Source organism: Citrobacter sp. Cu231, assembly GCF_030332265.1.
Lineage (GTDB): Bacteria > Pseudomonadota > Gammaproteobacteria > Enterobacterales > Enterobacteriaceae > Citrobacter > Citrobacter meridianamericanus.
In genome coordinates this window covers 114954-172624 of sequence record NZ_JAOWIE010000044.1, presented here as the reverse complement: position 1 = coordinate 172624, position 57671 = coordinate 114954, and the positions used below count along the sequence as shown (strand labels likewise).

Annotated in this window: 53 protein-coding genes and 1 pseudogene (1 of these 54 only partly in view); 20 read left to right on the top strand and 34 right to left on the bottom strand. The window is 50.7% G+C overall.

What is annotated here, in order from left to right:
• A protein-coding gene (locus OGY15_RS18480) for a DMT family transporter (RefSeq protein ID WP_187259624.1) crosses the window boundary here: on the top strand, positions 1 to 273 show its 3' end. 636 nt of this gene lie to the left of the window's left edge; 273 of the gene's 909 nt are visible here — the last part of the coding sequence; its start codon lies beyond the left edge, outside the window; its stop codon occupies positions 271 to 273.
• A 36-nt stretch (positions 274 to 309) separates the two neighbouring features.
• Here OGY15_RS18480 and OGY15_RS18475 read toward each other — a convergent pair whose 3' ends face one another.
• From OGY15_RS18475 to tehA, 3 genes are all read right to left on the bottom strand, one after another.
• The gene (locus tag OGY15_RS18475; RefSeq protein WP_286540544.1) at positions 310 to 981 is read right to left on the bottom strand and encodes a DUF3313 domain-containing protein; all 672 of its coding nucleotides are present in this window, start codon (positions 979 to 981) and stop codon (positions 310 to 312) included.
• 142 nt (positions 982 to 1123) lie between these two features.
• Positions 1124 to 1720, bottom strand: coding sequence for a tellurite resistance methyltransferase TehB (tehB, locus tag OGY15_RS18470; RefSeq protein WP_252838806.1), 597 nt, complete (start codon positions 1718 to 1720; stop codon positions 1124 to 1126).
• The gene (gene tehA, locus OGY15_RS18465) at positions 1720 to 2721 is read right to left on the bottom strand and encodes a dicarboxylate transporter/tellurite-resistance protein TehA (protein ID WP_286540541.1); all 1002 of its coding nucleotides are present in this window, start codon (positions 2719 to 2721) and stop codon (positions 1720 to 1722) included. The genes tehB and tehA overlap by 1 nt, the downstream gene beginning before the upstream one ends.
• Positions 2722 to 2834: 113 nt before the next feature.
• On the opposite strand from tehA, the gene ydcK reads away from it, so the two are divergent.
• On the top strand, positions 2835 to 3815 hold the full coding sequence (gene ydcK / locus OGY15_RS18460) for a YdcK family protein (protein WP_286540539.1): 981 nt from the start codon (positions 2835 to 2837) through the stop codon (positions 3813 to 3815).
• On the opposite strand, the gene rimL is transcribed toward ydcK, so the two are convergent.
• From rimL to OGY15_RS18435, 5 genes are all read right to left on the bottom strand, one after another.
• Positions 3807 to 4352, bottom strand: coding sequence for a 50S ribosomal protein L7/L12-serine acetyltransferase (gene rimL / locus OGY15_RS18455; protein ID WP_286540536.1), 546 nt, complete (start codon positions 4350 to 4352; stop codon positions 3807 to 3809). The genes ydcK and rimL overlap by 9 nt on opposite strands.
• Before the next feature lie 101 nt (positions 4353 to 4453).
• Positions 4454 to 4678, bottom strand: a complete 225-nt coding sequence (locus OGY15_RS18450; RefSeq protein WP_003833168.1) for an HP1242/YdcH family protein — start codon at positions 4676 to 4678, stop codon at positions 4454 to 4456.
• 164 nt (positions 4679 to 4842) lie between these two features.
• Positions 4843 to 6498 (bottom strand): glucan biosynthesis protein D, encoded by a 1656-nt coding sequence (locus OGY15_RS18445; RefSeq protein ID WP_151225483.1) that lies wholly within the window; start codon positions 6496 to 6498, stop codon positions 4843 to 4845.
• A 193-nt stretch (positions 6499 to 6691) separates the two neighbouring features.
• Positions 6692 to 8035, bottom strand: a complete 1344-nt coding sequence (gene hglS, locus OGY15_RS18440; RefSeq protein ID WP_210905125.1) for a 2-oxoadipate dioxygenase/decarboxylase HglS — start codon at positions 8033 to 8035, stop codon at positions 6692 to 6694.
• 120 nt (positions 8036 to 8155) lie between these two features.
• Positions 8156 to 9058, bottom strand: a complete 903-nt coding sequence (locus OGY15_RS18435; protein ID WP_187252377.1) for a DHHA2 domain-containing protein — start codon at positions 9056 to 9058, stop codon at positions 8156 to 8158.
• A 231-nt stretch (positions 9059 to 9289) separates the two neighbouring features.
• On the opposite strand from OGY15_RS18435, the gene pcaQ reads away from it, so the two are divergent.
• Positions 9290 to 10213, top strand: coding sequence for a pca operon transcription factor PcaQ (gene pcaQ, locus OGY15_RS18430; protein WP_151219294.1), 924 nt, complete (start codon positions 9290 to 9292; stop codon positions 10211 to 10213).
• 40 nt (positions 10214 to 10253) lie between these two features.
• Here pcaQ and OGY15_RS18425 read toward each other — a convergent pair whose 3' ends face one another.
• The 9 genes from OGY15_RS18425 to hrpA all read right to left on the bottom strand — a co-directional run bounded on the left by OGY15_RS18425 (position 10254) and on the right by hrpA (position 22943).
• The gene (locus OGY15_RS18425; RefSeq protein ID WP_151219295.1) at positions 10254 to 11942 is read right to left on the bottom strand and encodes a methyl-accepting chemotaxis protein; all 1689 of its coding nucleotides are present in this window, start codon (positions 11940 to 11942) and stop codon (positions 10254 to 10256) included.
• 169 nt (positions 11943 to 12111) lie between these two features.
• Entirely contained in the window at positions 12112 to 13230 is a 1119-nt protein-coding gene (locus OGY15_RS18420; RefSeq protein ID WP_151219296.1) for an S-(hydroxymethyl)glutathione dehydrogenase/class III alcohol dehydrogenase, read from the bottom strand.
• A gap of 32 nt (positions 13231 to 13262) precedes the next feature.
• A complete protein-coding gene (locus OGY15_RS18415) occupies positions 13263 to 13538 on the bottom strand; it encodes a metal/formaldehyde-sensitive transcriptional repressor (protein ID WP_003833178.1) in 276 nt (91 codons plus the stop codon).
• Between the two features lie 445 nt (positions 13539 to 13983).
• Complete coding sequence (locus OGY15_RS18410) at positions 13984 to 15252, bottom strand: Y-family DNA polymerase (protein ID WP_151219298.1); 1269 nt, start codon at positions 15250 to 15252, stop codon at positions 13984 to 13986.
• A gap of 2 nt (positions 15253 to 15254) precedes the next feature.
• Positions 15255 to 15674 (bottom strand): translesion error-prone DNA polymerase V autoproteolytic subunit, encoded by a 420-nt coding sequence (locus OGY15_RS18405; RefSeq protein WP_005126708.1) that lies wholly within the window; start codon positions 15672 to 15674, stop codon positions 15255 to 15257.
• Positions 15675 to 15845: 171 nt separating this feature from the next.
• A complete protein-coding gene (cybB, locus tag OGY15_RS18400) occupies positions 15846 to 16376 on the bottom strand; it encodes a cytochrome b561 (RefSeq protein WP_151219299.1) in 531 nt (176 codons plus the stop codon).
• A 147-nt stretch (positions 16377 to 16523) separates the two neighbouring features.
• Positions 16524 to 17963, bottom strand: coding sequence for an aldehyde dehydrogenase (gene aldA / locus OGY15_RS18395; RefSeq protein WP_286540530.1), 1440 nt, complete (start codon positions 17961 to 17963; stop codon positions 16524 to 16526).
• 200 nt (positions 17964 to 18163) lie between these two features.
• The gene (locus OGY15_RS18390) at positions 18164 to 18961 is read right to left on the bottom strand and encodes a YdcF family protein (protein WP_286540528.1); all 798 of its coding nucleotides are present in this window, start codon (positions 18959 to 18961) and stop codon (positions 18164 to 18166) included.
• A gap of 79 nt (positions 18962 to 19040) precedes the next feature.
• Positions 19041 to 22943 (bottom strand): ATP-dependent RNA helicase HrpA, encoded by a 3903-nt coding sequence (hrpA, locus tag OGY15_RS18385; RefSeq protein ID WP_286540526.1) that lies wholly within the window; start codon positions 22941 to 22943, stop codon positions 19041 to 19043.
• A 200-nt stretch (positions 22944 to 23143) separates the two neighbouring features.
• Between hrpA and azoR the strand changes: the two genes are divergently transcribed.
• Positions 23144 to 23749: an FMN-dependent NADH-azoreductase gene (azoR, locus tag OGY15_RS18380; RefSeq protein ID WP_151225490.1), complete on the top strand. Its 606-nt coding sequence runs from the start codon at positions 23144 to 23146 to the stop codon at positions 23747 to 23749.
• Between the two features lie 52 nt (positions 23750 to 23801).
• Here azoR and OGY15_RS18375 read toward each other — a convergent pair whose 3' ends face one another.
• The 11 genes and pseudogenes from OGY15_RS18375 to OGY15_RS18325 form a co-directional block, all read right to left on the bottom strand.
• A complete protein-coding gene (locus OGY15_RS18375; RefSeq protein ID WP_151219303.1) occupies positions 23802 to 23993 on the bottom strand; it encodes a hypothetical protein in 192 nt (63 codons plus the stop codon).
• A gap of 98 nt (positions 23994 to 24091) precedes the next feature.
• Positions 24092 to 24493 (bottom strand): hypothetical protein, encoded by a 402-nt coding sequence (locus OGY15_RS18370; protein ID WP_210905128.1) that lies wholly within the window; start codon positions 24491 to 24493, stop codon positions 24092 to 24094.
• Positions 24469 to 25773 carry a phosphatase PAP2/dual specificity phosphatase family protein gene (locus OGY15_RS18365; protein WP_255588568.1) on the bottom strand — a complete coding sequence of 435 codons (1305 nt, stop codon included), beginning with the start codon at positions 25771 to 25773 and terminating at the stop codon, positions 24469 to 24471. Before OGY15_RS18365 ends, OGY15_RS18370 begins: the two co-directional genes overlap by 25 nt.
• Complete coding sequence (locus OGY15_RS18360) at positions 25763 to 27523, bottom strand: bifunctional alpha/beta hydrolase/class I SAM-dependent methyltransferase (protein ID WP_286540521.1); 1761 nt, start codon at positions 27521 to 27523, stop codon at positions 25763 to 25765. The genes OGY15_RS18365 and OGY15_RS18360 overlap by 11 nt, the downstream gene beginning before the upstream one ends.
• Positions 27516 to 28157 carry a lysophospholipid acyltransferase family protein gene (locus OGY15_RS18355; RefSeq protein WP_151219306.1) on the bottom strand — a complete coding sequence of 214 codons (642 nt, stop codon included), beginning with the start codon at positions 28155 to 28157 and terminating at the stop codon, positions 27516 to 27518. The genes OGY15_RS18360 and OGY15_RS18355 overlap by 8 nt, the downstream gene beginning before the upstream one ends.
• A gap of 3 nt (positions 28158 to 28160) precedes the next feature.
• Positions 28161 to 29078, bottom strand: a complete 918-nt coding sequence (locus OGY15_RS18350; protein WP_187259612.1) for a phosphatidate cytidylyltransferase — start codon at positions 29076 to 29078, stop codon at positions 28161 to 28163.
• Positions 29075 to 29680: pseudogene (locus OGY15_RS18345) on the bottom strand (CDP-alcohol phosphatidyltransferase family protein). Before OGY15_RS18345 ends, OGY15_RS18350 begins: the two are co-directional and overlap by 4 nt.
• 109 nt (positions 29681 to 29789) lie before the next feature.
• Entirely contained in the window at positions 29790 to 30116 is a 327-nt protein-coding gene (locus OGY15_RS18340; RefSeq protein WP_151219308.1) for a YdbL family probable chaperone protein, read from the bottom strand.
• Between the two features lie 7 nt (positions 30117 to 30123).
• Positions 30124 to 30315 carry a YnbE family lipoprotein gene (locus tag OGY15_RS18335; RefSeq protein WP_003020350.1) on the bottom strand — a complete coding sequence of 64 codons (192 nt, stop codon included), beginning with the start codon at positions 30313 to 30315 and terminating at the stop codon, positions 30124 to 30126.
• The gene (locus OGY15_RS18330; protein WP_286540516.1) at positions 30312 to 32951 is read right to left on the bottom strand and encodes a YdbH family protein; all 2640 of its coding nucleotides are present in this window, start codon (positions 32949 to 32951) and stop codon (positions 30312 to 30314) included. The genes OGY15_RS18335 and OGY15_RS18330 overlap by 4 nt, the downstream gene beginning before the upstream one ends.
• Before the next feature lie 223 nt (positions 32952 to 33174).
• Positions 33175 to 33387, bottom strand: coding sequence for a hypothetical protein (locus tag OGY15_RS18325; protein WP_003833193.1), 213 nt, complete (start codon positions 33385 to 33387; stop codon positions 33175 to 33177).
• Between the two features lie 254 nt (positions 33388 to 33641).
• On the opposite strand from OGY15_RS18325, the gene OGY15_RS18320 reads away from it, so the two are divergent.
• A complete protein-coding gene (locus OGY15_RS18320) occupies positions 33642 to 34631 on the top strand; it encodes a 2-hydroxyacid dehydrogenase (protein WP_151219311.1) in 990 nt (329 codons plus the stop codon).
• Positions 34632 to 34743: 112 nt separating this feature from the next.
• A complete protein-coding gene (gene hslJ, locus OGY15_RS18315) occupies positions 34744 to 35163 on the top strand; it encodes a heat shock protein HslJ (protein WP_151219312.1) in 420 nt (139 codons plus the stop codon).
• 13 nt (positions 35164 to 35176) lie between these two features.
• On the opposite strand, the gene OGY15_RS18310 is transcribed toward hslJ, so the two are convergent.
• A complete protein-coding gene (locus tag OGY15_RS18310) occupies positions 35177 to 35443 on the bottom strand; it encodes a putative hemolysin (RefSeq protein ID WP_151219313.1) in 267 nt (88 codons plus the stop codon).
• 276 nt (positions 35444 to 35719) lie between these two features.
• On the opposite strand from OGY15_RS18310, the gene nifJ reads away from it, so the two are divergent.
• From nifJ to ttcA, 5 genes are all read left to right on the top strand, one after another.
• Positions 35720 to 39244, top strand: coding sequence for a pyruvate:ferredoxin (flavodoxin) oxidoreductase (gene nifJ / locus OGY15_RS18305; RefSeq protein ID WP_286540509.1), 3525 nt, complete (start codon positions 35720 to 35722; stop codon positions 39242 to 39244).
• 364 nt (positions 39245 to 39608) lie between these two features.
• Entirely contained in the window at positions 39609 to 40733 is a 1125-nt protein-coding gene (gene ompC / locus OGY15_RS18300; RefSeq protein ID WP_151219315.1) for a porin OmpC, read from the top strand.
• 145 nt (positions 40734 to 40878) lie between these two features.
• Positions 40879 to 41091 (top strand): KTSC domain-containing protein, encoded by a 213-nt coding sequence (locus tag OGY15_RS18295; protein WP_005126657.1) that lies wholly within the window; start codon positions 40879 to 40881, stop codon positions 41089 to 41091.
• Between the two features lie 81 nt (positions 41092 to 41172).
• Entirely contained in the window at positions 41173 to 41607 is a 435-nt protein-coding gene (uspF, locus tag OGY15_RS18290) for a universal stress protein UspF (RefSeq protein ID WP_003020369.1), read from the top strand.
• A 198-nt stretch (positions 41608 to 41805) separates the two neighbouring features.
• Entirely contained in the window at positions 41806 to 42741 is a 936-nt protein-coding gene (gene ttcA / locus OGY15_RS18285; protein ID WP_016156617.1) for a tRNA 2-thiocytidine(32) synthetase TtcA, read from the top strand.
• 105 nt (positions 42742 to 42846) lie between these two features.
• Here the strand turns inward: ttcA and dbpA are convergent, their stop codons facing one another.
• The 4 genes from dbpA to OGY15_RS18265 all read right to left on the bottom strand — a co-directional run bounded on the left by dbpA (position 42847) and on the right by OGY15_RS18265 (position 46940).
• Positions 42847 to 44220 carry an ATP-dependent RNA helicase DbpA gene (gene dbpA, locus OGY15_RS18280; protein WP_187252368.1) on the bottom strand — a complete coding sequence of 458 codons (1374 nt, stop codon included), beginning with the start codon at positions 44218 to 44220 and terminating at the stop codon, positions 42847 to 42849.
• A gap of 28 nt (positions 44221 to 44248) precedes the next feature.
• A complete protein-coding gene (gene ynaL / locus OGY15_RS18275) occupies positions 44249 to 44416 on the bottom strand; it encodes a proline-rich small protein YnaL (protein WP_187252367.1) in 168 nt (55 codons plus the stop codon).
• 275 nt (positions 44417 to 44691) lie between these two features.
• The gene (gene zntB / locus OGY15_RS18270; protein ID WP_151219316.1) at positions 44692 to 45675 is read right to left on the bottom strand and encodes a zinc transporter ZntB; all 984 of its coding nucleotides are present in this window, start codon (positions 45673 to 45675) and stop codon (positions 44692 to 44694) included.
• A 155-nt stretch (positions 45676 to 45830) separates the two neighbouring features.
• Entirely contained in the window at positions 45831 to 46940 is a 1110-nt protein-coding gene (locus OGY15_RS18265) for a methyl-accepting chemotaxis protein (protein ID WP_187252366.1), read from the bottom strand.
• Between the two features lie 411 nt (positions 46941 to 47351).
• Here OGY15_RS18265 and OGY15_RS18260 point away from each other — a divergent pair, with 411 nt between their 5' ends.
• Both OGY15_RS18260 and OGY15_RS18255 read left to right on the top strand, forming a co-directional pair.
• Positions 47352 to 49466, top strand: coding sequence for a putative bifunctional diguanylate cyclase/phosphodiesterase (locus OGY15_RS18260; protein ID WP_286540505.1), 2115 nt, complete (start codon positions 47352 to 47354; stop codon positions 49464 to 49466).
• A 66-nt stretch (positions 49467 to 49532) separates the two neighbouring features.
• On the top strand, positions 49533 to 50765 hold the full coding sequence (locus OGY15_RS18255) for a GGDEF domain-containing protein (RefSeq protein ID WP_286540503.1): 1233 nt from the start codon (positions 49533 to 49535) through the stop codon (positions 50763 to 50765).
• A gap of 12 nt (positions 50766 to 50777) precedes the next feature.
• Here OGY15_RS18255 and smrA read toward each other — a convergent pair whose 3' ends face one another.
• Positions 50778 to 51341 (bottom strand): DNA endonuclease SmrA, encoded by a 564-nt coding sequence (smrA, locus tag OGY15_RS18250; protein WP_151219318.1) that lies wholly within the window; start codon positions 51339 to 51341, stop codon positions 50778 to 50780.
• Between the two features lie 213 nt (positions 51342 to 51554).
• On the opposite strand from smrA, the gene ogt reads away from it, so the two are divergent.
• The 7 genes from ogt (at position 51555) to OGY15_RS18215 (ending at position 57585) form a co-directional block, all read left to right on the top strand.
• A complete protein-coding gene (gene ogt / locus OGY15_RS18245; protein ID WP_151225496.1) occupies positions 51555 to 52070 on the top strand; it encodes a methylated-DNA--[protein]-cysteine S-methyltransferase in 516 nt (171 codons plus the stop codon).
• A 194-nt stretch (positions 52071 to 52264) separates the two neighbouring features.
• A complete protein-coding gene (gene fnr, locus OGY15_RS18240; protein ID WP_003020397.1) occupies positions 52265 to 53017 on the top strand; it encodes a fumarate/nitrate reduction transcriptional regulator Fnr in 753 nt (250 codons plus the stop codon).
• 416 nt (positions 53018 to 53433) lie between these two features.
• On the top strand, positions 53434 to 54090 hold the full coding sequence (locus tag OGY15_RS18235; protein ID WP_151219320.1) for a thermostable hemolysin: 657 nt from the start codon (positions 53434 to 53436) through the stop codon (positions 54088 to 54090).
• A complete protein-coding gene (locus OGY15_RS18230) occupies positions 54071 to 55513 on the top strand; it encodes an AMP-dependent synthetase/ligase (protein ID WP_286540499.1) in 1443 nt (480 codons plus the stop codon). Before OGY15_RS18235 ends, OGY15_RS18230 begins: the two co-directional genes overlap by 20 nt.
• The gene (locus tag OGY15_RS18225; protein WP_286540496.1) at positions 55510 to 56175 is read left to right on the top strand and encodes an iron-containing redox enzyme family protein; all 666 of its coding nucleotides are present in this window, start codon (positions 55510 to 55512) and stop codon (positions 56173 to 56175) included. Before OGY15_RS18230 ends, OGY15_RS18225 begins: the two co-directional genes overlap by 4 nt.
• Positions 56162 to 56968 (top strand): SDR family oxidoreductase, encoded by an 807-nt coding sequence (locus OGY15_RS18220; protein WP_286540494.1) that lies wholly within the window; start codon positions 56162 to 56164, stop codon positions 56966 to 56968. The genes OGY15_RS18225 and OGY15_RS18220 overlap by 14 nt, the downstream gene beginning before the upstream one ends.
• Positions 56965 to 57585 carry a tetratricopeptide repeat protein gene (locus tag OGY15_RS18215; RefSeq protein WP_151219324.1) on the top strand — a complete coding sequence of 207 codons (621 nt, stop codon included), beginning with the start codon at positions 56965 to 56967 and terminating at the stop codon, positions 57583 to 57585. Before OGY15_RS18220 ends, OGY15_RS18215 begins: the two co-directional genes overlap by 4 nt.
• Positions 57586 to 57671 lie beyond the last annotated feature (86 nt).

Sequence of the window (57671 nt, the reverse complement as noted above, 5' to 3'; positions counted from 1 at the left end):
ATTAGCGCACTGTTATATCTGGCTATTTTTGGCTCGGTGATTGCTTTCGGTGCCTATTTCACACTCGTAGGGCGTATTGGTCCCAGTAAGGCGGCATACAGTACGCTGCTTTTCCCGCTGGTCGCGCTGACGCTGTCAACATTGTATGAAGGATACATCTGGCAGGTTAACGCAATTGCTGGATTACTGCTGATTTTGCTGGGTAATCTGGTGATGTTTGCTCGCCCGGAGGCGTTAATGGGAAAACTGCTTTACCGCCGTCGGACGGCATAATAAAAAACGCACCATCCAAAGATGGTGCGCTCAGCATTACGGTTTTGTGTTGACATCAAACATGGAGGCATCTGTCGCCATGTCATCAACAACTTTCTTCAACGTTTCGAACGCCATTGGCGTACTTTCGTTGTTCAGGTCTTTACCTTCACCCTGCCGTACCACTTTAATCACTGGCTTGTTGGTTGCCGCATCGATCAACTCACCTTCAAAATAGAGGTGAGTATCCATGGTACGGTGGCCTGTCGCCATTTGTGTACCCGCTACAAGCAACGCAACCGGAACGACTTCATAGAACTGCAGCCCTTCTTTGCTGGTTGCAACACCGGTAATCGCGCCACGGAAAATCAGGCTACGCGGACCGGGGGTCGTCACCAGAGGTTTACGTTTGCTAATCGCGGTTTTCATCTGCGTATTGGTATAGCTCAACAGTTTATCCAGCACCTGTTGTCCAACCTGAGTCGTTGGTTTAGGAATCGGATAATAGGTTATCGGGTTATAGACAATACTGTCATAGTTGGACTCATTGAAGTTGGGATCAACCCAACGCAGCACAGGTTGTCCTGTTGCCGATTTCGTTTCCTTCAGGCCAGAGTAATTTTTTAAAAAACCTGAATATTTATCCGGCTGCGTGATTTTTGACGCACAGCCTGATAACGCCAGTAAACCCGTAAGCACTGCAACTTTAAATAAAGTTTGAGCACACATGGAATGATCCCTTAGTATTTGCAGATATGCATCTGAAATAGTAGCAAAAGGAAATCATGCTAGTTGTGCGAAAAATGGTACGCATCACACAAATTTTCTTTCTGCGTTCGACGTAAAAGCGTTGAACGCAGAGCATAAGCCATTAGCCGATTTTGCGGGCCAGCATAGTCGCAAAACGCAGCTTAATGCGATTGCCGTTTTCATCTGTACGGTGCAGTTCGCCCACGTCTTCGTTATATTTCAGCAGTTCCCATCCGCGATAATAGTTGCGTAACTCCCCCGCTTTAAACGCGAACGGAAAGCCAACGGTGCACGGGAAATCATCGGTATCCATCGCCGCAACGATTAAGTTATATCCCCCCGATTTCGTGCAACGCTGCATATTTTCGATAAGTCCCGGAATGGTTTTCGCTTCGAGAAACATCAGCACTACGGTAGACAGAATAAAGTCGTATTCACCCTCAAAACTCAACGCATTAAGGTCCGCGACGCTCGCCTGCAGATTAGTCAGCCCTTCGGCTGCTTTGATACGCTCAAGGTTAGCGATACTCATGGGATTTTTATCCCATGCTGTTACGTCATAACCGTTTGCTGCCAGGTACAGGCTGTTACGACCGTTACCGCAGCCCAGATCTAATGTTTTACCTGGCTTAACAATTTTTGCCGCTTCTACAACATCGGAATGCGTACGGGTTAAATCGTATTTCTCAGTAAAGTAGTTTTCGTCGCAAAGGGTCATTATTTATCCTCAGATTTCAGTAATGCAGTACGCTCTGTGCGGATGAGCAGTTTTCCCTGCATCAGCAATGCAAACGTACGTACCAGTAATAATGCAATGGTAAAATTTGTAAAAATAAACAGTGGGATCGACAGCGTATGAAAAAATCCTGATTCGCTGCCTTGTCCCAGATGCAGCCCCGTTGTCGCCAGAGCCGACACGCCAAACGAGAAGCTCCAGAAAGACGCATTAAAGGGCTGAGACAGATACCACGGCATGAGGCGTAGCATAAAAAGAAGTTGCAGCAGACCATAGCCGAACAACATTTTGGCCAACGTATCCCCCTCGCCGCCGTTGACGCTAAGCCAGGCGCTGCAGGCGACCAGCGCAGGCGCCAACTGAATGCCAAGCGAAGTACGTAATACCGTTGGCAGTTCGCCGCAACTGCGTAAACGTTGCAGGATCACTGGCTCCAGGCTGAGCCAGGAAAATACCCCAGCGCCCAAAAACACCAACCCTGCGTCGTTGAAACCCAGCGCACCACAGGCCATTGCACTAATAAAGTTATTGGCGACAGTCGGCAGATACAGCCCCGGCGTGGTGGCTTCTTCTGGGTGCTCCCCGCGCCATAGTCCCGCGGTTTGCCACGCCGCGTACGCCAGTTGGATCACAACCCCAATGCTGAACAATCCAAGCGCCAGTGGTCGATACCACGGGACAAAACCAATCGAGACCAGCATGGTTGTGGCCGGAAACAGACTGACAAAGCTACTCATCACCGGGTGGCGAACCTCTGCCAAAACGCTATGTGGAAAACGCAGTAAACGATTAAAAAAGGCCAGCGTCAACAATCCCCAGATGACCATCGCAAGGATCACTAAACCGTCGCCGATCCAGTGGCTTACAGGCCACACCTGGCTGGCATAACGCCACGCAAATCCCATCCCTATGATGCCCAGTACCATGCCAAAATAACCAGCCGGAAGATTGAGGACCTGTTCACTGTGCTTGTTCTTACTCATTTTGTTTATTTTTTAAAGTATATTTGAAATGCATTTTATGGAATTTCCGCTGATTTAGCCAGTCCGGAAAACTTTGCTACGTTTAACTAAGGCGCGCAACATGGAAACGAGCTATGACCAAATATCGTCTAAGCGATGAACCTCGCTCCTTTAGTTATCAGGATAATGGCAATAAAAAAAGCGTATTACTACGCCAAATCATTGCGCTCACTGATTTTAATGATGTCCAGGCCGGTACTCCCGGCGGCTGGATTGATAATGAAAGCGTGCTGTCGCAAAACGGCGATTGCTGGATTTACGATGAAAACGCGCTCGCTTTTTCCGGCGCAATAATTACAGGAAATGCTCGTATCACGCAGGCAAGCGTGGTTAGAGATGGCGCTCAGATTGGCGATACCGCGTGGATTGACCGGGCTGAGATCAGTCATCACGCTCACATCCGTGACAATGTCATTATTCAGGATTCAGTCGTTCGCGGTGAGTGTCTTCTCTTCGGTGATGCGCGCGTGGTGTGTGGCTCTGAAATCATTGCCGCCAGGGGACTTACCCCTGAACATGACCAGATCCTGCAAATTTACGATCGCGCTTTTGTCAGCAGCTCGCGTGTAGTGCATCAGGCACAACTTTATGGTGATGCAAAAATCAACTATGCCTTTATTGAACATCGGGCAGAAGTGTTTGATTGCGCAAGGATTGAAGGTAATGCAGAGAACAATGTCTGGATCTGCGATTGCGCCAAAGTCTACGGACACGCATACGTCATTGCCGGAACCGATGAAGATGCCATTCCTACCCTACGTTATAGCTCGCAGGTGGCGGAAAACGCGGTGGTCGAGGGCAACTGCGTACTGAAGCACCATGTGCTCGTCGGCGGTCATGCGCAGTTACGCGGCGGGCCGCTCCTGCTTGACGACCACATCCTGATTGAAGGCCACGCCTGCGTGCTGGGCGAAGTGCTGATCGAGCATCACATTGAAATAAGCGACCAGGCGCATATTGAAGCATTTGATGGCGATGCCATTCATCTGCACGGCCCGAAGGTGATCAACGGCGAGCAGCGCATTACGCGTACACCGATCGCAGGCTTATTCTGAGGTGCTATCAATGATTCGGGCATAGAGATTCACATCATGGTGATCACCATTGAGGAACTCCGCCTGTTTCATACATCCTTCCAGCAAAAAGCCATTGCGCTGCGCCACTTGATTACTCTCAAGGTTATCGACGCGGCATTTAATCACGAAGCGGCGGATCTCCTGACGCTGCGCATAATGGTGAATCAATGCCTGTAGCGCCAGAGACATGATCCCTTTGCCCTGATGTTCCTCATCCAGCCAGTAGCCGATATACGCGGCTTTGTTCAGCGGTTCTATCTGGTTAAACGAGATAACCCCGACCATATTTCCTTGCGCAAAAATCAGGAACATTTTGGCGTAACCGCGCTGATGCAACATCATATTGCCTTGCACGTTCTTGCGGGTGTCTTCCTCTGACGTAACAAACTGCGGCCAGTTCAGCGACTGCTGGAGCCAGCTTTTATTTTTAAGTACAAGCTGATACAGAGGCGTGACGTGTTGTTCTTCTACGGCACGCAGTTCCAGCGTTTCATTGATGGTAATCACTTCTGACATTTTTATTCCGTTATGCTGGTTCAGCAGGCAACCCTGCTCATCAAATAAAACAGGAAGGGCTCCCTTTTGGAAGCCCTTTTACACAGCAAGTGCCGTTTTATTTAGCTCTCACTGACACTCTCTTTTTGCAATATTTTGAGCAGATCTTCCTTCAGGTGGAGTTTCTGTTTCTTAAGGCGAACAATGTCCAAACTATACCCACGACCATCCGAACCTTCCAGTCTGGAGATCTCATGATCAAGGCTGTTGTGTTTTTCGAATAAGGACAGAAAGCGAGGGTTCTCGGATTTCAGTCGGGAAATAAGGTCTCTGTATTCTGGAAACATACTTTCTCCCTGTTAGTGGACAAGAATGTGTATAAGAAATACACACCTTCAGCTTATCGGTTTAAGTCAGGGAAAAATGCGAGCAGGATCGAGTAAATAGTGTACAGCGTTTTTTAAGAAAATGACGAATATGGCTCCCCGACGGAGAGCCATAAAGATGAGGATCAACGCATCTCGCGGTCGTCAACGTACTGGCGTTTATCCGGCGCTGGCGGGAAGTACTGATACAGCCAGGTTTCGCTGATAGCGTCGCCCTGGCAACGCAGGAACATACGCATATCTACCGGATCGGTTGAGTCAGAGGTCGGATACCAGTCAAACTGGATGCGGTAGCCGTCGATAGGTTCAACGTAAAGGATCTCAATCTGTTTCGCTTCACCACTCGAAAGCGTAATTACCGGTTCAATACCTTTCGGCGCGGCGGCTTTTAAATCGCCACCGACGAAATCAACGGCAAAACGTCGTGCCCATTTTTCCGGGTAGTGCTCGCCCGGTGCCCATCCTTCCGGGAAACCGCCCATGCCTGTACGGGTCGCCATCACGCGAGCCAGCGGCGAACGCACTGGCGGCTGAGCGCTCCAGTACAGGCGATATTTGAATTCCAGCTCATCGCCAGCTTTGATCTTCCTCTCCGGCTGCCAGAAGCAAACGACGTTATCCAGCGTTTCACCGGTCGTCGGGATCTCCATCAGGCCGATAGTCCCCTTGCCCCACTGGTTACGCGGTTCGACCCACAGACTTGGACGCTTGTTGTACCAGCCCATGATGTCCTGGTAATGTGAGAAGTCGCGATCGAGCTGCAGCAAACCAAACCCTTTCGGGTTGTTATCGGTATAGGCGTTGAACTGCAGTTTTTGCGGGTTATTCAGCGGACGACAGATCCACTCGCCGTTGCCCCGCCACATCGCCAGACGATCGGAGTCATGAATTTGCGGGTGAATGGTGTCGCACATCCGACGTTCATTGTTGCCGCAGCTAAACATGCTGGTCATCGGCGCAATGCCGAGCTGCTTGATGTCTTTGCGCGCATAGATGTGGTTTTGTACATCCATGATCACCTGCGTTTTCTCACAGTGGATCACGAACTTGAATGCGCCAGTAACGCTTGGGCTATCAAGAAGCGCATACACGGTAAAGGAGGTTGCGCCCGGTTTGACCGTTTCGAACCAGAAAGCGGTAAAATCAGGGAACTCTTCTTTGCTGTCGGTGTAGGTATCTACCGCCAGACCGCGAGCCGATAATCCATACTGGTAGGTGTCATCCACGGCGCGGAAATAACTGGCGCCCAGGAAAGAAACGATGTCGCGACGGGCCAGCTCTGGCGCCTTAAATACGCGGAACCCGGCGAAGCCGAGGTCAGTTTGCCCTTCCAGTTGTTTGGTATCCACGCCCGCATCATTGTATTTAAACAGTTCCGGACGGAAGTGAATTTCACGTGCCATATGCGTACTGGCATCAACCGAGAACATGCGTACACGGCGACGGAAGCCCATTCCCACGTGGAAGAATTGCGCATCAAGCTGACGATTTTCAACATTGTTCCACAGAGACTGCTCTGCGTCATATTGAATGCTGTTGTAGGCCTGCGGCGTCAGTTTCGCCAGCGTGTCAGGTAACGCGCGCGGTGCGCCACCCCATGGCTTCTGTGCTAAGTCATGAGCCATCGATTGCAGAACGGAAAAATCAAAACGAACGGTTTTTCCGTCTGCAATGTCAGACTCTGCCGCAAAGGCGGCGCGGGAAAAGAGTGATGCAATACCACTGGTTCCGCACACGGCGGCCACTGCCATTGAACCTTTAATAAATCGTCTGCGATTCATGCCTGAAAGTGAATCCTTCTGGTCGTGTAAATGGTCCCGCGCCGGTCATAATCAGCGGCAAGAGAGTGCACATTTCTGACCGCTCACTCTAGACAAAATTCATTAATAATCCAATTGTTGGTCGCCGATTATCTGTACAAAATCGAAAATATTTTATGTCGATGGGAACAGGCCGAATCCCATGTAAATTCCGTTAAAGTAAACCACAGCGACGTTTACTTCGATCTTGCGCCTCCTGATACAGCGCAAACTCATCATACACCGCGCAACCCAGCGCCTGTTCAAACGCGTCGCGGCTGGAATTTCCATGGCTGCGAGCCTGCGTTTCATTCCCCAGATTTGACTGGAAAATTCCTGCGGCACTTACCGGTAAAAAATCTTCGTAGGTGATGGGTTGCGCAACCAACCAGCCTCGCTCAATGAGCGGCTGCGGGTCGTCATCCGGACGGATTGCCTGTCGATGCGCCTCGCCCGACGGTGTCAGGCGATAACGGAACCAGGCGAGCCCTTGCTGGCGCAGCAAAAACTCGCTGTCCGGGAATGCTTTGAACACTTCCTGAAGATGCAACTGATGCGTCAGGTTGTCTTTTCCCATTCCCGCCTTATTCAGCAGTTCGTCATACAGCGCTCTGCCTTTCGGCGTCAGGGCCACGCCGCGCTGTTCGATCTCACCGAAACGCGCCGTGTGGGTGCCGCGCATCTCCCCGGCAAACCACACCGGTTCTTCAAGCGCTTTAAAACTGGTCTGACGCAATAAAATGGGCACCTCGCGACGCGGTGGCCCTTCAATCAGTATTTTGGGTTCAATACCGCATTCGGGCATCATCGACTGCACCCGGTCGATATCCAATGTACGCGGCGTCAGATGGTTGATATGACAACCAGGGAAGCACACCACATCGGCAATCAGTCGGTGCTCGTCATGTAATGCGTGGTAGGTTCCTTCATCAACCGTGGCATGCTGATGCCAGCGGAAGGTTTCCAACGCCTCATGCACAAACTCATGCGCCTGCGCCTGCGTAAAACTGCCCTGCGCATCATATTCATTCAGAAGTTCGTGACAACGACGGGTGAATATGTCGCGTTTCGCGAGGATCTCCGCGGCCTTTTGCCTCAACGCGACGTTTTCGATTAATTCGAGGCGTAATAACGAGGTAAATACCCGAAACGGATTGCGCGAAAGCGACGCATCGTCGATGGGCCGAAAAGCCGTGGAATGTACGGGAACGCCGGCCTGGGAGAGATCGTAATAACTCACCGGATACATACCCATAATCGCAAACATCCGGCGCAGCGTAGAAAGTTCCTGCGCAGTGCCCACCCGAATAGCGCCGTGGCGCTCAACGTTTAGCCGCGCCAGCTCATCCGCATTAGCCAGTTTTTCATGCAACGTCGGATTATTTTCCAGTACCGCCAGATTCACATCAGCGACAAGTTCCAGCAACGTGCCATATTGCGGGACTTCCTGCTGGTACATTGCTGACATTGCCTGCGAAAATTGTTCCCGAATCTCATCTGCCGTGATGGTGTTCGCCATAATGTCATGCCTCCAGTGAATATTACCTGGAGTGTAGAGAACACCGCAGACTCCGGTGGGAAGAATTTACAAAGTGTGACCTCGCGTAAATTTCCCACCCTTACTGACGATGAACAGAACCTACTGACGTGGTTTTAAATGCGTTTCCAGCCACGGCAGCATCTGTTTTTTACGGCTGAGCATACCTTCAACTTTACAGGGCTGCGGGATGTCTGAGAGTTCACAACCAGCAAACCACAGGCTGGTGTCGCCCAGATTAATGTCGGTGAGCATCAGAACAACCAGTGCGGCATTCTTTTCCTCTGCATAACGCACCATTTCATGACGTAAATCGTCCAGCACCGCATCCACCTGTTGCAGCGAATACAGCTCAAGCTGTGCCACACAAACCGAATGCCCATGGATGGTGAAGGATTTGATGTCTTTCTGCAGAAGTTCGTGGGCGGTCATGCCTTCCACGCTGGTTTTGGCAGATAGCAGACCGCGACTGAAAACGTCAAGGTCCACTCCAGTTTTTAGGGTTAATGCCTCAACTGCCAGGCGGTCATCTGGGGTCGTGGTCGGGGAACGAAGCGTGACAGTGTCACTCAACGCGGCACCCAGCAATAAAACGGCCTCGGCGGCAGACAACTGGCTGCGCTCAGCTTCCGTCATCAGTTGCCATAACAGCGTCGCGCTACTACCGACGGGTTTCACCCACACTTCAGGCGGCAGACGGGTCATTAATCCCCCGAGTCGGTGATGATCGATAATGCCCACGACGTTACTTTCTGCCAGCGATTCCGGCCCCTGAGCAGGCTCAGTGAAATCGACCAGCCAGACATCAAGATCGGTCAGCGGAAACGTCAGCCGCCCAGGCATTTCCAGCCCTGCATGCTCAAAGATAAATTGCGTTTCGCGATTCGGTTCGCCCAGACGCCATGCCGTCGCCTGCTGACCGCGTAAAGTAAGCCAACGCGCCGTCATTGCGGCAGTACAAATGGCATCGCTATCGGGATTAAGGTGCCCTATTACGTGTATCATCAATCAGTGCCTTGTGAAGAGAAGGGTTCAAAAGCCAACAATAACGAAAGTATATCGACCGGATACATTCCCTTCCATGATCCTATCCCCCTGTACATGCTGTACAAAACATAAGCAAAATAAATTAGTTGTAAGTAAAATACGATAAATGTTAATAATATTTTGCTATCAAGTTATCAAAAACAAACAACTTCACTTGTCATCGATACGGCTCTGTTTTTAACATCGCTTATGGAAAAAAATGTTCTGTTCAATCAGCGCATTCGCTTGCGCCACCTTCATACTTTTGTCGCCGTTGCACAACAGGGAACGTTGGGGCGCGCGGCTGAGACCCTTAACCTGAGCCAACCGGCCCTCTCCAAAACGCTGAATGAACTGGAGCAACTGACCGGTACCCGGCTCTTTGAGCGTGGCCGTCTTGGCGCGCAGTTAACGCTGCCCGGAGAACAGTTTCTTACCCACGCGGTAAGAGTGCTGGATGCGCTTAACACCGCCGGACAAGCATTAAACCAGCGCGAAGAGTCGCAGACTGATGTCGTACGAATTGGCGCCTTACCCACCGCGGCGCTGGGCATTCTGCCGGCGGTAATTGGCCCATTCCATAAACAGCAAATGGAAACCACGCTGCAGGTTGCCACCATGAGTAATCCGATGATCCTGGCAGGTTTAAAGTCCGGAGAAATTGATCTCGGCATTGGTCGTATGGCCGATCCGGAATTGATGGTCGGTCTGAACTACGAATTATTATTTCTGGAATCACTCAAACTGGTCGTGCGTCCTAACCATCCATTGTTGCAAGAAACCATCACGCTGAGCCGGGTAATGGAGTGGCCAGTGGTGGTTTCGCCGAAAGGAACCGCACCTCGCCAGCACGCAGAGACATTGTTGCAAAGTCAGGGCTGTAAAATGCCGTCGGGTTGTATTGAAACGCTGTCAGCATCGCTCTCCCGCCAACTGACGGTTGATTACGACTATGTGTGGTTTGTCCCATCAGGCGCGGTTAGAGAAGATCTGCGCCAGGCGACACTGGTGTCATTACCAATTCCCACTCACGGTGCGGCTGAACCCATCGGTATTCTTACTCGTGTCGATGTGCAACTCTCTCAGGCCGCGCAGATCCTTATCGCCGCAATACGCAAAACCGTGCCGTTTTGATGCCAAAAATAAAGGGACCATCTGGTCCCTTTATTGATGCTTAAAACGTTTCCCAGTTATCGCCGTTGGCCGTTGCCGCCTGCGGACGTGAATGACCCGGCGTAGGCGCCACCTGAGCGCGTTTAATTGCGCTTGTCCCGGTTAAACGGAATGTGCCGACGGCTTCCGTTAAGCGTGCTGCCTGTTCTTCAAGAGATGCTGCAGCGGCGGATGCTTCTTCAACCAGCGAGGCGTTTTGCTGCGTGACCTTGTCCATCTCTGAAATAGCCTGACTCACCTGGACGATGCCCCGGCTTTGTTCATCGGAGGCCGCTGCAATTTCCAGCATAATGTCGGTCACGCGTTTTACCGCATCGACAATATCCGTCATCGTATTGCCTGCTGCGACCACTTCTCCGGACCCCTGGTCAATCAGCCGGACTGACTCGCTAATCAACCCTTCAATCTCTTTTGCCGCCTGGGCGCTGCGGCTTGCCAACGTACGCACCTCACTGGCTACGACGGCAAACCCTCGCCCCTGCTCTCCTGCCCGCGCCGCTTCTACCGCTGCGTTCAGCGCCAGGATATTAGTCTGGAAGGCAATGCTGTTAATAACGGCGGTAATTTCAGAAATTTTCTTCGAACTCGTTGAGATATTTCCCATGGTTTTAACCACGCCAGAAACCATCTGCCCGCCCCGGCTGGCCTTGCCGGAAGCATCTTCCGCCAACTTGCTCGCATGATGCGCGTTGTCGGCATTTTGCTTCACCGTAGCCGTCAACTCTTCCATGCTGGCTGCGGTTTGCTCAATCGCCGCGGCCTGTTGCTCGGTACGGGAAGACAAATCGGTGTTCCCTGCCGAAATCTCACTGGTACCGCGATAAATTTCTTCCGCGCCCTGACGAACCGTGCCCACTGTCTTCGCCAGCGACCGTTGCATAGTTTGCAGATGGCGGCTCAGGCGGCCAATTTCGCTGCGCCCGGTCGGTTCCTCCTGCATCGTCAGATCCCCTACTGAAATTTGCTCAATGCGTTGTGCCGCGCGCAACAGAGGATGAATGACGGTACGGCGCAGAACGATGAACGTCATCACGGTCAGCGCTAGTGCAAGAACGAATGCGCCCAGCATAAAGGCCATGCCAAGCTGTGTACGTTGGTGTGCCTGTTCGCTTAACTGATTCGCCCTGGCGGTACGAATGTCGATCGCTTTTAACAACACCTTATTGTAAGCAGAGTCCAGAGGTCTGGCCTGTTCATTTTCATGGTTGATGATCGCTTCGAACATGCCGTTTTTAGCGTACTTCAGCATAGGTTGTAAGCCGTCGATATAGGCTTTGAAACTGGCACTCAGTTCAGCGTCTAACGCTTCACCGGCAGTGGTTTTCACTGCACGCGCCATATAGGTATTGAAACCGTCCTGCGATTGCTTAATACGTTTTTCTGCCTCGGCAATATTGGCCTTCATGTCATCCATTTCAGCAATACGGCTCGCCGCACCAGCATGGATCATGTTGATACGCGCGGTGCGTAAGTGGTTAGAGCTGTTAGATAACCCCATCCGAACCTGAATCTCATCGGTTACATCGCGCTGATCGCGATCGGCCTGCATAAGAAAATAACTTGCCAGCCCCGAACTTAAGGCGAACAACAGAAGGATGCCACCGAGAATGGAGGAAAACAGCGGAACCAGCCGGATTTGATGCAGAAAGCCCAGTTTATACTGGGCTTGCATCGATGTAGTGTTGTCCATGACCGTCGACTCTCTTGTAGGGTTTATGCGTGAAAACACGCCCGTTAGATAGTCATCGGCAATCCGGGAGGTTTACTTACCGTGAAAAGCGCCGGATTCGTCACACTTTCACAACATAATTCTAAAAAATTCAGGAAAGTGCCAGCGGTCAAATCCGCTGGCCCATGAATCAGTTATCACCAAAATGGATAACGGTACGGATGGATTTACCCTGATGCATTAAATCGAACGCTTCGTTAATCTGCTCCAGCGGTAAACGATGGGTAATAAAGGGATCCAACTGAATTTTCCCACTCATCGCTTCTTCGACCATGCCAGGAAGCTGAGTGCGCCCCTTCACGCCGCCAAACGCGGAACCGCGCCACACGCGCCCGGTCACTAACTGGAATGGACGTGTTTTGATCTCCTGACCAGCACCCGCCACGCCAATAATGATGCTTTCGCCCCACCCTTTATGACAGCACTCCAGTGCTGCACGCATCACGTTAACGTTGCCGATGCACTCAAAGCTAAAGTCCACGCCACCGTCGGTAAGTTCGACAATCACGTCCTGAATCGGTTTATCGTAATCGTTCGGGTTGATGAAATCGGTCGCCCCCATTTCACCCGCCAGTTTGAATTTCTCCGGATTGGTATCAACGGCCAGAATACGCCCGGCTTTTGCCTGCACCGCGCCCTGAATCACTGCCAGGCCAATACCGCCCAGACCAAATACGGCTACGGTATCGCCTTCCTTCACTTTCGCGGTGTTATGGACCGCTCCGATACCGGTGGTCACGCCACACCCCAGCAGACACACTTTATCCAGCGGAGCCTGCGGGTTAACCTTCGCCAGCGAGATCTCTGCGCAAACGGTGTATTCGCTGAAGGTACTGGTGCCCATATAGTGATAAATCGGCTCGCCATTATACGAGAAGCGCGTTGTGCCATCCGGCATCAGACCTTTGCCCTGTGTCGCCCGCACGGCCTGACACAAGTTAGTTTTACCCGATTTACAGAACTTGCACTCGCCACATTCTGCGGTGTACAGCGGGATCACATGATCGCCCGGTTTCAGGCTGGTGACGCCTTCCCCCACTTCAACCACAATGCCGCCGCCTTCATGACCCAGTACCGCCGGGAACACACCTTCCGGATCGTCACCTGAGAGCGTAAAAGCGTCAGTATGGCACACGCCGGTGTGGGTAATTTTAACCAGCACTTCACCTTTCTTTGGCGGTGCAACGTCGATTTCGACAATTTTTAACGGTTGGCCGGGGCCAAATGCAACTGCTGCACGTGATTTCATTTGTCTCTTCCCATTATTGCAAGGTGATGGTGTTATTTTAGATAAGCACGCAGAAGATGGCCGATCTCAGCCATGCGCACAGCTCGTTGGTCTGGCGTTGTCTCCCCACTGACCAGTTCATCTTTCAGGTGAATCTCAACCATTTCGCCCATCAGGCCATTGGATGCACCGCGTACGGCGGCAATTTGTTGCAGGATCGCCAGACACGGTTCGCCAGATTCCAGCGCGCGCTCAAGTGCATCAACCTGACCGCGAATACGGCGTACACGGGTGAGAATGCGTTTTTTATCTTCAGGTGAATGCGGCATACGCCCTCCAAATCCTATACCCCCCTATAGTATCACTGTTTTTAATCTATTTGTAACAAATTAGGTTTATTTACTATTCACCAATGAAGATAATCCCGTTTTGCAGGATTGATGAGCATTTTGAATGGTCGGCACGAAGATAATTGTTCTGTAATACTAACTATAATTATATGGATATAACACGTAAAATGGATTCATTATCCAATAACTAGAATAATTATGAATTTTTATCATTATTTTATAATATACGCCGTGGGATTTGTCGTCATGTTCACGCTGTTAATCCGCGGGGACAAAATACATGATCTCGAATTTGATTTAATCGATACGCTCAGAACATCTTTATTGTGGCCATTTTATGTAGTAGCAATGATCTGCATTATTATTTACTCATTTTTTATACGAAAAATACTATATGAGTAATATAGAGAAATGTGCAATGCTACTACCTAACCCGCAACAAATCGCTGTATCTCGTGGTATAACGCGGTGAAAGCATGTCTCGCTTCATCGCCCACGGTTGCTGTATCCCTTGTCCGGCAAAGTAGAGCGTTCCTTTCCCTTTTTTAGCATTAAGCGTATCCAGTACATCCATCAGTTTATCGCTGTTACGCCGTGGGCAGTTGTCGTCAAAAAGATTCAGCTGCGCAACGCCAGAGCTAAAAAAATCCCCCAACATAACGCCCGCTTTTTGGTAACGCAGCCCCGCTCGCCAGATGGCATCCAGGCTGCGCGTTGCCGCTGCAATAATATCCCGACTATCCTGAGTTGGCGTCAGCAGTTTTATCGACGCGCTGTTTCCGTAATAAGGTTCATTCAGAACAAACGGACTGGTTTTGATAAACGTAGAGATAAACCGGCAATACTGGTGCTCTCTGCGCAGCTTTTCCGCAGCGCGTGAAGCATAGGTGCAAATTGCCTCTCTCATCGCGTTGTAATCCGTGAGTTTTTCACCAAACGATCTTGAGCAGATAATTTCCTGCTTATCCGGCGCAAACTCTTCCAGCGCCAGACAAGGTTCACCGCGCAATTCCCGAACGGTTCGCTCAAGTACGACATTGAAATGTTTACGAATGAAGCGAATGTCGGTATTCGCCAGATCGAGAACCGTTTTAATGCCCATGGCATCCAGTCTCTTGCTGATACGGCGCCCGACACCCCAGACTTCATCAACCGGAAGTGCGGCCATTAGTTTACGCTGACGTTCAATATTTGAGAGATCCACGACTCCGCCGGTTTGCTCCTGCCACTTTTTGGCTGCATGATTCGCCAGTTTGGCCAGCGTTTTGGTCTGGGCGATGCCAACCCCAACCGTGAGACGTGTTTTCTGTAAAATGGTAGCTCTGATTTCCCGACCAAAATTCGTAAGATCCCGGCAGTTTCGCACCCCCGTTAAATCGCAAAAGGCTTCATCAATACTGTACATCTCCACACGCGGCGACAACTCCTCCAGAATCGACATCACCCTGCTGCTCATATCCGCATACAATTCGTAGTTCGAACTAAAACAGAACACGCCATAACGCCTGAACAGATCTTTCTGTTTGAAATACGGTGCGCCCATATTAACGCCAAGCGCTTTTGCTTCCGCACTACTGGCAATGACACAGCCATCATTATTTGAAAGAACGACAACGGGTTTGCCTTTCAGATCGGGCCGGAATGCCGACTCACAGCTGGCATAAAATGAATTAACATCCACCAGAGCAAACATAATCAGCCCGCGGCTTTAACGATAAATGTTACCACGCCAAATATATCCAGCGTGTCCTCGCTGCTAATCATGATCGGCGCGTAGGCGCTGTTCTCTGGCTTCAGCATGATAACTGGGTGTAATTGCAGACGTTTAACGGTGAATTCACCCTCAATAGCGGCAATAACGATATCTCCATGGGCAGGCTTTCTGGCGCTGTCGACAATCAGCAAATCGCCCTCGCCGATCCCCGCTCCCCTCATGGAGTCGCCAGATGATTTAACAAAATAGGTTGCGCTGGGATGCCGTACCAGCAGGTCATTAAGGTCGATACGCTTCTCAACGTAGTCCTGTGCCGGAGATGGAAAACCACAGGGTACAAGATCGCTAAATAGCGGAAAGTGTTTAATTTCGCGGCGTTCCGCAGGCTGGAAAAACAACATAATAATCTGCCTCTCATTAACTGTGTTTATATACAGTAGTTTTAATAAGGACAGCGATCAAGTGACAAGAGTGGCGAATTGAGCGTTGTTTAACCATCTTGTCGATAAGCTTTTATGATGTCTGGAAAAATAATTGGCTAAAAAAATGCCCCACATTTGTGGGGCATTACCTCAGGAGCGTTTTCGCGGCATCATGCGCAACAACGTATTGTCCTTCCAGAAATAGTGGTGCATCAGGGCCGCTGCGGCATGCAGAGCAATGACAAAATAGCCCAGGTTGGCCAGCGTCACGTGCCAGGACTTCAGCATATCCACTACATCAAAGTTGGCCTCTGCTGCATGTGGCATAACGATGCCAAATGCAATCCACGGGTTACCCCGGTTGTACATCATTACCAGGCCAATAATCGGCAGCACAATAAACAACAGATAGATAACCAGATGCCCGAGATGCGCCATCCCGGTCATCATCGGCTTCGGTTTTGGCACAATCGGCGGTGCTGGATATTTGAGCCTGACCAGCAAGCGCGCCACCATCAGCGTTAAAATGGTGATACCGCAGGAGACGTGCACCATATTGAACACGGGGCGATAGCTGCGCGGGAAAAATCCGCGAAACTCCATGGCGCTGTAGGCCACAATGACCAACAAAAAGACCAGCCAGTGAATACCAATTTGCAGGCCAGAATACTTATTCCCCATAACATTTCCTGAATAAAAACAATAATGCGTCAACATAACGGGCTTTTGTTAAAAATTCATTAAGTTTTGTTCACCTATTTTCAGTCAGTTGCGTTTAACCTCAAAACAGCTATTGGCGCGGATGCACCGCCAGGTGTAGAGTAAAACTCAGGACTGCAGATAGACCACCTGCGTTTGCAGATATTCACTCAGACCATGTTTACCGTCTGCCCCGCCAATCCCTGACTTGCGCCAGCCCGCGTGGAACCCCTGCATCGCCTCGAAGTTTTCACGATTAATGTAGGTTTCGCCAAACTTCAGCCCTTTAATCGCCTTCATCGCCGTGTTCAGGTTTTGCGTGTAAATCGATGAAGTCAGACCATAGTCACTGTCATTGGCCATCGTCAGCGCTTCTTCAAGCGTATTAAACGCCACCACCGGCAGCACCGGACCAAACGTCTCCTCGTGCATAATCGTCATCTCCTGGCGCACGTCTAACAGTAACGTCGGCGGATAGTAATAACCTTTGCCGGCAACGGCTTTACCGCCCAACACCACTCTGGCTCCTTCCTGCACCGCGCGTGCAACTTTCTGCTCAACACGCGCCAGCGCAGCAGCGTTAATCAGCGGTCCCATTGCAATGTCATTGCGCTCCGCCGGATTGCCAAACTGCACAGCTTTCATCGCCTCACCCAGACGATTGACGAACTGGTCATAGATGCCTTTCTGCACGTACACACGCTCTGCACAGTTGCATACCTGTCCGGTATTGATCACTCGCGAATCAACAATCGCCTTCACGGCCAGTTCAAGGTCAGCATCATCCATTACTATTGCAGGCGCTTTGCCACCCAGCTCCAGACAAACTTTAGTGATGTTTTTAGCCGCCGCGGCCATAATTTTCTCGCCCGCGCCGACGCTGCCGGTCATACTCACCATCGCTACCTTCGGATTTCCAGCCAACTCCTGACCGACCGTTTCACCGCGTCCGAGCACCAGATTAAATACGCCGCGCGGCAAGCCGATATCATCAACAATTTTGGCAAAGGCGATGGCGTTATTCGGTGTGAATTCACTCGGTTTAATAACAATGGTATTCCCCGTCAGCAATGCGGGAGCCAGCTTGCGGGCAATCAGGAAAAACGGAAAGTTCCACGGCAGAATGCCCGTGGTCACGCCCAGAGCGCGCTTAAACAACAGAATATTCTCGCCCGGACGATCGCTTTGCAGGATCTCGCCTTCATAGCGACGCGCCCATTCCGCCATGTAATCGATATAGTCGGCGGTAAATGAGACTTCAACCTCAGCCAGTTGCTGGATCTTTCCACCTTCCGCCACAATCAACGCACTGATTTCATCTGCTCGCTGGCGGATGCCCGCAGAAATTTTGCGTAACCAGTTCGCCCGTTCAATGGCAGGCAGGGCTTCCCATTGCGGTTGAGCACGCTGCGCGGCATCGATCGCTTTACGCGCATCTTCGGCACGTCCATCGGGAATACGTGAGATTACCTCTTCCGTGGCCGGATTGACGACATCAATCCAGGCGTCATCGTGCCAGGTCACAAACTGCCCATCGATATACATAGGATGTTGTACGGGTACTGACATGCGGTTCTCCTGTGATTGATTTGTTTTTAACAAGTGAAACTATTGTTAATTAATATCAATCATGCATGTCAGATTATGGCTGTCATCGCTGTTCTGTGAGCGGCTTCATAAAAGCGTTTGGTAAAGTGATGATAAAGGGAAAAAAACAGTCGGGATTTCTGCCCGTTTGCCGCAAAACGCCGACAAACGGGCAGCAGGCGTTACAGAGAGCGGCTCTCCAGTAAGTCAGTCAACGCAGTGTCATTTCGCAACTGCTGCCAGGCTTGCTCAATATTCTGAGGAATATCAACATGGGCGATAAAATCGCGGCCGCAAGGCCCATAACCATCGGCATCGTCACGCAGGCGCGGAAGCTCACCGGTAATGAGAGACAGGTAGCGATCCACCGACCAAAGGCCTTCTGCGGCGGGTACAAAATCCACGCCGTTTTGCTGTTGGACCAGTTCGGGGCTGAAACCAGGGAAACTCAGCCAGCGCGGCGCATGCAGATCATCACGGGTTACGCGCTGAAACGTCGCCATCGTGCGACGTTGCATAGTAGGATCCTGCACCACAATAACGGTATGAATGTTTTCTGCCGCCTGATTCAACAATGCACAGCTAAACCGGGCATTCTCACCGCAGTTTGTTGACTGGTCTTCCACCCAAATCTTCTCACCCGGAATCAGCCAGAACTGGTGAGCGATATCGGCAAGGATCGCGGCTTCAGCGCGTCCGGTAGTGCGAATGATGTTATAGCGAGGATGCTGAGCAATCGCGTCATACAGAAAGCGCGTAGAATGACCGATGCCACCGCTAATCAATAAGGGAACCTGTTGTTCTTTCGCGATCCGACAAGCAGCGTCGATGGTCGGAATAACCGCGTTGCCCGCCAGAATCACGCAGTCTGACTGAACGGTGACATTTTCCATAAAATCATTCTGCGCCAACCATTGCCCTACGGTATTTATAGCCGCAAGGGTGGCTGCGGAAAGTATCGGAAACTGACTCATACTCATACTCCTGGTGTTTATTCTTTACCGGGTACAGATGCCGGATGGCGACTATGCCTTATCCGGCCTAAGGTCCAGCACCGTGTCACCCCGTAATCTGCTCCATCGCTTGCAGAATACGTTTATCGGAGATCGGATACGGCGTACCAAGCTGCTGGGCAAAATAGCTGACGCGCAGCTCTTCTATCATCCAGCGGATCTCTTTGACATCATCATCTTCACGCCGCGCGGGAGGTAGTTTATTGAACCACTGCTGCCAGGTCTGCAGCACGCTATCTACTTTCAGCATCTGTGCGCGATCGCGATGCGGATCGATAGCCAGCTTTTCCAGACGTTTTTCAATAGCCTGCAAATAACGCAACGTATCGCCCAGACGTTTGAAACCGTTGCCAGTAACAAACCCACGGTACACCAGCCCACCCATCTGTGATTTGATATCCGCAAGTCCCAGCGCCATGGTCATATCCACGCGCCCTTTCAGACGTTTATTGATATTAAACACTGCAGTCAGGATCTGTTCGACCTGCTTCGCAATATCCACCACCGTATCGTTCAGTTCAGCCCGAACTTTTTCATGCAGTGCCGCAAACCCCTCTTCGGTCCACACCGGACCGCCGTTAGCGTCAATCAGTTGATCCACACCGCAGGAGATACAGTCGTCAATCAAATCCAGCACTTTACCGTACGGGTTAAAATACAGCCCCAGCTTAGCTTTATTAGGCAGCTTCTCATGCAAATATTTGATTGGAGATGGAATATTCAACAACAACAGGCGGCGTAAACCGCACCACATCGCCTGCTGTTGCTCCAGCGGATTATCAAACAGTTTGATGGCAACGCTGTCACGCTCATCTACCAGCGCTGGCCACGCTTTTACCTTATAGTTACCGCGTTTTTGCTCGTAACTTTCCGGAAGGTGGCCGAAGCTCCAGATGTGCAATCCGCTCTGCTCGATACCGTCATCTGCCACCGCAGACAATGTTTCCTGAACTTTACCCTTTAGCGCATCTTTCAAATCCTGCAGCGAACGCCCTTCCTGCAGCTTCTTGTTCTTATCATCCACTACCCGGAAGGTGATTTTTAGGTGATCGGGCACCTGATCCCAATGCCAGTCTTCACGGTCAACGGTAACGCCCGTCATTCGGCGCAATTCACGCTCCAACGAGTCCAGTAACGGCAATTCCAGCGGCGTCACTCGGGCTAAAAACGCTTCCGCATAGTTCGGTGCAGGCACGAAGTTGCGTCGAACGGGTTTCGGCAGCGATTTAATCAGGGCGATCACCAGCTCGCGGCGCAGCCCCGGAATTTGCCATTCAAAACCGCTCTCTTCGATCTGGTTAAGCAGCGGCAACGGAATATGTACGGTCACGCCGTCCGCATCGGCTCCGGGTTCGAACTGATAACTCAGGCGCAGTTTGAGATTGCCCTGATGCCAGAAGTTCGGGTAATCCAGCTTACTGATCTTTTCCGCACCCTCTTTGATGAGCATACTTTTTTCAAAGTTGAGCAGATCGGGCGTTTCACGGCTGACCTTTTTCCACCAGCTGTCAAAGTGACGAGCGGAGACCACATCATGGCTGATGCGTTGGTCGTAAAACTCAAACAACGTCTCATCATCGACCAGAATGTCGCGACGGCGTGATTTGTGCTCTAACTCTTCCACCTCAGCCCGTAGCTTTAGATTGTCACGGAAAAACGCATGGCGCGTTTGCCAGTCGCCTTCCACCAACGCATGGCGGATGAACAGTTCACGCGACAGCACTGGATCAATCTGGCTGTAGTTCACCTTACGGGCGGCCACAATCGGTAAGCCGTAAACGGTGACTTTTTCTGTCGCCATCACTGCGCCCTGCGCGCGTTCCCAGTGAGGTTCACTGTATGAACGTTTGATCAGATGCTGGGCAACCGGCTCCACCCACTCGGGATCGATACGTGCGGCAATACGTCCCCACAGGCGGCTGGTTTCCACCAGCTCGGCAACCATCGTCCATTTCGGTGGTTTTTTAAACAAACCAGAACCAGGGAAGATCGAGAAGCGTGCGTTACGCGCCCCGGTAAATTCTTGTTTATCGGCATCTTTCATCCCGATATGTGAGAGTAATCCGGTCAACAGCGCAACGTGAACTTCCCGATACTCAGCAGGTTCGCTGTTAACCGGAATACCCAACTCTTTCACTACCTGGCGCAGTTGCGTGTAGATATCCTGCCACTCTCGCACGCGCAGGTAGTTCAGAAAATCAAGTTTGCACTGGCGACGGAACTGGTTTGACGACAGCGCTTTTTGCTGCTCGCCGAGATAGTTCCACAGGTTTACAAACGCAAGGAAATCAGACTCTTTGTCGTGGAAACGGCGGTGCTTCTCGTCGGAAGCCTGCTGCTTATCCATTGGACGTTCGCGCGGATCCTGAATCGACAGCGCCGAGGTAATGATCATCGCCTCACGTACGCAGCCATGCTTTTGCGCTTCCAGCACCATGCGCGCCAGACGCGGGTCCACCGGCAGTTGCGACAGCTGACGCCCCAACGGCGTTAACTTATACGCGGTTGCCTGTTCATCGGTGGTTATCGCCCCCAACTCTTCGAGCAGGCGTACCCCGTCCTGAATATTGCGTTTATCCGGTGCTTCAACGAACGGGAATGCCGCGATATCACCCAGCCCCAGCGCAGTCATCTGCAAAATAACGGATGCCAGGTTGGTACGCAGGATCTCCGGGTCAGTAAACTCCGGGCGTGACAGGAAATCGTCTTCGGAATACAGACGAATACAGATCCCTTCCGAAACACGACCGCAGCGGCCTTTACGCTGGTTGGCAGAAGCCTGCGATACCGGCTCAATCGGCAAACGCTGAACTTTAGTACGGTAGCTGTAACGGCTGATACGCGCAGTACCCGGGTCGATCACATATTTGATCCCCGGCACGGTTAGCGAGGTTTCCGCCACGTTGGTCGCCAGCACGATACGGCGGCCGCTGTGCGACTGGAATACGCGGTTCTGCTCACTGTTGGAAAGACGCGCATATAGCGGTAGCACTTCGGTATGGCGCAAATCCAGCTTATTCAGCGCATCGGCAGTATCGCGAATTTCGCGCTCGCCGCTCATGAAGATCAGAATATCGCCCTGGCTTTCACGGCCTAACTCATCTACAGCATCAAAAATTGCCTGCAGTTGGTCACGTTCCGTGTCATCTGCATCTTCAACAATCGGGCGATAACGCACTTCTACCGGGTACGTTCGACCGGAGACTTCGATAATCGGCGCGTTATTGAAATGCGTTGAAAAACGCTCCGGGTCGATGGTCGCCGAAGTGATAATAATTTTTAGATCCGGACGGCGCGGAAGGAGTTCTTTCAAATAGCCGAGCAGAAAATCGATATTCAGACTGCGTTCATGTGCTTCATCGATGATGATGGTGTCGTACTGCATCAGCAGCCGATCCTGCTGGATTTCCGCCAGCAGGATACCGTCGGTCATCAGCTTAACCATGGTGTTGTCACTGACATGATCGCTGAAACGGACTTTATACCCGATACAGCCGCCCGGCTCAGTTTGCAACTCTTCCGCAATGCGGTTCGCCACGGTGCGCGCCGCCAGACGACGCGGTTGGGTGTGGCCAATCAGCCCTTTCACCCCGCGCCCCAGCTCCATACAGATTTTCGGCAACTGAGTGGTTTTACCAGAGCCGGTTTCCCCGGCAACAATCACCACCTGATGGTCGCGAATGGCTTCCAGAATATCCTGCTTTTTCTGACTAACAGGCAGGTTTTCCGGATAGGTAATCTTCGGACGAGCCGCTTCGCGCAGCACGACTTTACCTGCTGCCTGCGCGATCTCTTTTGCCATCTCCTGGTAAATGGCCTGTTGTGCATCAGGATTTTTAACCTTCTTCACGCCGTGGAGGCGGCGAGCAAAACGCTGTCTGTCGCGCAGCATCAGTGAGTCCAGCTGTTGCTGCAGCATGTTGAAGGTTAATTTTTGTTGTTCTGTCATAGCGTTAAAAGGCAGTGTTCTGCCGGGTTAAATCTCTTGTAGATGATAGGTATAGAGTACCACATCGGCGCTTTTCATGTGTTGTTCAATAATTTCGAACATAGAATTCGATATATTGCGCTATCACTGCGACAGGATTGTGAATAAAGTGTCAACAAGCAACGGGGCCTCCCCCTTCAAACACATAAAAGGAAACACCCATGAGCAAGGTATTAGTTCTTAAATCCAGTATTCTGGCAGGGTACTCTCAGTCTGGTCAGTTGTCTGATTATTTTGTTGAGCAGTGGCGTGAAAAGCATTCCGCTGATGAAATCACCGTCCGTGACCTGGCTGCAAATCCTGTTCCGGTGCTGGATGGCGAACTGGTGGGTGCGATGCGCCCGAGCGATACGCCGCTGACGCCACGCCAGCAAGAAGCGCTCGCGCTGTCCGATGAGCTGATTGCAGAACTGAAAGCGCATGATGTGATTGTTATCGCCGCGCCGATGTATAACTTCAACATCCCAACGCAGCTGAAAAACTATTTCGACCTGATTGCCCGTGCTGGCGTGACTTTCCGTTATACGGAGAAAGGTCCGGAAGGTCTGGTGACCGGCAAACGTGCGGTGATCCTCTCCAGTCGCGGCGGTATTCATAAAGATACCCCAACCGATCTGATCGCTCCGTATCTGAAAGTTTTCCTCGGCTTCATCGGGATTACCGATGTGAACTTCGTGTTCGCCGAAGGGATTGCTTATGGCCCGGAAGTGGCATCCAAAGCACAATCCGATGCGAAAGCCGCTATCGACAGCGTCGTCACTGCCTGATAACTCACCCTCTCACCCTCTCACCATGCGGTGGGAGGGTTTTCATCTGTAGTTACTTCTTTACCTGCACTCGAACCTGCTTGCCGTGAATGCGGTTAATATCACGCCAGATGGTTGCATAATCCCTGCACTTTGCCAGATTCTCTTCCCAGCAATGGCGCAAAAACTGTTCCGGTTCAGCGACATCCCGGCTTAACAGCTTGAATACCCAACGATTCCAGACATACCACTTGAAAAGCCACATGATGTCACTCCGCGACGCGATCGGTGTTGAACTATATCAGCCTCAGTTTGATGCCGTGTGGCAACTATTGCGATGTCGATGAATAATCCTGACAAACGCTACATCAATAGCGCCAACCAGACAGCCCACAGAACCACAACCAGAAACAGTGTTTTTCGACATTGCTGCAATGCGCCAGACTGGCGTTCAGCCAGCGTTAACGTTTTCAACCGTTCGCGTCGCCAGATAAAACACAGCGCGCTTCCGGCCAGCTCATTGTTTTGCGTATTAATCAGCGAAAAATAACGCTCATCGAGCCACAGTCGCCAACAACTAAACCAGACTACAGCACATAGCAACGCTATGATGGCACGCAGTACACCTGATGGAGCAACAAACAGCACCCACACCATCGGCGGGAGGGAAAACAGCAGAATAAACCGCCAGCTTGCCAGCGTATGTCGGAGCAAACCATGCTGAAGTGCTTCACTATTTGTTACGTTGTCACTTTCCGTTGCCACTGTTGCAGCATCTCCAGATGTTTATCAGTCAGTACCACTTGCGGTCGACTCGTCCGAATCTGCGCTACTGCCTGCTCTACCGTTGTCGAATGACCATAGTGTAACAGCCACGCCGCTATCACCATTGCGCTGCGCGACAGTCCTAACGCACAGTGAACCAATACCGTGCCCTGTGCCTCACGCAGAGTCTCCAGAGTGCCTACCGCCTGCTGAAGTTCAGCTTCATCCGGGATCACTAAATCCAGCATCGGTACACAGTGATACATACGCGAGGCCGTCGCCCGCCCACGCGAAAACTCAAAAGTCACGTCGAGCACCGCTTTTTGCGCGGGCACAAAGCGCGGAAAACTACCAAGATAGACGCCATGTGCTACCGAACATGCCGCGGGCAAATGGCGGGTAAACCAGCGCATTGACAGCCACATTCCTGCACGCCACGGTAATGACAGCCAGTAAACGGTACAAGGCAGTCGGCCCTGCGAATTTTTAGCCATCACGGCCGCGCCGAATCCAGCGTAACCACAGCCGACCATCAAGAGGGCCAGTGCAGGCCATAACAACCATGCCGTCAGCGACACTGCGGCAATAGAACATAATGCCGAGCCCAACAGGTACCGGCGCATCAGCCTCAGACGCGCGGCATCCGGCTTACACCAGCGCCAGCGACGCTGTTCCGGTACCAGCCAGTCAATCAGCATTCCTGCCGCCAGCCCGGTGATAACGTCAATAAAATGGTGCTGCCAGGTGGTCAGCACCGATATCGCGATCAGTAAAGACCAGCCATCACACAGTCTGCGCCAGCCGCCGGTCAGGTGGCGATTGAAATGCCGCCACAGTAGCCAACAGAGAATGATATGTAGCGACGGCGACTGGTTATAGGGCAAATCGAACTGTTCAAGCTGTGCAAATAACCACCCCGCCGCCCCCGTCACTTCGGGGCGGGTAAAGCTAAACTGTAGCGGGAACAGTAAAAACCCCGCGCAGGCAATCACCGATGCCAGTACCAGCCTGAGCACCAGCCGACGCTGCTCGAAACGCGTGGTGCAAATAAACAGGGATAACCCGTAAAACAGATCCAGACTCCAGTAAGGGAGAATAGTCCACGGAATAAACGGAATGGCAGACTCCCAGCCGAAAACGATACTGCCAACGTTCTGATACTGAGCGTCCTGCCAGGCGGTAAACTCATTCACCTGGCCGTACGTAAGGAAAAAAAAAGGTGCCAGCAGCAATAACCAACCCACGGCCTGCACCATGACTTTACGCTGTTCAGGAAGCACGACGCACCGCCATGGAAACGGTGAAAATACCCCACTCATCAATCAATTGTGTGCACTTATCAAAGCCCGCTTCTCGGACCAACGCATCCATTTCGCCCTGCGTACGCACGCGCATCACCCACGCTTTGCCATCTTTATGACTGGTCAGCGACCAGGCAATCGTTTTAAGCTGCGGATGCCACGGCTGACCGGTGTAAATCAATATGCCCCCAGGCGCTATCGCATCAGCCAGCCCGGCCAGAGAGTTTTTAACCAGCGAATTCTCAGGAAAGAGCTCGTACAAACCGGATACAATCCCCAAACCGGGACGAGGTTCCAGCGCAGCCAGTTGTTCACGGTTGAAGGCATCGCCCTGTTCAAAACGCGCGATGTCAGTCATACCTCTGCTGGCGATCATTTCGCGCCCCTTAATCACGTTCAGCTCGCTGTAATCACGCAGTAAAATTGAACGTACAGCCTTTTCACCTTCCAATGCATCAAGCACATATCGTCCATGTCCGGCAGCAATATCCACTACATGTACCGGCGTGCCCTGCTCCGCCAGTTGCGCGACCGCCTGACCGATCAGCATCTGCAGATGGATCTTACGCTGACGGATCCCTTTCCAGCCCACGCTATTGAGGTAGTTTTTGTCAATCAAACGTCCCAGCGCGCTGCTGCCCTGCGGCTGATTACGGTAGACGTAATCCAGCGTGCTACCGGAATCAAAACCGGTTTCGAATCCCAAACGAACGCCCGTCGATTGTGTGCCTAGGAGCTTCATTCCATAGCGCAAGCCACGGTATGCAATGTCGTCGAGAGAATACGGCGCGGGTCCCCCGCTGAGCATCCGCCAGGTATCAGCACCAGGGCTCCAGCGATCTTCATTGCTATAATCAAAACGCTGTGGCGCCATAGCGTAAAGCGTGGTGATAAAATCACGCATTTTATCGAACGCCAGATGCCGGTCTTTTTCTCCCAACGTATCGTGGTAAAACCCTGGCAACACGTGCAGCTCTTTGAGCGGATTCCTCAAGCGCTGATAAAAATCAATTTGCGGCTGGCGATGCACAACAAAATCATCTCCGGATACCAACAACTGCACAGGCATCGTAATGGCGGCGGCATCACTGACAATGCGTTCTGCCGTTTTGTAGAGATCCAGCAGAATGTTCACCGCAATGGCCCGGGTAATCTGAGTATCAAGATTAAAGCTCGCCACACGCTCAGCATCGTGCGTCAGGTATTTTCCCTTAACATAAGAGTTAACAAAAAACAGGCCGCGCAATCGGTGCATTAACGCCAACCCTTGGCGCGCAAACGGCACATACAATTTTACTTTAAACGCCGGTGACGCCAGCACTAACCCGCGAATGGTGGGCGCATAGTCGTGAGCCCAGGTCGCAGCCAATACCGCGCCTACGCTCTGCGCTACCACCACCACATCTTCCATTGCTGCATGACTGTCAGCGGCGGCAAAACGCACAAACTCTTCAACATCCTGCACCGAACGCGCCAGCGAAGGACTGTAGCCACGCTGGCCCGGAGAGTGGCCGTGACCGCGCGCATCCCAGGCATAGAATGCGGTGTCAGGCATCGCCAGCTCATCGACGATATGTTGCAGTCGCCCGGAGTGTTCGTGACCGCGATGGAACATGACAATCACTTTCGGTGTCGCACCCGGCGCAGTTGCCGGCCAGTGACGGTAAAACAGCTCGGTGCTGTCGCTGGTTACAAATTGTTGTTCCTCAGGTACTCGAATATCACTCATGAGAATGCATTCCTTTAGTTTGTTGCTCCAACAGCAACAGTTGTTGCTTTAGTTCATCCATGAAGAGGTGTTTATCACCATGAAAATTCAACGTGCAGCCAATATTGACGTCTATAAACAGCGGCAGCGGTATGCGATTCCCTTTCGCCATGACAGATTCAGTGCCACGTAGCCAGACGGGAATGATCGGTACCTCCGGCACACGCTGACTGAGATGCCACAATCCAGATTTCAACGGCGACAATATTCCTGGCTCGCCCCGCGTACCTTCAGGAAAGAGGATCAGGATCTTACCGTTGCGTAATGCCTGTTCACACTGCGCCAGCGGATTGATTTCTCCTCCCTTTCGCGAAATGGGAATAATGTTGAGAATATTTAGCGCAAACCAGGCCATTGCTTTATTACGCAGAAAATAGTCTGCGGCAGCCACTGGATGAACTGACGACTGACGGCGCAGCGGAAAGAGCGAAAGCAACGCAAAAACATCCATATGGCTGTTGTGATTGGCGACAATAATTGCCGGGCCTCGTGTGGGCAAACGCTCTTTATGCCTGATACGCAGCCCAAGCCACAGCCAAATCACTGGCCAGACGATGCATAACGTAAACAGCATTCTCAGAATTGAGTTCAGCATAAGTTAATAGCAAAAGTAGCGAATGAAATGGAAAAATACCGGCGCGGTGAAGATCAGAGAATCCAGCCGATCAAGGATCCCGCCATGACCTGGCAGCAATGTTCCGCTATCCTTCACGCCGATATCGCGCTTGATTGCCGACATCACCACATCGCCACAAAAACCACTGATGCCGATAATCAAACCCGCTAACAGCGACAGCGGAATGCTTAGTGGTGTCATCAACGGCCCAAGCAGCGACGCCACCAGCGTGGTAGTCGCTACGCCGCCAACCAATCCCGCCAGCGTCTTATTAGGACTGACTCTGGGCGTTATTTTGATGCGCCCAATCGATTTACCCCACAGATACTGCGCAATATCGTTGAATTCCGTTAAGCCAACCAGAAACAGCACCAGCAATGCGCCAGTTTGCATGCCATCATCAGGCAGAACCAGTAAAAAAGCGACATGACTGAAGGCAAAAACGGTGGTCATCAGGCTCCAGTGATGCTGCGAAGCATAGCGCAAGAAACCCTGGGTATCGCCCGCAATGACCATCCGCACGGGTAAGAATAAAAATGCGTAGACCGGGATAAACACCACAAACATGCCATACCAATTGATGCCAATCAGCCAGTAGTTAATCGGAATAGCAATGAACATCCACAGCAGAGGCATGCGATCGGTCTGACGCGACGGCGCCAGCGTCAAAAACTCCTTTAACGCCATAAAGCTCACCAACGCAAAAAAGGTCAGTGCCAGCCAGTGTGGACTTAAAATAGCCAGAGAAAACAGGATGATGATGATCCACCAGGTACGAATACGTAACGTCAGTTCCCGCCAGTCTTTGTCCGGTCGTCGCCACACCAGTAATCCATTCACTGCCGTTGCAACCAGCAGCAATGCAAAAATGACTGCGAGCGACTTCTCCAGCAGCATCATTTCCCCTCCGCTTCGCGTAATGCACTTTTACAGCGATTAATTACCGTCCATAGCAGCAGGAGCGTAGCAACGCCCCACACCAGATTGTTCCATTGCACAAGCTGCGGCTACAGAACCAACGCCAGACCCCAAGCGCCAAATACCAGCGCTCGATCACTTTTACCCAACGGCCCGGCATAGCTGCGAACGCCATTAATCGTTTGTGCCAGGACGCCGCAAAACTCAGTCATTACTGCAGAGAACAACATCACCATAACCAGTATTACGTTACTGTCTGGGAGCAGCATAAACGGCAGATAAAGCGCCAGATCGGACAGAATATCCCCACTCTCGTTCAGAATAGCCCCAAGGCGTGATTGTTGGTGACATTCACGTGCCAGCATGCCATCGAGTGCATTAAGCGCCATTCGAATAAACAATACGATTGGCAGGAGAACAAAAAATTCAGGTTGGGAGAAAATCGCCAGTACGACACCGGTCACAATAGAAAGCGCCATCGCGGCGAGGGTAACGTGATTTGCTGTGACGCCTTTCTTATGGAGCCAAAACATCAATGGACGTAACAGCGCTTGAAAGGCGGGTTTGATCTGATAAAGCGTCATCATCATTCCTTGATAATATGTCTGTTTGACTATAGTAGATTAATCACTCCCCGCCTGCCTGATAGTTTTTTCGACTGAACTCAAAATCAGACTTTACTAACAAGTCAGGTTATTCTTTCCGTAACCACTTACCATTGATGCCCTGGACGTACTCTCCCGGTTTAGCGCGGGCAACCAGCTTTTGTCCGGCCATTTTCGCCACTTCATCAGCCGGAATGTTGTTGCTCTCAGCCAGTTGCTGATAGCTGGCGCTTCGCGCTTTATTAATTTCACTCACCAGCGCCTGCGTTTCGGCATCGGTTTTCAATGCCACCAGATAACCATTAAGCGTTTCGCCAACCCGCCCCTGAGTTCTGGCTTCATTCAGAGTTAAGGCCCACACATTGCCGCTGAGTAAACTCAGAGCCACCAGGATCACTGCAAGCTGTTTTTTCATCGTAACCTCAGAACAGATCGCTGCGCGATTTCAACAAGCTCTCAACGTCTTTATCGACTTTGATATGGATCTCGTGTTCGATTTTGACGTTCATATTAATCGTGATCGGTTCTTTTGGCGCAGCCACTTCGATTCTGGGTGTGCACCCGACCAGCAGAGATGACGCCAGCAAACCCAGCATCGCAGCTATCGTTTTCATTGTTGCTCCTCACATTCCTTGCCTTCCGTGCAATGGTTTTTCGGCAGCGCTGCATTTTGTTCAAGCCATGCCTGTAAATTGTCGCCAAAACGCAAACTGCGCCATAGCGTAAAGACATTTTCCTCGTGGGTGTAATTCAAATTAACCGTTCCCACTTTGCCATCCACCCGACTGTTGCCGGTCACCGTTGCCTGCATAGTTAAAACACCGAGGTTATCCAGATTTATTTTCGTCCAGGAATGGCTTATTTCCATATAACGCAGCCAGTTAATGGCCGCACCCGCCGTCATATTATCTTTGACGACGGCATCCGCCGTGTCCTTGTCAATACGCAGCGTCATGGGACCGGGGTTGGTCAGCCAGCCGTCTTTGATGATCCACTTTTCGTTATCCAGCCATAACGGCAACGCGCCGCTGACTGGGCCAGACATGGCGAATTGTTTGGGATTAACCGCGCTGATAAGCTCGCTGGAGGAGATATTCTGCACCCGCAATAATGCCGGATCGTGCTGCGGCATTCGCAGTTGTTGCATGATGACTTTGCCCCCCAGCAGTTCAGCGCTGACATCGCTTAACAGCAACGGATTGTCTTCACTCCAGGGATACGCCCCCTGCAGATCGGCGGCAATATTTTTCACCGTCACCTGATTCACCACTTCCGCGATACGCAGTGAAATAGGTCCACGGGTGCCAAGTTGCCACGCGCTTTCACTAAATCGAAACGGCAACACAAAATCGACGCCATTGATTTGGTTATCGGGCATCCAGGCGCTACCGCCTTTTAATACCCCATGACCACCCGCTTCAAAACCCTGCTCCGGAGCCGCTGAAAATGCGACCTGAGCATACAGCTCACCTTCGCGCAGCTTCATTTTCCAGTCAGGTGGGATGAGCGGTTGGAAAACGGTGAGCGATTGTTTTGGCCACCAGGCCTGACCGCGCAGGCGGATCCCGTCCCAGCGGCCATTAAGTTGTACGGGTCCAATCGCCCCCGCGTGAAGCTGGCCTTTGAACTGGAAAACTGTCGGGTCGGTACCTTCCACGCTAAATTTCAGAGTTGATGGCGGTAATACGCTTCCTCCAGTGAAGGTGGTGTTCCCTGCATCCAGCGACAGCGCGCCACTGAATGTCGGTTTGCTGGCATCTCGTACCCACACGATCGGCTCATCCATCACCAGACGCGGATTTTCCACCTGCATGGTGCCGTATTGCAGATGGTCAAAGCCGGTGGAGAGATCAAACAGCTTCAGGGTGTTGTCATGCCATTCCCCTTTACCCGCCACATCCCAGCGGGCATGCATCGGCGTAAAACTGCCTTCGCCCCAGTATCGCCACTGCCAGCGCCCCGCGTCAGGAAGAAAATCATTGGCCAGACCATCCAGATGCAGCTCAAAACCGCCCATCTGATTTTCATGCGCGCGCAAAATAGCCTGCAGACGGCCATCCACACCGCGTTGCGTTACTTTTACGCCCGCCAGCGGCCAGCGAATTTCGTCAATATCCAGCGAGTCAATCACACGTCCACTCGAACGCAGCAATGCTCCTGGCTCGAAAGCCAGCTGCGGATCGCTCAGGCTTCCGGTGAGTCTGGCAGGTAACTTGGCGTAGAAGATCAGGTCATCCTGTTTCGCCTCGCCGATCAGCTGCAACGGCATGTCGCTACTATCCACACCGAGCTTACCCGGTCCCAGAGTTAATACGGCGTTTCCTTTACCAGCATCGCCTTGCGTCAGAATGTTCAGTCGCCCGCTCACCATCGCATTTTCCAGCCCGGCCTGCCAGTTTTCAACTTTCATTCCCAACCGTCCACTGAGCGGGAATCCTTGATAAGGCCAGTTCCAGCGACCGTCGCTAATGGTGAGTTGCTGACGGGTTATTTCCCACGGAAGATCGAGCAGCGGATCGGCATTATCGCGGGCCATGACGATCAATTGCCCGCTGTTTTCTTGCCACTCCAGTTCGACGTCAACCAACGAAGGTTCCTGCGGCAAACTCAGAGAAGCAACCGCATGACCGCTCACCGGTAGTCCATCAGGAACCAGCGGCATAGTAAATTCACCGACCAGTTTTACCGGCGGCTGGCCTTCAAATGCTGCGATATCCAGCTCATTTACCGTGAGATTTTGCCCGTGCAGACGCCCCTGAAATTTAACTTTTTCACCCTGATAGCGTAGTTGCTGGGTCGAAGGCGTAAGCGAGAGAGACAGTTTCCCCTGCCACTCCTGCCAGGGAGAAAGAATAACGTTGTCGATGTTAATCCAGGTATTAGGTAGCATCGATTGCCATTCTGCCAGCGTTTTTGGCGCAACCGGAGAAGGCTCAGCCTGCGGCAATTTGGCCAGGCAAGCCGAGTCGAGCTCAATTGTCCCGACATTAAGCAACCAGCGGCTGGGATGAGAAAGATCCGCCTGAGTAACACGCGCTAGTGGGCAATCATCGACCAAATAGCGAAGTTCCGGGATATGCAGCCCATGCCGTGTCAGCCGTGGGCTCTCATCCAGCGCGATGCGCGTGCCGACAGGCAACCAGACGCCCACCAGCGTGGGAACCCACAGGCCAAGCGTCATGACCAGCGTCAACGGCACGAGAATCAATAATAAGAGAAGTGCCAGAACGGCTTTATATTTACCCTTCATGGGTAGTTAATATCCTGATTTAGCAAAAATTTAAGCCGGTTTAGGCCAGTATTGTGGCATGTTTACCTGGATATGCCCACATTAAGAATAGATGCCTAAGAGACATATGTATTATCTATGACTTTTTGGATCGCTAAGGAAATTGATAATTATTCAATAAGATAGACTATTATTTCATATGGCACGCTGTCACACGTGCCGTCTGACAGATAAAGATTCGGACTTAATGAGGCCTCAGTTGTCCATCGCTATGTTTAGGTCCTATACGGCCCGCTTCGATCAGAATTTCCTCAATAAGTTCTTCCAGGCACTCCCTACCGTGATGATCGCAGACCAGATGTACCTGTCGGGAAATCTCGTCAGGTTTCATACCATCACATAATGCCGCCTTCAGCATTAAGGTGGCCCATCGTTTTGCTTCAGAGTGAGTTAACATGACTCCTCCCGATATTTGCTACCTGTATAAGCGTAGCTGCCTGGATGTGATTCGGCTGGCTTTTTAACCACGTTGTATTGACCGTCATGAGCTGGATGAAAATTCTCCAGTTGTTGAAAACGCGTAATCTGCCCACACTAACCAGATATGCGTTGGAATTATTCATTACGTCCATGACTATCAATAATTTTTTATATTTTGTAAAATAATTTTAATTGAATTAATGTGACGTCAAAATCACTGGAGAAAGTCTTATGAAACTCGCCATCTATAGTACAAAACAGTACGACAAGAAGTATCTGCAGCAGGTTAACGAGACTTTTGGTTTTGAACTTGAATTCTTTGACTTTCTGCTGACGGAAAAAACAGCTAAAACCGCCCATGGCTGTGAAGCCGTGTGCATTTTCGTCAACGATGATGGCAGCCGCCCTGTTTTGGAAGAGCTGAAAAAGCATGGCGTGAAATATATCGCGCTGCGTTGTGCCGGGTTCAACAACGTCGATCTCGACGCGGCAAAAGAGCTGGGTCTGCAGGTAGTACGTGTACCAGCCTATTCACCGGAAGCCGTCGCTGAGCATGCGATTGGCATGATGATGACGCTGAATCGCCGTATTCACCGTGCCTATCAACGCACCCGTGATGCCAACTTCTCTCTTGAGGGGCTGACCGGTTTTACCATGTATGGCAAAACGGCTGGGGTGATCGGTACCGGTAAAATCGGTATTGCGGCCCTGCGGATCCTGAAAGGTTTTGGTATGCGCCTGCTGGCGTTTGATCCCTACCCAAGCGCTGCTGCGCTGGAGTTAGGCGTTGAATATGTCGATCTGAAAACGCTGTTTGCGGCGTCCGATGTTATCTCCCTGCACTGTCCATTAACGCCAGAGAATTATCATTTGCTCAATCACGAAGCCTTTGAGCAAATGAAAAATGGCGTGATGGTTATCAACACCAGTCGCGGGGCGTTGATCGATTCGCAAGCCGCTATCGATGCGCTGAAAAACCAGAAAATTGGGTCTCTGGGTATGGACGTGTATGAAAACGAACGCGATCTGTTCTTTGAAGATAAATCCAATGACGTGATTCAGGATGATGTGTTCCGTCGCCTGTCGGCCTGCCATAACGTGCTGTTCACCGGGCATCAGGCGTTCCTGACAGCCGAAGCTCTAACCAGTATTTCTGAGACTACGCTACAGAATCTGGCACAAATCTCCAAAGGCGAAACCTGTCCAAACGCCCTCTTCTGATTTCCGTGCTCCCCTGGCTTCAGGGGAGCATTTTCAGACAATCACCGATGATAAAACACACAGTATCATTATTATATTAAATGCTTCCCCGTCACAAACCCAGAGAAATACAATGAAGAAAGTTGTCACGTTGATTGCGCTCAGCATGCTGATGGCTGGCTGTGTGAGCAATGGAAAAGTTTCCGTCAATCGCGAACAGTTGCAGCACCACCGCTTCGTTTTGCAGAGCGTGAATGGTAAAGCCGTCACCATCGCTAATAATCCACCCGAATTAAGTTTTGGCGAAAACATGACGGTATCGGGAAAGATGTGTAATCAATTCCACGGTCAGGGCAAGCTGTCCGACGGCGAGTTGAAGGTCAAAGATATGGCAATGACCCGCATGATGTGCGCCGATCCACAGCTTAATGCGCTCGACGGGATCGTCAGCGGCATGTTTAAGCAAGGCGCACAGGTCGATCTGACAGCTGACCAATTAACGCTGGCGACAGCGGAACAAACGCTGACGTATAAACTTGCGGATTTAATGTAGGAAACGCGGTGGCTTAATAGTTACCACAGCTTCCGGCGGCAAGCGACTGCTCACTACAGCGTTTGCCGTTGGGTAACGCACACATGCCGATGGCTGAACCATCCAGTTGGCGTGCAACGGAGAGCGAACCTCCAATCATGGCGCAATTTGCCTCCCCAGAACTGGACATTGCGGCCTTCATTCCCGGTGCGACATGAGCGGCGGTTGCCTGTTGAACAGGTTCATTGCTACAAGCCGATAATAATAACGCGGCACACCCTACCCAAAACGCTGCGCGCATTTTACTCCCCTCTGAATATTAACCAAACGACACAGCCATAAATAATAGGCAGCGGAAACACCGCCGTCGAGAGGCAAAATGCGCATTTATGCGCGTTGTTTACATTTTCTGGCAATTTTTTGGCTGCTCCTTTGATCAAACCATTCATTCTGATTATTCCCAGGACACAAAAGCGAAAATCTGTCTTTAGCGCTTTTGCTAAAATAGAAAGATATAACTACAGGATTCGCCGCGGTTATGCGGGTCCCTCTTTTTGCGCAATGTAAGGGTGTCAGTATGATCACAATTGACGGTAATGGTGCGGTTGCTTCGGTCGCATTTCGTACCAGCGAAGTTATCGCCATCTACCCGATTACGCCCAGTTCGACGATGGCTGAACAAGCGGATGCCTGGGCCGGGAACGGGCTTAAAAACGTCTGGGGGGATACTCCTCGCGTCGTAGAAATGCAGTCGGAAGGCGGTGCGATCGCGACCGTTCACGGCGCATTGCAGACCGGCGCGCTCTCTACATCGTTTACTTCATCGCAGGGCCTGTTGCTGATGATCCCGACGCTGTACAAACTGGCCGGTCAGTTGACCCCGTTTGTACTGCACGTGGCGGCACGTACGATTGCCACTCACGCGTTGTCGATCTTTGGCGATCATTCCGATGTAATGGCGGTGCGCCAGACGGGTTGTGCGATGCTGTGTGCCAGTAGCGTGCAGGAAGCACAGGACTTTGCGCTCATTTCGCAAATGGCCACCCTGAAAAGTCGGGTTCCGTTCATTCATTTCTTTGATGGTTTCCGTACTTCGCATGAAATCAATAAAATTGTGCCGCTGGCCGATGACACGATCCTCGGACTGATGCCGCAGGCGGAAATCGATGCTCACCGCGCCCGCGCGCTTAATCCGGAGCATCCGGTTATTCGCGGTACATCTGCAAACCCGGATACCTACTTCCAGTCGCGCGAAGCGACAAACCCCTGGTACAACGCGGTTTACGAAAACGTCGAACAGGCGATGAACGACTTCGCCGCGGCGACGGGCCGCCAGTATCAACCCTTTGAATATTACGGTCATCCTCAGGCAGAACGCGTCATTATTTTGATGGGCTCGGCAATTGGCACCTGCGAAGAAGTCGTCGAAGAGTTGCAGGCTCGCGGCGAGAAAGTCGGCGTACTGAAAGTGCGTCTGTTCCGCCCATTCTCTGCCAGACATCTACTGCGCGCCCTGCCGGAAACCGTACGGAGCATCGCCGTTCTGGATCGCACCAAAGAGCCGGGTGCCCAGGCAGAACCACTGTATCTGGATGTGATGACCGCGCTGGCGGAAGCCTTTAATTGCGGCGAGCGGGAAACCCTACCACGCGTGATTGGCGGACGTTATGGACTTTCTTCCAAAGAGTTTGGACCGGACTGCGTCATGGCGGTCTTTAATGAGTTGACTAGCGCGAAGCCGAAACCTCGCTTTACGGTCGGTATCTATGATGATGTCACCAACCTGTCACTACCACTACCGGAAAACACCCTACCCGGTACCGCGAAGCTTGAAGCACTGTTTTATGGGCTGGGCAGTGACGGTAGCGTGTCGGCCACCAAAAACAATATCAAGATTATCGGTAACTCGACACCGTGGTATGCGCAGGGTTATTTCGTCTATGACTCGAAAAAAGCAGGCGGTCTGACAGTTTCTCACCTGCGCGTCAGCGAGCAACCTATTCGCTCTGCTTATCTTGTGTCACAGGCCGATTTTGTTGGCTGTCATCAGTTGCAATTTATCGATAAGTATCAGATGGTCGAGCGCCTGAAACCGGGCGGTATTTTCCTGCTAAATACGCCGTACAACGTGGATGAAGTCTGGGCGCGTCTGCCACAGGAAGTTCAGGCGGTTCTGAATCAAAAGAAAGCGCGTTTCTACGTTATTAATGCGGCGAAAATCGCCCGCGAGTGCGGTCTGGCTGCGCGTATTAACACCGTGATGCAGATGGCATTCTTCCATCTGACGCAAATCTTACCAGGTGACAGCGCGCTGATTGAATTGCAGGGGGCGATTGCCAAAAGCTATAGCAGTAAAGGTCAGGACCTGGTTGAACGTAACTGGCAGGCGCTGGCCCTGGCGCGTGAGTCGGTCGCCGAAGTGGCGCTGCTGCCGGTTGATCCACATAGCGCTAACCGCCCACCGGTGGTTTCTGATGCCGCGCCTGATTTCGTGAAAACCGTCACCGCTGCAATGCTCGCCGGCCTGGGCGATGCCCTCCCCGTTTCAGCGCTGCCGCCAGACGGCACCTGGTCGATGGGCACCACGCGTTGGGAAAAACGCAATATCGCCGAAGAGATCCCCATCTGGAAAGAAGATCTGTGTACTCAGTGTAACCACTGCGTTGCCGCCTGTCCGCACTCGGCTATCCGCGCCAAGGTCGTCTCACCAGAAGCGATGGAAAACGCCCCTGCCAGCCTGCACTCTCTGGATGTGAAATCACGCGATATGCGCGGTCAGAAATATGTTCTGCAGGTTGCGCCAGAGGATTGCACCGGCTGTAATTTGTGCGTCGAAGTGTGCCCGGCGAAAGACAGGCAAAACCCGGAGATCAAGGCCATCAATATGATGTCGCGGCTTGAGCATGTTGAAGAAGAAAAAGTTAACTATGACTTCTTCCTTGATCTGCCTGAGATTGATCGCACTAAACTGGAACGCATTGATATTCGTACCTCGCAGTTGATAACGCCGCTGTTTGAATATTCTGGTGCCTGCTCCGGTTGTGGTGAAACGCCGTATATCAAACTGCTTACGCAGCTTTACGGCGACCGCATGCTGATCGCCAATGCGACCGGCTGTTCATCGATTTATGGTGGCAACCTGCCCTCAACACCGTATACCACCGACGCCAACGGCCGTGGACCCGCGTGGGCAAACTCACTGTTTGAGGATAACGCCGAATTCGGTCTGGGCTTCCGTCTGACGGTGGATCAACACCGTGTGCGCGTTATGCGCTTACTGGAACAGTTTGCCGATAACATTCCGGCTGAACTGAATGACGCCCTGCACGCCGAAGCAACGCCAGAAGTACGTCGTGAACAAGTTGCCGCGCTGCGCCAGCATCTGAAAGATGTCGAAGGCGCGCAGCAACTGTTAACCGATGCCGACGCACTGGTCGAGAAATCCATCTGGCTGATTGGCGGCGATGGCTGGGCTTACGATATTGGTTTTGGCGGCCTGGATCACGTCCTGAGCCTGACCGAGAACGTCAATATTTTGGTACTGGACACCCAGTGCTACTCCAACACGGGTGGACAAGCGTCGAAAGCCACACCGCTCGGAGCCGTCACCAAATTTGGTGAACACGGCAAGCGCAAGGCACGTAAAGATCTTGGCGTCAGTATGATGATGTACGGGCACGTGTATGTTGCACAGATTTCTCTGGGGGCGCAGTTGAATCAGACGGTGAAAGCGATTCAGGAAGCGGAAGCCTATCCAGGTCCGTCGCTGATTATCGCCTATAGCCCATGTGAGGAACATGGCTACGACCTCGCGTTAAGCCACGATCAGATGCGCCAGCTCACGGCAACCGGATTCTGGCCACTGTATCGCTTTGATCCGCGCCGTGCAGACGAAGGTAAACTGCCGCTGGCGCTGGACTCTCGCCCGCCGTCAGACGCGCTGGCTGAGACATTGATGAACGAGCAGCGCTTCCGCCGTCTGAACGCACAGCAACCGGAAGTGGCCGAGCAATTGTGGAAGGATGCGACCGCTGATTTGCAAAAACGCTATGACTTCCTGGCCCAACTGGCAGGGAAAGCGGAAAAAAGCAGCACCGATTAATACGTGTCGTTAAGTATTAGTCGAGGATAAAAAAAAGCCCGAACAGTTTGTTCGGGCTTGTCAATTTATTCGCTGGCTAATCAGTCCTGAGACAAATCCCCCAACGAAAAACAAGAAGTGACAATAAAGGCATATAACCCGCGCAGAATAGCTCAACACAATTCACTTGTATAATTTTTATTTTATATATATCCATTTTATATATTCATCGTAATTATCACCATTTCTGTAGAATTATTTATTTAAGGTTATACTTAAGGCGTAACAATTCATATTTATCCCTTTACGGAACTTATCCTTTAGCATGCTTTTACTCCCCGTATGGGTAGTCACAGGTAAATAAAAAAACTAAAGGATTATTTCAATGAACAGAAAAGTACTGGCTCTCGTCATTCCTGCCCTGCTGGCTGCAGGCGCAACTCACGCTGCTGAAGTTTATAATAAAGACGGCAACAAATTAGATCTCTACGGTAAAGTAGATGGTCTGCGTTATTTCTCTGATGACGCCAACAAAGATGGCGATCAGACCTATGTTCGTGGCGGTTTCAAAGGCGAAACTCAGATCAACGATATGCTCACCGGCTACGGTCAATGGGAATATCAGGTCAATGCCAACACCACTGAAAGCAACCGCAACAACAACTTCACACGTCTGGCCTTTGCAGGTCTGAAATTCGGCGACTACGGTTCATTCGATTACGGTCGTAATTATGGCGTACTGTACGACGTAGAAGGCTGGACCGATATGCTGCCAGAGTTTGGCGGCGACTCCTACACCTATGCTGATAACTTTATGACTGGCCGTGCTAACGGCGTAGCAACTTATCGTAACACTGACTTCTTCGGTCTGGTAAACGGCCTGAACTTTGCATTGCAGTATCAGGGTGCGAACGAACAAGCGGGTGATGAACAGGAAGGCACCGGTAACGGCAGCGATCGTAACGTTCAGAACTCTAACGGTGATGGCTTCGGTATCTCCTCTACTTACGATCTGGGTATGGGTGTAAGCTTCGGTGCGGCATACTCTACTTCTGACCGTACTAACGATCAGGTTAACGCAGGTAAAGCTGGTGGCAACGTTGCCGGCGGGGATACAGCTGACGCGTGGACGACCGGCCTGAAATACGATGCCAACAACATCTACCTGGCAACCATGTACTCCGAAACCCGTAACATGACACCGTACGGCGACAGCGGCGTAGCCAATAAAACCCAGAACTTCGAAGTTACTGCACAATACCAGTTCGACTTCGGTCTGCGTCCGGCTGTATCTTTCCTGATGTCTAAAGGGAAAGACCTGAACGCTACCGACGGTGACAAAGACCTGGTTAAATATGCTGATATCGGCGCTACCTACTACTTCAACAAAAACATGTCCACCTATGTTGATTATAAAATCAACCTGCTGGACGAAGATGACAGCTTCTACACTCGTAACAACATCTCTACTGATGATGTTGTCGCATTAGGTCTGGTTTACCAGTTCTAATCCGTCAGCCCGCTGGCAACAGCGGGCTATCCTTTCTTTGGTAACCAATCTGTTTTATTCAGATCGAAATATTATATCTATTGTATTAAAACACCTCTTTGATAGATGATATCTTCATTAAGATCTGTAGTAGAGGATACCTGCAATGAATCATCATCCTGTAAAATCATCCCGTATTGCATCCGTCGGCTATGACGAATCCTCTCACACGCTGGAAATTCGCTTTCACCAATTGGCTACCCTGCAATATCAGCATGTCCCTGCGCGTATTTTTCGTGATTTCCTGAGCGTGGTCTCTAAAGGTCGATTTTACGACGGCGTAATAAGAGGCAAGTTTCCTGAAATCAAAATAAAGTGATGCCAAAATGTGATCTTTGTCATTGTACATAAAGTGCCATTACGCGGTAAGCTTTAGGTGGATGCTTAAACAGGAGGTTTTATGAACAGAACGATTCTTGTACCCATCGATATTTCAGACTCAGAATTAACTCAACGCGTTATTGCCCATGTTGAAGCGGAGGCCAAAATTGACGATGCGCAGGTCCATTTTCTGACCGTTATTCCGTCACTGCCCTATTACGCTTCCCTGGGTTTGGCCTACTCAGCAGAGTTACCGGCCATGGACGATCTGAAAGCCGAGGCAAAATCTCAACTGGAAGAGATTATCAAGAAATTCAATATCCCAACGGACAGAGTGCACATTCATGTCGCAGAAGGTGCACCGAAAGATAAGATTCTGGAGATTGCTAAAAAATTACCGGCTGATATGGTCATTATTGCCTCACACCGACCTGACATCACCACCTACCTGCTGGGCTCTAACGCCGCAGCGGTGGTACGTCACGCGGAGTGTTCGGTACTGGTAGTCCGCTAAGCTGTCTGGCCCGCACATCGCTGCGGGCTTTTTATTTCTACCACTTATACCTCACGATTCCTGCCCTAAATGTGCTGACATTTTTCCCGCTTATCCGTACCATACACGCCACTGTTTTCATATCAGACTTTTTTTGCCGGACTATCCGGCGTGATGCATACTCTTCTGATGCCACACTATGAATTGAGCCTCTATTAAATGTCGCAAAATCAAGATATTAGCAAGAAAGAACAATACAACCTGAACAAGTTGCAAAAACGTCTGCGTCGTAACGTGGGCGAAGCCATTGCCGACTTCAATATGATCGAAGACGGCGATCGCATTATGGTGTGCCTTTCCGGAGGGAAAGACAGCTATACCATGCTGGAGATCCTGCGCAATTTGCAGCAAAGTGCCCCAATCAGTTTTTCCTTAGTTGCGGTTAATCTCGATCAGAAACAACCCGGTTTCCCGGAGCACATCCTGCCAGAGTACCTGGAACAGCTGGGCGTTGAGTATAAGATTGTCGAAGAAAATACTTACGGGATTGTCAAAGATAAAATCCCTGAAGGCAAAACGACCTGCTCACTCTGCTCTCGCCTGCGTCGCGGTATTCTGTATCGCACGGCAACTGAGTTAGGCGCCACCAAGATCGCGCTCGGGCACCATCGTGACGACATCCTGCAAACGCTGTTTTTAAACATGTTCTACGGCGGGAAAATGAAAGGCATGCCGCCGAAGCTGATGAGCGATGACGGTAAGCATATCGTTATTCGTCCACTGGCTTACTGCCGCGAGAAAGATATCGAGCGCTTCTCCGAAGCGAAGGGTTTCCCGATTATTCCGTGCAACCTGTGCGGCTCACAGCCGAACCTTCAGCGTCAGGTCATTGCCGACATGCTGCGCGACTGGGACAAACGCTATCCAGGGCGCATTGAAACCATGTTCAGCGCGATGCAGAACGTTGTACCTTCACATCTAAGCGATATCAATCTGTTCGATTTTAAAGGCATCAGGCACGGTTCAGAGGTTGTGGACGGTGGTGATTTAGCGTTCGATCGTGAAGAGATCCCGCTGCAGCCTGCGGGCTGGCAACCAGAAGAAGATGATGCTCAACTGGATGAGTTGCGTCTGAACGTGGTGGAAGTGAAGTAAGTCGAGAATGCCGGATGGCGGCATAAACGTCTCATCCGGCCTACAATGTGCATACGCGCCTGTAGGCCTGATGAGCAAAGCGCCACCAGACATTTCAGTGGGCGTTTATTTCAATAAACGAACCCGGCAGGTTTTGCCTTTAATTTTACCATTTTGCAATTGCTTCCATGCCTTATGCGCTACAGTCTGACGAACAGCGACATAAACATGCGCCGGATGAACGGCAATCTTACCGATATCGGCACCATCCAGTCCAATATCACCCGTCAGTGCACCCAGAACATCGCCGGGACGCATTTTAGCTTTTTTACCGCCATCAATGCATAACGTCGCCATCTCTGCTTCAAGAGGCAGAACCGAGACGTTAGCGGGCGCAGGCAGCCAGTTCAGCTTCAGTTGCAGCATTTCTGAAAGAATATTGGCTCGCTGGGCTTCTTCTGGCGCACAGAAGCTAATCGCCAGACCGCTGTTGCCGGCACGCGCGGTACGTCCGATACGATGGACATGAACTTCCGGATCCCACGCCAGTTCGAAGTTAACCACCAGCTCGAGTGATTTAATATCCAGGCCACGCGCAGCGACATCGGTGGCAACCAGAACGCGTGCGCTGCCGTTGGCAAAACGCACCAGCGTCTGGTCGCGATCGCGCTGTTCCAGATCGCCATGCAGTGAAAGAGCACTTTGCCCCGCCGCATTCAGTGCGTCACACACGGCCTGACAGTCTTTTTTGGTGTTGCAAAAAACGACACATGAAGCAGGCTGATGCTGGCTGAGCAATTTTTGCAGCAGCGGAATTTTGCCGTGGCTGGAGGTTTCGAAAAACTGCTGCTCAATCGCCGGTAGCGAATCAACGGTATCAATTTCAATGGTTAATGGATTTTGTTGCACCCGGCCACTGATGGCGGCAATGGCCTCCGGCCAGGTCGCAGAAAACAGCAAGGTCTGGCGAGAAGCAGGCGCAAAGCGGATAACATCATCAATCGCATCGCTAAAACCCATATCCAACATACGGTCGGCTTCATCCATGACCAGTGTATTCAAAGCATCCAGAGAAACGGTGCCTTTTTGCAGGTGGTCGAGTAAACGCCCCGGCGTGGCGACAATAATATGAGGCGCATGCTGCAGAGAATCACGCTGTGCACCAAAAGGCTGCCCACCGCACAACGTTAAGATCTTGGTGTTTGGCAGAAAGCGGGCTAAGCGACGCAGCTCACCCGCCACCTGGTCGGCAAGCTCACGCGTCGGACACAGCACCAGCGATTGTGTCTGAAACAGCATGGCATCAATATGCTGTAATAATCCGAGACCAAAAGCCGCCGTTTTGCCACTGCCGGTTTTAGCCTGCACGCGAACATCTTTACCTGCCAGGATTGCCGGTAATGCAGCAGCCTGAACAGGCGTCATTTCAAGATAACCCAGCTCGTTAAGATTCTCGAGTTGGGTAGCAGGTAGAACATTCAGGGTTGAAAAAGCAGTCACAATTTAATCTCGCGATAAAAACTTACATTCAGCAGGCGCGTATCCTCGCAGATCTGCGCCCACGATGCGACAATTTAATCGGCTCTTCGTCCGGTGGCGGATCCGGCATCGGCTGCGGACGAGGAATGGGATCGGGAATGGGAACCGGATCGGTCGGTAGTGAATCAGTGTGTGGAGATACAATCAGACAACTCATATACCCCTCCAGTTATTGAGACTGACTCTTTTAGGGTAGACGTTGATTTCCTGCAGGCAAAAAAAAGCCGACTAATCTAAGTCGGCGTCGTACGAATCAATTGTGCTATGCAGTAATTCAAAAAAGGAAGTAAGACAATATGGAGCGCAACGCCCATCGCTTGACGTTGCATTCACCTGCGAGAGAGATATTGCCCCGAATAGGTAGATGGTTTATTGACTTCGCTCAAAAACCAGCACGTTTTCATGCGCAAAAGTCACTAAAAAACGTTGTTGTTACAACCATTTACTACGATGCAACCATAAAGTAACACCACCAATCAGGACCACTAACAGAATACAAAAAAGTGAGAAGCCAAATTGCCAACCACCACCAGGGATACCGCCGAGGTTAACGCCAAACAACCCGGTTAAAAAAGTGCTGGGAAGAAAAACCATTGCCATCAATGACATTGTATAAGTTCGGCGAGCCAGAGACTCCTGCATCACCTGCGCAATTTCATCTGCCATAATACCGGTCCTGGCAATACAGGCATCGATTTCATCCAGCCCTCTCCCCAGCCTGTCAGCAATATCCTGCATCCGTCGCCGATGGTCGTCAGTCATCCAGGACAACCGTTCGCTCGCCAGACGGGCATAGACATCACGCTGTGGTGCCATATAACGGCGCATCACAATTAACTGCTTACGCAGTAATGCCAAGAAGCCACGCGGCGGGATCTGCTGATCGAGCAGGTTATCTTCCAGATCGATAATTTTGTCGTGCAACTGTTCGATAAATTCGCTGGCATGATCGGTCAGTGCATCACAGACATCCACCAGCCAACCGCCACAATCAGCTGGCCCTGTACCTTCCTGGAGGTCGCTGACTACGTCATCCAGTGCCAGCACTTTGCGCTGACGCGTTGAGACAATCAGACGTTCATCCATATATAAACGCATCGCTACCAGTTGGTCAGGCCGCTCGTCTGTACTGCCATTGATACACCGCAGCGTGATTAACGTACCTTCTCCTACTCTGCTGACGCGCGGACGCGTGCTTTCACCCGCCAGCGCATCACGCACGTTATTGGGAAGTAAAGGCGTTGTCGCCAGCCATTGCGCACTTTCAGGATGAGTATAATTAAGATGCAGCCAGCAGGCATGCTGAGTGTCGATAACATCGTTATCTTCCAGTGGTTTCACCCCACCACGGCCATCCAACAGCCATGCAAATACGGCATCCGGCACATTAACATCCGTTCCCTTAATGGCTTCCACAGCGCCTCCACAAACATTCAGCTTTTTTCGTTAGTCTAGCCGTCAGAATATGTTAAGCAATATCTCATTGTCCCATTGTGCTGAAATGACTCATAAAAGTATCTGATAATAAGTAAAGCGCCGACAAATGCGGCGCTTGTTGCGAGGCGATTCTGTTAAGCCCGTTGGCGTCTCTCAGAATCAAAAGCGTGACTTAAGCGAAACTTGTGCGTTCGAGACTGGAGGTCTGTCACTTGATTTTTCAGAATATCCGAAGAGTCTGACAGTTCATCCACCATAATGGCGTTACTCTGAGTCACGTTTTCCAGTTCCGCGAGAGCATGAGTAATACTGATGATCCCTTTCTCCTGCTCCTGCGTAGTGGTTAATATCTCGCTCATCAGTTGGTTTAATTGCCCGGCACCACCAACAATATCCTGCATATTTTTTTCAGCTTCACGCACAATAGCCGCACCTTGCTGAACGTTTTCATGAGTTTGGGCAATCAGATGTTTAATATTCTTCGCGGCATCTGCGCTACGATGCGCGAGCATTCGCACCTCTGCGGCTACCACGGAAAAACCTTTGCCATGCTCTCCCGCTCTCGCCGCTTCTACAGCGGCATTCAATGCCAGAATATTTGTCTGGAATGCAATACCATCTATCATGGTAATAATTTCTGTCATCTGCTGCGCACATTCGGTGATCGACTGCATATTGGTTGCGACCTGCACCATTAAATCCCCCCCCTGCTGGGCAGATAGCGTTGCAATATTGGCCTTAGCACTCGCCATTTGCGTATTCTCTGCATTGTTACGCGTGCTGACCGCTATTTCATCCATGTTAGCAGCCGTTTGCATTAATGCACCGGATTGCTGCTCTGTCTTTACTGATAACTCAGCGCTGCGTTCCGCGAGCTGTTCAGAAAGCGCCATAGCCGTTTGCGAGGATGTTCTGATCTCATTAACCAGTGTTGAAATATTACTTGATAAACTATTAATGCCGGGTATTAATCTCCCCGCACAGTTATTGCCAAACTCTGGAATACTGATCGCCAGATTCCCGGACGTCACTTCCTCAATGCTTCTTTTAACCGTATTAATTGGCATGACCAAATATTTCGTCATGTACCACCATAGACATAATATAGAAATTAAGCTTACTGAGTTAGTCCCAATGATAATCTCTGGGGGGGCCGAAAGAAATATTTCAACGACATTTAGAAAAAACGCCGTAATGAGCAGAAATAAAATAATAAAGGTTCTGACACTAATATCATTTAACATTTTAGTCCTGTGTGCCAAGAAATAACATGGATATTATTTTTTATAGCATCTGCAATCAAGATTTCCATAGCGCTGAGACGAAAGACGAACTTTCAATGAGAGTTTGTAATCCTTTCACTTAAGGCAGGCAATTATACTGGTAGTTTTTATTAATTAAGTATTTTACCCTACAAAAAATGAGGCTGAAGCTTGTCGTTAGATTATTGTGATGGCAAGCACGCCGTGCGCACAAAATGCACAGAATCATAAACCCGATGAATATTTGTATAAGTAAAGGACTGTCATTTTCAATGTTCGCCCCTTCCCTCTAATAGTCATTGTAAAAATACAAGGACATTCCCGGTTTTATCAGGTTAACTGGACAAAACCTGCTAAATTTATCATCACGTCTTTTTTTCGATAGGTAGTAAGATGTTGCACGTGTCGTGGGACCCTGTATTGATTGGGATTTCCTTTGTGGTCGCGTTTATTGCCTCCTTTATTGCTCTCGACAGTGCGGGCAAAGTGGCAATTTCCAGCAGACGTGAATCTACCTTCTGGCGACTCTCTGGCGGCGCTACGCTGGGTATGGGGATCTGGTCGATGCATTTTATTGGTATGCTGGCCATGAAAATGAGTATGCCAATAAATTATCATTTATCCCTCACAGCGTTTTCGTTCTTTATTGCGCTCATTTCTGCGACAGTCGCCATCAATATCGCTATTTCTGGTAATACACTATCAACAAAACGCCTGATCATTGCTACCAGTATATTAAGCGCTGGTGTTGTCACAATGCACTATGTTGGCATGTATGCCATTATCGAACATGTGGCAATAACCTGGGATCGCTCACTAATCCTGCTCTCTGTGATTATTGCCGTCGCTGCATCTGGGGTCGGTTTGTGGCTGGCCTTTCATTTACGCCAAAATAACCGTCGAGCGCTAATAAATCGGCTTATTGCTGCTTTTATTATGGCGGTGGCAATAGCCTCTATGCATTACACCGGTATGGGAGCTGCTACGTTCACCCACTTTGGACACACTGCGCACGATGGTCTCAGCACGCTGGAGCTTTCTATCTGGGTCTGCGCCGTCACGCTTGTTATATTGGGGATCATGCTGGTGGTTTCGATGGTGGATTCGCAACTCCGTACCTCCCGACTGGCTGACAACCTGCATCAGTTGAACTGCCAGCTTGAGCATCAGGTTCACTTCGACGCGCTGACCGGTCTCGCTAATCGTACGCAAATAGACACCTGTTTAGTGGCCTGCCTTCGGCATTCTAAACTGCATCAACAGCATTTCGCGTTGGTATTTATCGACCTCGATCGTTTTAAAGTCGTTAACGATACCTGGGGACATCACATTGGCGATCAGCTACTGATTGCCAGTACACAGCGAATCTTCAGCTGCCTTGATGACTCAATGACGCTGGCAAGACTGGGGGGAGATGAATTTATCTTGCTGGTCCCTGACTGCAACCAGCAGGTTATCTCCACCCTGCTGACGCGGATTGCCGATGTGATCGGTGAGCCCTTTAGCTTGTTCGGGCATACCATTCGGGTTTCGCTAAGTGCGGGGAGCAGCATTTATCCTGAACATGGCTCAACGCTGCATGAGCTAAAAGTGAAGGCTGATATGGCGATGTATCATGTCAAACAGACGGGCAGAAACGGCTGGGCTATTTATCATCCTGAAATGGAAGCTATCGCGGATACGCCGCCGACATTTTTACAGGAACTGTCACAAGCGCTTGAACGCAACCAGTTTGAGCTATGGTATCAGCCCAAATATACCGCTGGAGATCATTCCCTGACCGGTTTTGAAGCATTATTACGCTGGCATCATCCGGAACGCGGCATGCTGCTGCCAGCCGAATTTCTTCCTGTGTTGGAAGATACGGGCCTGATTATTCCCGTCGGGAAATGGGTTATCCAGCAGGCATGCTTGCAGTTGTATCAATGGAAATTACAAGGGAATACAGAATGGACGCTCGCCGTTAACCTCTCACCCGCCCAATTTGAACAGCATGATATTATTGATGTTATTTGTAACGCCCTGGCACAATATCAGCTACCACCAGCTTGTCTCACGCTGGAACTCACTGAAAGCACCGCCCTTAAAAATTTAAAACGCAGCGTTGAAGTCCTGAATGCTTTCTCTACTTTGGGGATCACCGTTTCTATTGATGATTTCGGTACGGGTTATTCAAATATATTGATGCTGAAGTCTCTTCCAGCGCGCGAATTAAAAATTGACAGGATATTTGTCAAAGATATTAGTGAGAACAGCAAAAACACAAAAATTGTGTCTACCATTATTGACATAGCTCACTCCATGAATATGCGTGTGGTGGCAGAAGGAATAGAAACCCAGGAACAGGAAATACTCCTTACACAGATGGGTTGTTGCATGCTGCAAGGTTTCTTGTTTGCAAAACCGCTACCAGCACATAAGATTCATGAACTGATACAACCAGAAACCAGCATCAAACAAATGCCACTCGTACAACCCTTGTCTCACCGACAATCAATAACATTGTGAGACGCAATATCTAAAATATTCGCCTTTTAACGGGCAACACAGCAGATAAAGATAACGGGATTATCGATGAGCACAACCGAGATGCATTCACTGGATTTATTAACCTTTCCGGTATGGATTGTTTTGCCACATACCGAAGAGCTGGTATTCGCTAATAACGTTGCACGGGAGCTAATGCATGATCTCTGTTTTTCCCCGCTCCGCATGGGAACATTTTCAGCGCATGTTCAAAATGATTTAACCATGTATCTCAGCGACTTGCGAAATCTTCACCATATTGTGGAAATTCTCACGGTTTATCGCGAGGGTGAGGAGGCCGCGATGGCAAGTCGCCTCTCCATTAAAGTCCTGCCGGGTATGGGTGAAGTCATCCTTTTCGAAGGTATTGAAACACCTACTGCGCAGGGTCTGAAGGCGAGTCGTTCAGCAACCTACCAGCGGAAAAAACAGGGATTTTATGCACGTTTTTTCCAGACCAACTCCGCGCCAATGTTACTTATTGATCCGTCCCGCGATGGGTTGATCGTTGATGCGAATCTCAGTGCGCTCAATTTTTATGGATACACTCATGATGTGATGTGTCAGAAACATACATGGGAAATCAATATGCTGGGCCGCCGTATACTTCCGGTGATGCATGAGATCGCCCATCTACCCGGTGGTCATAAGCCTTTGCATTTTGTCCATAAACTGGCTGATGGGACTTCCCGTCATGTACAAACTTACGCCGGACCGATCGAAATATACGGTAATAAACTCATGTTGTGCATTATTCATGACATTACCGAGCAAAAGCGGCTGGAACAGGAGCTTGAGCGTGCGGCCATGCGAGATGTTTTAACGGGATTATTTAACCGCCGACATTTTTATCAGGTAACCGAGCCGGAGCAAACGCATGCGATATCATTGACGCAGGACTACAGCCTGCTGTTGATCGATACTGATCGCTTTAAAAGCATTAACGATCTGTTTGGCCATTTGAAAGGCGATGAAGTACTTTGCGCGCTGGCACGCACACTGGAATCCTGTGCACGAAAAGACGATCTTATTTTTCGCTGGGGTGGTGAAGAATTTGTGCTGCTTCTGCCGCGAACGTCGCTGGATGTTGCTCTCAACCTTGCAGAAGTGATCCGCGCGACGGTCGCAAAGGTGACTCTCCCTGGCCTTCCCCGCTTTACCGTCAGCATTGGCGTTGCCCGACATGAAACGAACGAAAGTATTGATGAATTATTCAAACGCGTTGACGACGCGCTATACAAGGCCAAGCACGAAGGCAGAAACAGAGTCTTGGCCGCCTGATGTATACGTTGATTAGCGACTGCGCTTCGCGTGACGCTCCCAGTTTTCCTGTTTTGCCTGCGCTGTTTTACGTAATGCCACATAGCATGCCCCGCTGCCGCCGTGATGCGGCAATGCGGTGCAGTAGGCCTGCACATCGTCAAATTCTGTCAGCCAGCGCGCCACATAACTGCGAATAATATTGGCATGAGCGTTATCGTCACGCCCCTTGCCATGTATCACTAACACGTTACGTAACCCATCCTGCCGTGCCTGCAAAATAAAACTGAAGAGCATCTGACGGCATGTTTCAACGGGTTGGCGGATGAGATTAAGGCTCGCCTGCTGCGGATATTTTCCGGTTCGCAGTTTATCTGTCACACCGTGCTGCAAACCTTCGCGCCGAAAAGCCAGCGGCTCGCTCAACGGAACAATATCGAGAAACCCCGTAGAGAGAAAGTTATCCAGTTGAAGCGTGTCGATACGCGCCGGGGTGCGAATATTACGCGTTGGCTGCCAATGTACATCGGCGGAGCCCTTCAGCGGTTGAACATCCCCCATCGCATCAAGAAACAGCGAATTATCATCCAGGTTCATGTTTCATCCTCCAGCGAATTACGACGAACGTTATCATAACCGCGCACTATTATACCGACAACGGTTTACGATTATTTCCAGTAATTCACCCGCTTGACTCCACTGAAAAGATCTACTCATAACATGCAGATATCCGTTTTTAGGGGTATAGCTGCAACGGTCAATGGCGTGATAATGTGTCACCTCGCCTGAACGCTGTAATGAGAGATACGGATGCTTAACTTACTGGAAGACATCATCGACACACCGCTTGGCCCGCTATGGGTTATTTGTGATGAGCAATTTCGCCTGCGCGCGGTGGAATGGGACCAACACAGCGATCGCATGGAACAATTGCTGGATATTCATTACCGCACAGAAGGCTATAAGCGTATGGCCGTCAAAAATCCAGGCGGACTAAGCGATAAGCTGTCGGAGTATTTTGCCGGGAACCTCAGCATTATTGATTCGTTGGAAACAGCAACCGCTGGCACGCTTTTCCAACGCGAAGTCTGGCAAGCATTGCGCACTATCCCCTGTGGACAGGTCATGCACTACGGTCAACTTGCCGAACAACTGGGACGTCCAGGCGCCGCCAGAGCTGTCGGAGCGGCTAATGGTTCAAACCCGGTGAGCATTGTGGTCCCCTGCCATCGCGTCATTGGACGTAACGGCACCATGACCGGATATGCCGGCGGCGTGCAACGAAAAGAGTGGTTATTACGTCACGAAGGCTATTTGTTACTCTAGATCCCAGGCAATTAATGCCTTATTCATCACACTTCCGTACAATGCGATCCTAAATTAAGTGTTTTCAATCAATAAGATACAATCATTTACCTCAGTTATGCCTGAATTATTCTCTCTTGGGAGTAGCTCAGACTTACGCGCTCACCAAAAAGATGTTAAAATTGACAAATATCAATTACGGCTTGAGCAGACCTATGATCCCGGAAAAGCGAATTATACGGCGCATTCAGTCTGGCGGTTGTGCTATCCATTGCCAGGATTGCAGCATCAGCCAGCTTTGCATCCCGTTCACACTTAACGAGCATGAGCTTGACCAGCTCGATAACATCATCGAGCGCAAAAAGCCTATCCAAAAGGGGCAGACGCTCTTTAAAGCAGGTGATGAGCTAAAATCACTCTATGCTATCCGCTCCGGAACGATTAAAAGCTATACCATTACCGAGCAAGGTGATGAGCAAATTACCGGTTTTCATCTGGCAGGCGACCTGGTTGGCTTTGATGCGATTGGCAGCGGCCATCACCCGAGCTTTGCCCAGGCGCTGGAAACCTCGATGGTATGCGAAATTCCTTTCGAAACCCTTGATGACCTGTCCGGTAAAATGCCGAACCTGCGTCAGCAAATGATGCGTCTGATGAGCGGCGAGATCAAAGGTGACCAGGATATGATCCTGCTGTTGTCAAAGAAGAACGCAGAAGAACGTTTAGCGGCCTTCATCTATAACTTGTCCCGTCGTTTCGCCCAACGCGGATTCTCCCCTCGCGAATTCCGTCTGACGATGACCCGTGGCGATATTGGTAACTACCTCGGTCTGACGGTTGAAACCATCAGCCGACTACTAGGACGTTTCCAGAAAAGTGGCATGCTCGCAGTGAAAGGTAAATACATCACTATTGAGAATAGCGACGCACTGGCCGTTCTTGCTGGCCACACGCGTAACGTTGCATAATCTTTCCGCAAGCATCGTAATTATCCTTCTGTCAAATCGCTAAATTTCCTGATTTACCGATCTGGCAGAAGGTTCTCCCCTCTTTCAATGATTTACCGATTATTTGATACACATAAATTTCGATGGGCTCAGACAATAGTGCTATTGTTTCGCCCAAAACCCGCCCCTACGTCTCAAAATGCTCCCAAAAGTACCGTTAATTATTCCCTGTCAGCTTGACGTAATATCTTGCAGTTAAAGCACCGAAATCATGACTACCCATTTACAGAATGTACTTCCGCATAAATACATTCTGTTTATTCGGGTTCTACACATTATTGTCGCGGTATTGGATTCAATTACCAGGTTCATGCTCAACTTAATGTTAACATAATGTTGACTCGCCATACTGAAAAGACGCTAAAAGAGGTCTTCCTATGCGAATCTTATCTCCTTATACGTTGCGCTGGCTTCCTGGTGAACGTGAGCAGAATGATATTTCAGTGTTTATTCGTGAAAGTTATTCTCAGTTTTATCATGCATCTCTTCCGCGTTGCATGCCATGGTTACTTGGAATGTTCGATGCCAACGGAGAATTAAAAGCAGCATGTGGCGTCCAGCCAGCCTCAATGGGTACGCTATACCTCGAACATTATCTTGATGTCCCGGTTGAAGCCGTGCTGTCTGCACGATTGTTACATCCCGTTTCACGTGACTCAATGGTTGAAATTGGTAATTTTGCCGCGAGCGACGGGGCTAGCGCCCGAATAATGTATGCGGCGCTATGCCTGCTTCTCAATCAATACTGCTATTCGTGGATTGTCTTTACCGGAACTAAAAAAATACGCAATACCTTTTTCCGTCTGAATCTTCAGCCAGTCACATTGATGCCTGCTGACCCGACAAGGCTTGGCGAAGCTGCGCGTGAATGGGGGAGCTATTACGAACATGACCCACAAATTATGGCGGGAGAGTTACATGGTGGGCAAACCACACTGAGTCAGACCAGCCTGTTGCTGGGAATGTTTGCTGATCCGCCTGCTGCTCCCTGGATAACCCCTTCCGGAGGATCTTATGTTTCTGAACATGCTTGAGAAACAGGTTACGCTTCAGCCAAATGCCCTCGCCCTGCAGGGAGACTCTCGCTCGTGGAGCTGGCAGCAATACCATGAAGCCGTTAAGGCAGTGGCCGAACAATTATCTTCCCTCAAGGTAAAACGGCTGGCACTTGAAATGGATAACAGCCCTGAATGGGCGATCATCGATCTCGCATGCCTGGTAAGTGGAGTGGTAATCATCCCTGTCCCCTCCTTTTTCAGCGGGCAACAGAAAGCCTGGGTACGATCATCAGCCTCTGTGGATGCACAAATCGGTGGGGAAATCCTGGCGGATTGGCAGGAACACGATTTTGTACTCGGAAGACTGCAAATCCGTGCAGTAAAGGACCCCGTGACTCTGCCGGCAGGAACGGCAAAGATAACGTATACCTCCGGTACAACCGGAGAGCCAAAAGGCGTCTGTCTGAGTCTGGATGGTATGGTATGGATGGCTCAAACGTTAGCAGGCGCACTGCAACCCCTGAATCTGGAAAAACACCTGGTGACACTGCCCCTCAGTATCCTGCTGGAGAATCTGTGCGGCGTTTACATCCCTCTGCTACTTGGCGTTGAGACGGTGATTATCCCGCCCTCCCGGATTGGGTTTGAAGGTTCCAGCCGCTTTAATCCAGTCCAGTTTCTTCAGGCGCTGACCACCTGGAACCCACAAAGCCTGGTGCTGGTACCGGAGTTGCTACGAGTGTTACTGCATCTGCACAAGCAGGTACCGGGCAGTACGCAATCTTTACGTTTTGTCGCCGCAGGTGGCGGCAAGGTTCCGGCTTCATTGCTGACAATGGCGATATTGAGTGGCTTACCAGTATATGAAGGGTATGGCCTCTCCGAATGTGGCTCTGTCGTTGCCCTCAATCTTCCCGACGCCATAAAAGAGAACAGCGTCGGTCGGCCATTGCCTGGTATCCAGATCCATGTTGATGACCAGCAACAATTGTGTGTCACCAGCCCGGCCAACGCGTTGGGGTATCTGGGAGCCGCGCCCGCCTCCCCCACAGTTGCTACCGGCGATCTTGGCAGTGTTGATGACCACGGGTTTGTTAGTATTCAGGGACGCCTGAAGAACGTGCAGATAAACGCCTTTGGTCGTAATTTTTCACCTGAATGGCCTGAGGCAGAGGCCATGGCCTGCCCGGCTGTACGCCGAATCGTGATTTTTGGCGAAGGCTTAAGGCATAACGTTGCACTCGTCGATGCCGTCGACGGGCAACAGACGCAGGCCCGCGAGCAACTACTGGCCGTTTCTGCTCGACTGCCTGATTATGCGCAGTTCCATCGTTTGTTATTCACTTCAGCTATTTCAGAGCCTGGCATGCTCACTGCAAATGGCCGCCCACGCCGGGAACTCATCCGGCAATCCCTCTGGCAACATATTCTCACCTGTAGTGAAGAGGAGTCATCATGAGCTTTTATAACAAATTACAACAACAGACTGAGGCCGAACGCCGCAGTTTACTCTCCTCGCCTGTCATCGCGCGCTGCCAGGCTGGTGATATCTCGCGCGACCTGTATATCGCTTTTCTGACACAGGCTTACTATCACGTCAGCCATACCGTCCCCCTGTTGATGAGTGCTGGCAGCCGCTTGCCAGCCTCACATGAAGCTGTTCGGGGCGCGATTGCTGAATATATTGACGAAGAGTACGGGCATCAGGAATGGATCCTGAACGATATTCAGGCTTGCGGCGGTGATGCGCAAAGCGTTCGCAATGGCACTCCAGGGATACCGATAGAAATGATGGTTGCCTGGCTCTACTACCGCATTGAACGGATCAATCCTATGAGTATTTTTGGCATGGTACAGGTACTGGAGGGAACCAGCGTATCTATTGCTACCGCGATTGCAGCCCAGGTGGAACGGACACTGGGGCTGCCAGAACAGGCGACAACCTACCTGCGTTCACACGGTGAACTTGATCAGGGGCATCTTAAGTTTTTCGCCTCACTTATGGATACCGTGACTGACGAAGCCGATCAGGCAGCCATTATCTATGCTGCTCGTCGTGTCTATCGCCTGTACACAGAGATGCTTAATCAACTGGGGCAGACCACGCATGAACCTGCATGATAAAACCGTTCTGCTGACTGGCGCCAGCGGTGGTATCGGACAAGCGCTGGCGCAAAGGCTGGCGCACAAAGGAGCCAGACTGTACCTGGTAGGACGAAATGCGCAGGCAATGATGCTTCTGAAAGAAACGCTTCCCAATCCGGAACGGCATCATATTGCGCTGATGAACAGTTATACTGATGAGGAAATCGTCGCGCTGGCCAGCAGATTCAAAGATGAGAACAAACTGGATATCCTGATCAACAATGCCGGAACCAGTCGTTTTGCACTGTTTGAACAACAGTCTTTTGAGGATATTCGGGAACAGATTAGAACCAATATCGAAATCCCCACCCTGTTAACCCGCGCCATGCTGGATAAGTTTAATCCGCAGGGCATCGTCCTGAACATTGGTTCGATATTTGGTGAAATTGGTCACCCTGCCTGGAGCGTGTATAGCGCCACCAAGGCAGCCACGCATCGTTTCTCGGAGGCGCTGGGGCGCGAATTAAAGGGGAATGGTATCTGCGTACTGTATGCCGCGCCGCGCACCACCGAAACTACGCTCAACAGTGACGAGGTTTACGCGCTTAACCGCAAACTGGGTAATGGCAGTGATTCCCCGCAATTTGTCGCCATACGTCTGGTGCATCTCCTTGAGACAGAGCAGAAACTCTACCGCTTCGGCGTGATGGAGCGTCTGTTCGTAAAAATCAATGCCTGGTTTCCCGGTATAGTAGACAACGCGCTGGGTAAAAAATTACCCGTGATCCAATCCTATACCCAGAGCTTATTCAAAGGTGAAGACAAATGAAAATTTTGAAAACGTTGCTGCTGACGGCAGCTTTTCCCGTCTCTGCCATGGCGACTACCACACTGGAAAATCTCCAGCACGACTGGTCAGTTTGCCAATATCAAACCCTTGAAGCGAAAAAAGAGAGCTGCTTTACCGCACTGAGTCAGCGGGCCCATAGTGCGAGTCAGGCGAAAAATAATGCTGATGCATCATTGCTTATCTGGTCGGCGATTATCGACAGTAGCTGGGCGGGGGCTAAAGGAGGGCTGGGTGCATTGAGTCTGGTCAAACAGGCACGTAGCGATTTGGAAAAAGCGATCAGCATCGACCCCAATGCTTTACAGGGATCTGCCTGGACCAGCCTTGGGGCGCTGTATTATCAGGTTCCCGGCTGGCCGATTGGGTTTGGTGATAAAAACAAAGCCGACGAAATGCTGAAAAAAGCACTGGCGATCAATCCTGATGGCATCGATCCAAACTATTTTTATGGCGACTTTTTGCTAAAAGAGAAAAAGACTGACGAAGGAAAACGCTATCTGGAAAAAGCGCTTAAAGCACCGCCTCGCCAGGGGCGTGAGATTGCCGACCAGGGACGCCATCGTGATATAGCAAAAGACCTGGAAAGTATTCAGTAAATATACAAACCCTTGCCTTCTATATCCTCCGGCAGACTACGCTACAACAGAAGGATCAGATCATTATACTAAATAACCGTATGCCG

Excerpts from the sequence above, each read along its gene's own strand:
- OGY15_RS18255 (WP_286540503.1), top strand. The coding sequence starts at position 49,533 with ATGAGCACAACCGAGATGCATTCACTGGATTTATTAACCTTTCCGGTA.
- OGY15_RS18230 (WP_286540499.1), top strand. The coding sequence starts at position 54,071 with ATGTTTCTGAACATGCTTGAGAAACAGGTTACGCTTCAGCCAAATGCC.
- OGY15_RS18320 (WP_151219311.1), top strand. The coding sequence starts at position 33,642 with ATGAAACTCGCCATCTATAGTACAAAACAGTACGACAAGAAGTATCTG.
- OGY15_RS18260 (WP_286540505.1), top strand. The coding sequence starts at position 47,352 with ATGTTGCACGTGTCGTGGGACCCTGTATTGATTGGGATTTCCTTTGTG.
- hglS (WP_210905125.1), bottom strand. The coding sequence starts at position 8,035 with ATGGCGAACACCATCACGGCAGATGAGATTCGGGAACAATTTTCGCAG.
- OGY15_RS18360 (WP_286540521.1), bottom strand. The coding sequence starts at position 27,523 with ATGAGTGATATTCGAGTACCTGAGGAACAACAATTTGTAACCAGCGAC.
- OGY15_RS18310 (WP_151219313.1), bottom strand. The coding sequence starts at position 35,443 with ATGCGCGCAGCGTTTTGGGTAGGGTGTGCCGCGTTATTATTATCGGCT.
- smrA (WP_151219318.1), bottom strand. The coding sequence starts at position 51,341 with ATGAACCTGGATGATAATTCGCTGTTTCTTGATGCGATGGGGGATGTT.
- OGY15_RS18420 (WP_151219296.1), bottom strand. The coding sequence starts at position 13,230 with ATGAAATCACGTGCAGCAGTTGCATTTGGCCCCGGCCAACCGTTAAAA.
- OGY15_RS18220 (WP_286540494.1), top strand. The coding sequence starts at position 56,162 with ATGAACCTGCATGATAAAACCGTTCTGCTGACTGGCGCCAGCGGTGGT.
- OGY15_RS18475 (WP_286540544.1), bottom strand. The coding sequence starts at position 981 with ATGTGTGCTCAAACTTTATTTAAAGTTGCAGTGCTTACGGGTTTACTG.
- OGY15_RS18425 (WP_151219295.1), bottom strand. The coding sequence starts at position 11,942 with ATGGACAACACTACATCGATGCAAGCCCAGTATAAACTGGGCTTTCTG.
- OGY15_RS18295 (WP_005126657.1), top strand. The coding sequence starts at position 40,879 with ATGAATCATCATCCTGTAAAATCATCCCGTATTGCATCCGTCGGCTAT.
- OGY15_RS18265 (WP_187252366.1), bottom strand. The coding sequence starts at position 46,940 with ATGTTAAATGATATTAGTGTCAGAACCTTTATTATTTTATTTCTGCTC.
- OGY15_RS18235 (WP_151219320.1), top strand. The coding sequence starts at position 53,434 with ATGCGAATCTTATCTCCTTATACGTTGCGCTGGCTTCCTGGTGAACGT.
- OGY15_RS18375 (WP_151219303.1), bottom strand. The coding sequence starts at position 23,993 with ATGTGGCTTTTCAAGTGGTATGTCTGGAATCGTTGGGTATTCAAGCTG.
- OGY15_RS18225 (WP_286540496.1), top strand. The coding sequence starts at position 55,510 with ATGAGCTTTTATAACAAATTACAACAACAGACTGAGGCCGAACGCCGC.
- OGY15_RS18410 (WP_151219298.1), bottom strand. The coding sequence starts at position 15,252 with ATGTTTGCTCTGGTGGATGTTAATTCATTTTATGCCAGCTGTGAGTCG.
- OGY15_RS18435 (WP_187252377.1), bottom strand. The coding sequence starts at position 9,058 with ATGATACACGTAATAGGGCACCTTAATCCCGATAGCGATGCCATTTGT.
- OGY15_RS18415 (WP_003833178.1), bottom strand. The coding sequence starts at position 13,538 with ATGCCGCATTCACCTGAAGATAAAAAACGCATTCTCACCCGTGTACGC.
- OGY15_RS18405 (WP_005126708.1), bottom strand. The coding sequence starts at position 15,674 with ATGTTGTTTTTCCAGCCTGCGGAACGCCGCGAAATTAAACACTTTCCG.
- OGY15_RS18350 (WP_187259612.1), bottom strand. The coding sequence starts at position 29,078 with ATGATGCTGCTGGAGAAGTCGCTCGCAGTCATTTTTGCATTGCTGCTG.
- OGY15_RS18215 (WP_151219324.1), top strand. The coding sequence starts at position 56,965 with ATGAAAATTTTGAAAACGTTGCTGCTGACGGCAGCTTTTCCCGTCTCT.
- cybB (WP_151219299.1), bottom strand. The coding sequence starts at position 16,376 with ATGGGGAATAAGTATTCTGGCCTGCAAATTGGTATTCACTGGCTGGTC.
- fnr (WP_003020397.1), top strand. The coding sequence starts at position 52,265 with ATGATCCCGGAAAAGCGAATTATACGGCGCATTCAGTCTGGCGGTTGT.
- OGY15_RS18325 (WP_003833193.1), bottom strand. The coding sequence starts at position 33,387 with ATGTTAACTCACTCTGAAGCAAAACGATGGGCCACCTTAATGCTGAAG.
- OGY15_RS18335 (WP_003020350.1), bottom strand. The coding sequence starts at position 30,315 with ATGAAAACGATAGCTGCGATGCTGGGTTTGCTGGCGTCATCTCTGCTG.
- ompC (WP_151219315.1), top strand. The coding sequence starts at position 39,609 with ATGAACAGAAAAGTACTGGCTCTCGTCATTCCTGCCCTGCTGGCTGCA.
- ydcK (WP_286540539.1), top strand. The coding sequence starts at position 2,835 with ATGACCAAATATCGTCTAAGCGATGAACCTCGCTCCTTTAGTTATCAG.
- OGY15_RS18330 (WP_286540516.1), bottom strand. The coding sequence starts at position 32,951 with ATGAAGGGTAAATATAAAGCCGTTCTGGCACTTCTCTTATTATTGATT.
- OGY15_RS18390 (WP_286540528.1), bottom strand. The coding sequence starts at position 18,961 with ATGAGTATGAGTCAGTTTCCGATACTTTCCGCAGCCACCCTTGCGGCT.
- OGY15_RS18445 (WP_151225483.1), bottom strand. The coding sequence starts at position 6,498 with ATGAATCGCAGACGATTTATTAAAGGTTCAATGGCAGTGGCCGCCGTG.
- tehB (WP_252838806.1), bottom strand. The coding sequence starts at position 1,720 with ATGACCCTTTGCGACGAAAACTACTTTACTGAGAAATACGATTTAACC.
- ttcA (WP_016156617.1), top strand. The coding sequence starts at position 41,806 with ATGTCGCAAAATCAAGATATTAGCAAGAAAGAACAATACAACCTGAAC.
- azoR (WP_151225490.1), top strand. The coding sequence starts at position 23,144 with ATGAGCAAGGTATTAGTTCTTAAATCCAGTATTCTGGCAGGGTACTCT.
- OGY15_RS18340 (WP_151219308.1), bottom strand. The coding sequence starts at position 30,116 with ATGAAAAAACAGCTTGCAGTGATCCTGGTGGCTCTGAGTTTACTCAGC.
- OGY15_RS18450 (WP_003833168.1), bottom strand. The coding sequence starts at position 4,678 with ATGTTTCCAGAATACAGAGACCTTATTTCCCGACTGAAATCCGAGAAC.
- ogt (WP_151225496.1), top strand. The coding sequence starts at position 51,555 with ATGCTTAACTTACTGGAAGACATCATCGACACACCGCTTGGCCCGCTA.
- hslJ (WP_151219312.1), top strand. The coding sequence starts at position 34,744 with ATGAAGAAAGTTGTCACGTTGATTGCGCTCAGCATGCTGATGGCTGGC.
- hrpA (WP_286540526.1), bottom strand. The coding sequence starts at position 22,943 with ATGACAGAACAACAAAAATTAACCTTCAACATGCTGCAGCAACAGCTG.
- aldA (WP_286540530.1), bottom strand. The coding sequence starts at position 17,963 with ATGTCAGTACCCGTACAACATCCTATGTATATCGATGGGCAGTTTGTG.
- ynaL (WP_187252367.1), bottom strand. The coding sequence starts at position 44,416 with ATGAGTTGTCTGATTGTATCTCCACACACTGATTCACTACCGACCGAT.
- tehA (WP_286540541.1), bottom strand. The coding sequence starts at position 2,721 with ATGAGTAAGAACAAGCACAGTGAACAGGTCCTCAATCTTCCGGCTGGT.
- OGY15_RS18355 (WP_151219306.1), bottom strand. The coding sequence starts at position 28,157 with ATGCTGAACTCAATTCTGAGAATGCTGTTTACGTTATGCATCGTCTGG.
- rimL (WP_286540536.1), bottom strand. The coding sequence starts at position 4,352 with ATGTCAGAAGTGATTACCATCAATGAAACGCTGGAACTGCGTGCCGTA.
- uspF (WP_003020369.1), top strand. The coding sequence starts at position 41,173 with ATGAACAGAACGATTCTTGTACCCATCGATATTTCAGACTCAGAATTA.
- pcaQ (WP_151219294.1), top strand. The coding sequence starts at position 9,290 with ATGGAAAAAAATGTTCTGTTCAATCAGCGCATTCGCTTGCGCCACCTT.
- nifJ (WP_286540509.1), top strand. The coding sequence starts at position 35,720 with ATGATCACAATTGACGGTAATGGTGCGGTTGCTTCGGTCGCATTTCGT.